This window comes from Pyruvatibacter sp. (assembly GCF_040219635.1).
Classification (GTDB): Bacteria; Pseudomonadota; Alphaproteobacteria; order CGMCC-115125; family CGMCC-115125; genus Pyruvatibacter.
Genome location: NZ_JAVJSC010000001.1, coordinates 57,672 through 115,342 on the forward strand (window position 1 = coordinate 57,672; position 57,671 = coordinate 115,342).

A 57,671-nucleotide genomic window follows, 5' to 3' on the forward strand; every position below is an offset into this window, starting at 1 on the left:
TCAAACAGCCCCTTTGCGTGGCGGCTCTGGCCAAACCCGCGCGGCACGGCACGCAACTGGCTAAGGGCATCAGGCGTGGTGGGGGCCTGAGTTGCCACTTCCTGAATTGCGTCATCTTTCATGATGCGCCCGCGCGGCATGTTACGGTTTTGCGCTTCACGCTCACGCCACGCCGCTGCTTCCATCAGTACGGCGACAGTTTTTTTGTTGCGGTTCCGCAGCTTGAGGCGTTTCCACGCGTCTTCGGGCTGCACTTCATAGGTCGCCGGATTCTGCAAAATGGCCATTTCCTCGGCCACCCACTGCGCGCGTTCAGACTTGGTGATGCGTTTGGCCAGTGCCTCATACACTTGCCGCAAATGGGTTACGTCGGCGGCCGCATAGCGAACCTGTTTGTCTGTGAGCGGACGGCGGCTCCAGTCCGTGAACCGTGATGACTTATCCACCTGCTCGCCGGTGATTTTCTTGACGATGTTCTCGTAGCCGACGGAATCTCCAAAGCCGCACACCATCGCTGCTACCTGTGTATCAAACAGCGGGTCGGGCAGGGTCTGCGCCTCGTGCCAGAAAATCTCGATGTCCTGGCGTGCGGCGTGAAACACCTTGATGACAGCCGTATTAGCCATCAACCCGTAAAATGCTGCCAGATCAATGCCATCCGCCAGCGGGTCAATGATCAGTGCGTCACCCTTAGGGGCCGCTACCTGAATAAGGCAGAGCACCGGCCAATAAGTGGAATCCCGCAGGAACTCCGTATCGACGGTCACAAACGGTTCGGTTGCGAGCTTGGCGCAGGCAGCCTCTAGCGCTGCCGTGGTGGTGATAATATCCATGTCCTGCCTGCTATAGCGCAAAGCCGGGCGGCTTGTCGCTATCCGTGTTGGGTCCACCGCCGCATGGTTGAAAAGGTCCGCGAATCTTGACAACACCCGGCGGCCTATGCGCTTCTCCGCGCGCCGGTGGGCATGATATGCGTATTGCTCTGTCGGCGCCCTGCGCCCTGCTGATTCATAAGGCTTTTTCCACCATGACCCGTTACCGCTCTCACACTTGCGGCGCCCTGCGCGCCAGCGATGTTGGCACGACTGTTCGGCTGTCAGGCTGGGTCAACCGCGTGCGAGACCATGGCGGCTTGTTGTTTGTTGACCTGCGCGACCATTACGGCCTGACCCAATGTGTGGTGGACCCCGACAGTCCGGCCTTTGCCGACGTCGACAGACTGCGTGCTGAATGGGTGGTGACGATTGACGGCGACGTCATCGCCCGCTCCGAAGACACCGTAAACGACAAGCTACCCACAGGCGCTATCGAAGTTCGCATTACCTCTGTTGAGGTGCAGTCAGAAGCGCAGGAACTGCCCCTGCCGGTATTTGGCGATCTTGATTACCCCGAAGAAACCCGCCTGCGGTATCGCTTTTTGGATTTGCGCCGTGAGCGCCTGCACCAAAACATCGTGCTGCGGTCCCGCATTATCGCGGACCTGCGCCGCCGCATGACGCAAGCAGGATTTGGTGAATACCAAACGCCGATCCTCACCGCCTCGTCGCCCGAAGGCGCGCGCGACTTTCTGGTGCCAAGTCGGATGCATCCCGGCCAGTTTTACGCGCTGCCTCAGGCACCCCAGCAGTTCAAGCAGCTTATTATGGTGGCAGGCTTCGACAGGTATTTTCAGATCGCCCCGTGCTTCCGCGATGAAGATGCCCGCGCCGACCGCTCGCCGGGCGAGTTCTACCAGCTCGACATTGAAATGAGCTTTGTCGAGCAGGAAGACATTTTTCAGGCCGTGGAACCCATTCTTCGCGATGTGTTTGTCGAGTTCGGCAATGGCCGCAGCGTGACGGAAAAGTTTCCGCGTATTCCGTATGCGGAGTCGATGCGTAAATACGGCTCCGACAAACCCGACCTGCGCAACCCGATTGAAATGTCGGACGCAACCGACACCTTCCGCGATTCAGGATTCAAGGTTTTTGCGGGGCAGATTGCTGCCGACGACAAAGTACGGGTCTGGGCCATTCCCGCGCCGGGCGGCGGTAGTCGCGCATTTTGCGACCGGATGAACGCCTGGGCGCAAAAAGAAGGTCAGCCCGGCCTTGGCTACATTTTCTTCCGCGAAGAAGAAGGTACGGTTGTCGGTGCAGGACCGCTGGCGAAGAACATTGGCCCAGAACGCACGGAGGCTCTTCGGCAGTCTTTGGAGCTTGGCGACGGCGACGCGGTGTTCTTCACCTGTGGTATCCCGTCGAAGTTCGTGGATTTCGCCGGGCAGGCGCGCCAGCACATCGGCATTGAGCTGGACCTGATCGACGAAACAAAGTTCGAGTTCTGCTGGATCGTCGATTTCCCGATGTACGAATGGGACGACGCCAACAAGAAAATCGACTTCTCGCACAACCCGTTTTCGATGCCTCAGGGTGGCCTCGAGGCACTTGAAACCAAAGACCCGTTAGAGATCAACGGTTACCAGTATGACATTGTGTGCAACGGTATTGAGTTGTCGTCCGGCGCAATCAGAAATCACAAGCCTGAAATCATGATGAAGGCCTTTGAAATTGCGGGCTACGGGCCGGACGTGGTGGAGGAAAAGTTCGGCGGCATGTTGAATGCATTCCGCTACGGCGCGCCGCCCCACGGCGGCATTGCGCCCGGCATCGACCGCATTGTCATGCTGCTTGCGGGCGAGGAAAACCTGCGCGAAGTGACCATGTTCCCGATGAACCAGCAGGCGCAGGATTTGATGATGGGTGCCCCGGCGCCTGCCAGCGCCCACCAGATGCGTGAACTGCATATACGCTCGACGGCCCCCAAAGAATAACCCGCGCCGCGCTACAAAAGCGCTGGACAGAGAAAAGGGCTCCTCGCCGTGAGGAGCCCTTTAGTCGTCTTGGGGGTATCATTTTTTATGTGAACAACCGCGCTTGGGGGGCTTGGCTCCTCACGCCTTCTTACATGGGCTATTCCTCCCGGTGCCGGCCGGTAACGCTGGGGGGCGCAAGGGCCGGGCTGCCGGAAGCCGGTGAAGGCCGGGCGGCGATACGCGCCACTCCCTGCCTGATGGGGGGTGACGGACGCAGCGTTTGAAGCCTCGCTGTCCGCATGGTGTCTGGTGGCAGGAGACCTGCATCGTTTGCGTTCTCAGCATCGCGCAGGGCCTGCGATGCACTTGCAAGATACGTGGCGGCGATGGTGCGCATGGCCTCTGCCTGAGTGACGGGGTCCAAAACATCCGCATACGCCTCAAGCGGTACGCCATGATGCAGACCAACGCAGATTGCTGCTGCAACCTCGTCGTTGATACCAATTGCAGTTGTTGGAGACGATGTTTGAGAGGGCGGGGCGTTGGGAACTTCAACGTCGTCAATATACAGCTCCACAGACTCCATAATATCGTCGTAGGTCAGCGCTTCCGTTGGGTCCGTGCCATCACGGTTGATGCAGATTGAGGTAAGCCCGAACTCCTCCGCATCCTGATAAAGGGCTGCAAAATCAGCCATTGCCGTATCCTGTGGCACCTGTAGATCCAGCGACAGCCCGTTGGTGACGAAGGGCTGCACGGCATGGGCCATGTGTAGTCTGTCGCGCGCCGACACACACCGTGTGCCGATCTGACCAAGCGGCTGTGCGCAGTCAAAAACCGGCAACTGCTCAAGCGGCAAGTCACGCGCACCTTCCAGCGTCAGCGCGCCGCAGCAGTAGTAGTTGGCGTGCTCAACGTCCCATTCTGAAAAGCCAAGCCGCGCCAGAATGTCGTCATCGTCTTCAAGAATATGGTCCCAACCCAGTACATAGGGCGTGAAGGCCGCCCGGACATTTCCCGCCGTTGCCAGCGCATGTTCGGTCGCCTCAATGTCCTCGTCGGTAAAGCCGCGCTCGCGCAAAAGGTCATGGTTGACCCCAGGGGCCCCTACAAGCGAGCCGTGGCCAACGATGTGGTCGATCAGCCGGTCAATGGTATTGTCATCGTGATGCAGGGCACGCAGCGCTGCCGGTACGGCAGGTGACACAGTCTTGTAGATCGCGCTGCCGTCAAACTCAGGCGTCAGCCGCTGATAGCGCACCAGTGTGCGCATTGGCGCAATGCCATCCCCTTGTGTTCCCAACAACCTTGCGGCTGTGGTATCGGCAGCGACGCCAGTCAGGCCGAGGTTACGCAGGCCATGAGATTTCATTTTGGCTTTGGCGCGGCCAAATAGTGTGCGCGCCGCGTCCAGTATGTACGCCTGCTGTGTGGTCAGCGGATAAAGCGGCTGTGGTGTGTGCGCCAGACCGTGATATCCGGTGCTTTGGCCCAGAAGCGCCCGCTCCATATTGCGCGCAAAACGCCACGCCTTGTCTGCTGATGCACCGAATGCCGGGAAGGGCGATATCTGCCCGGCAAGTTCGGCTGACGTGGCAAGGCTTGTGGCTGTAACGAGCGCGCACAGGCTGGCAACCATCGCCCGCCCTTCGTCCGACCCATAGGCAAGGCCAAAGCTCATAACCAGCGGTGCAGCATTGGTGACTGTTAGTGCAAGAGACCTTTGCTCATCTGCCTTTGATTGTTCTTCGTAAGTCAGATCAAGCGCGATTGTCAGCAGGCGGACGGTATTGACCAGCGCATCAATATCAATGCCGCTTTCGCTACCCGCCGCCACGAATGCTGAAAGGTCCAGTGTGGCTGTGGGATCTGTACGGCCATTGTGGGCACACATTGATACGTGTGCGTTGGCGTCAAAGATTACAGGCCCGGCATCACCCATATAGCTTGCTGCCGTCTGCGCCGCCAAAGCCTCCCCGTCCCGTGTGGAAAGGGACTGGCTGATCACATCAGTGGGGGCGAGTGCCGTCCAGATGTCGGAGTCGGCATCAAGATGGGTATCACGATCATCGTCGGCGGGAATGCCTGCCATGGCAGCGTCCAGCAGTCGCTGCGCGCCGGTTGCGGGCAGGCCCATCCGTTGTGCGGCCTCGAGTGCCTCGTGTAGCGCCGTGTTTTCCGACAGAGGGGATTTCGCCGAGCAGTCACTATTCAGTGCGGCTGCGATCTGGCTGCGGATGGTATTCATCATGGCGCGGCCCATGGCGAGCGCAGCCGCATCCTCGCGGTACGCAAACCCGTGACAGGCAGCGGAACCGTCAGGCAAATCTGCGGGGGCCGGCGGCGTACCTACACGCCCATACGCCCAGCCAAGGCCGACGGTCTGCCACAGGTCAGCCGAAAATGTCGCCCGCCGCTGGAGGAGACACGCGCGCAGTTCGTCGTGAAAGACCAGGGCATCTGTCTCGCTGGAAAAATATCCGGCGTCCCAACCCGCGCGGGCAAGAGCGCCCGCCACGCGGTCCAGCGTGCTGCGGATATCTGTCTCGGCTGTCGTGTCGAAGTGGCCATCAATGTCTGCCATCGGGCGATAGCGCCGAAGCGCCTGCGGCACCTTGGCCTCCCGAACACGGCGGCGGGCCACCGGCGCGCCGTCAGCAAGGGCTGCATGGTGGGCAAACGCCGCTGTAACGCTGGCAGGCCAGGCGCAAGGCGCTGTGAAGCGATGGTCCGCGCCATCCACTTCATAGTCGTCGGCCTTACCAACTGAGTGCTGGCGAAATGCCACACGGTCGTAGGGGCCGCCCTCATACAGGCCAAAAGACTCGCCCCGGGACGACCCGCGCGAATGCTGTGTGTCCGGCCCCGTGAAAAAGCGGTGAATGCGCATGGTCTGCCCCCAACGACCAACCGGAAATGACTCGTCCGGCCCAAAACACCACATAATGTAGCGCTGGTAATCTGGTTAACAAAATATGGGGGCAGGAGAGGTTTGTGGTCAAGGTCTGGGCGCTGCTTGTCGGCCTTTATCCCCAACTTTCGGATTTCCCGGAAAGCCGCAAAAACGTCAGCAGCGTTAAACAGTCATAAGGCGATTCGGGCCAATATGCTTGCCGGAGGCTCCAGATGGTCAAGAGATGGGGCATTGAACACGGTCAAGCCGTGGCGCTGTCCTGTGCGCCGACCAGACGAAAAATGGGTGGAGAAGGCAAGAATGCCTGCGAGCAAAGACCAAGCGAAGCAGATACTCGGCGACGTCAGCATGGTCGTCATTGACGACAATGCCAACACACTGAAGCTTCTGCGCGAACTGTTGCAGGCTTTTGGCGTGGATGACCTTCGCCTGGCGGCGGACGCGCAGACCGGCCTTGAGATGGTGAATTTCAAAGCGCCGGATATGATCCTGTGTGACTGGCATATGGTGCCAATGGACGGGATCGCTTTTCTCAAGCGCCTGCGCCACCGGGACAACGCGGCAGGATGCAGGGTTCCCGCCATAATGCTCACTGCGCACACCAAGCCGGAAGTGGTCAAAGCCTCCATGGACGCTGGTGCCAATCATTTTGTTGCCAAGCCGATTGTGCCGGCAAACCTGCTCAAACGCATTCAGTGGGTCAGTGCAGACCCGCGCGCGTTTGTGCTTGAAGGTGACCACTATGTGTTGCGCGAAGCCCCCGCCGCGGTTGCTGCAGCGACTGCCTCCAAAGCAGAAGAAATCTGGGAAATCTAGGCTATTTGGCTCTCCATTTTAGCTAAAACCGAGGCTGGACGCTGTGCCCGGCACGGTGCCATATTGCGTTCACGCTTGGCCTGCCGTGATTTGCGGTCCAAGTCCCTGATTTTTTGATACGGCGGCGGAAACGGCATGTGGTTCAGACAGATTTTTTCGTGGTGGAACGGTCAGACCTACGGCACCCGCCTGTGGACATGGCGACGCGGTGAATTGGCTGGCGAAGACAGTCAGGGAAATCTGTATTACCGCGATCGCAAAAATCCCAAACGGCGGTGGGTCATCTACAACGGCCTTGTTGAAGCGTCCCGCGTGCCGCCTGAGTGGCACGGCTGGTTGCACCAGACCGTTGATGAAGTCCCAGCCGAGGCCGCCTACAAGCCTCGCGACTGGGAAAAGCCGCATATGCCTAACCTGACCGGATCACAGCAGGCATATCGCCCGGCTGGCTCACTGATTACCGGCACCCCGCGCGCCAGAACGGCGGGTGATTACGAGGCCTGGAAACCTGAATAAGACACCGCCTTGCCGCACCTGACTTGCGGCATCTAACCCCAAGGACACACGACATGCAGTCTTCGATTGTTGAGACCCTGACCGGAGCCGCCGTGATCCTCATCGCGGGTGTATTTCTGTTTTTTGCCTATACAGCGACCGATTCAGGCAGCCGCGCCGGATATGAACTCACCATAGACTTTGACCGCATCGACGGTCTTGCCATGGGCGGCGATGTGCGCATGTCAGGCATCAAGATCGGCACGGTGGTAGATCAGGTACTTGATCCCAAAACCTATATTGCGCGCGTCACAATTTCAGTTGCGCAGGACGTTGCACTCCCCGAAGACACAAGTGCAAAGATCACGTCGGAAGGTCTATTGGGCGGTTCTTACATTGCGCTGACACCTGGCGGTGCCGAAGACATGCTGGCCGATGGTGACGAGATCATGTTTGCCCAGGGCTCGATCGACCTGATCGGACTGGTCAGCCAGGCGGTATTCAGTGCAGGCGGGAGCGACGACGAGTGAACCTGTCGCTTTTCCCGTCACGTATAGCCCCCGCCAGCTTTTTTGCGGCACTCACTTTGCTCGTGCAAGGCACAGCGCTTGCGCAGGGTGCCGACACAGACGCCCAAGCCGCCAACCCCGCCGCGCCCGCGGTGGTTGAGATTGAGCGCAAGCCCGACACAGCTCACATCATGGGCCTCAACAAAATCACCGCCCGCACACACCCGATGACCGTCAAAATTGATGAGTCTCTGCGTTTTGGCACGCTTGGCATTATTGTGCGCGCCTGTGAAAAAGCCCGCCCCGAGGACCCGCCCAAGACGATAGGCTTCTTTGAAATCCGCGAATACCCGGTAAACGAGGAGCTTACTGAGGAGCCTGAGCCTATTTTCAGCGGCTGGATGCTGGCGTCATCGCCGGGCCTTAACGCCCTTGAACACCCGGTCTATGACGTGTGGCTCAAGGACTGCAGTATTTCCTCCGGACCTGCGTCGGCGGCCAGTGAATAAAAATCCGCCGGCACCTCAATGGCGTCGGCAAGCCGCTCGCGGTATTCACTGCGCGGTATCTCCACAGCGCCGAACTGCGCCAGATGATCCGTTACAAACTGCGTATCAAGCAGTGTGAACCCACCGCGTCTGAGCCGCGCCAGCAGATGCACAAGCGCCACCTTGCTGGCATCCGTCGCCCGCGAAAACATGCTTTCACCGAAAAACGCGGCCCCCAGCGAGACGCCATACAGACCACCAACAAGCACGCCGTCCTTCCAGCACTCGACTGAATGTGCCGCCCCGCGCGCGTTAAGTTCGCAATACAGATCGACTATCCTGTCATTGATCCATGTGCCTGAACGGCCCGGTGCGGGTGTTGCGCAGGCCGCCATAGTGGCGCGAAACGCAGTATCAACCGTCACGTCATAGGGGCGTTGGCGGATGGTGCGTTTGAGCTTGCGCGGCACATGAAAGCTGTCGAGCGGCAGAATGCCCCGCTCGGTCGGGTCCACCCAGTACAGCGAAGGGTCATCACGGGATTCGCCCATGGGAAAAACCCCATAGGCGTAGGCGCGCAGCAAAATGTCCGCGGTGATTTCGTCGTCTTCCATGAAGCAACTGACCTGGCTGACCCAACTGATCCTGCTGCATGCGTTTAGGTGCGCATGTCAGGCTGGCTTAGCGCAGCCCCAAAAACTGCTCAAGCCAGTGAATGTGATAGTCGCCTGACTTGATGTCGTCTTCCTTTACCAGCCGGTCAAACAGCGGAATGGTAGTGTCAATGCCGCCAATCACAAACTCACGCAAGGCGCGCTGAAGTCGTGCCAGACATTCCTGCCGGTCGTCGCCGTAAATAATCAGCTTGCCAATCATGCTGTCGTAGTAGGGGGGAATACGATAGCCGGAATAGGCTGCTGAATCGATGCGCACCCCAAGTCCGCCAGGCGTATGAAAATCAGTGATGGTGCCCGGCGAGGGCGTGAAAGTCTCAGGGTGCTCGGCGTTGATGCGGCACTCAATGGCGTGACCCGTCATCACCACATCTTCCTGTCTGATGCTCAGCGGCTTGCCCGCTGCAATGCGGATCTGCTCTCGCACAAGGTCAATACCCGTCACCATTTCAGTAACCGGATGCTCAACCTGCAAGCGGGTGTTCATTTCGATAAAGAAGAACTCGCCGTCTTCATACAAGAACTCAATGGTGCCCGCGCCCAAATAGCCAAGATCGCGAATAGCCGTCGCCACAGTCTCGCCAATGCGCGTGCGTTCTTCAGGTGTGATGGCCGGAGAGGGCGATTCTTCCAGCACTTTCTGGTGACGCCGCTGCAACGAGCAATCCCGCTCGCCCAGGTGAATGGCGTTGCCGTGGGCATCGCCCAGCACCTGGATTTCTATGTGACGCGGCTTGGCCAGATAGCGCTCCATATAGAGCGAATCATCGCCGAAGGCTGCTTTCGATTCGGCGCGTGCTGTTGACACTGCGGCATCCAGTTCGGCGCGCGAACGTGCCACTTTCATGCCGCGTCCACCACCACCGGCGGCAGCCTTTATAAGCACAGGGTAGCCCACCTGCTCTGCAACTGCCGCTGCTGCTGCTGCATCCGTGATGGCGCCGTCCGAACCGGGCACCACCGGAATGCCCAGCGCTTTTACTGTCTGCTTGGCAGCAATCTTGTCGCCCATAACACGGATATGATCCGCCTTGGGACCAATGAACGTGATGCCGTGTTCTTCAACGATGGATACAAAGTTCGCGTTTTCCGACAGGAACCCATAGCCGGGATGAATTGCATCTGCTCCGGTAATTTCTGCGGCCGAGATGATCGCCGGGATATTGAGATAGCTCTCTGATGCGGGCGCCGGACCAATGCACACACTTTCATCTGCCAGCCGCACATGCATCGCGTCGGCATCCGCGGTGGAATGCACAGCGACAGTGGCAATGCCAAGCTCGGTGCAGGCGCGTTGAATGCGCAGGGCAATCTCGCCGCGATTGGCTATGAGAACTTTTTTGAACATCTTGCCGTCCCGCATCCCGGTGCTTGATAATTTTGTTGGTTTTTGTTGTGTAGCTTACTCGATAACGATAAGCGCTTCGCCGAACTCAACCGGCTGCGCATCCTGCACAAGCACCTGCTTTACCTTGCCGCTTTTGGGCGCTGGGATCGGGTTCATGGTTTTCATGGCTTCAATAATCAGCAGTGTGTCACCCTCTGAAACGCTGTCGCCCACCTGTACGAAGGCAGCTGCCCCCGGCTCCGGTGCCACATAAACCGTGCCTACCATCGGTGATGTTACAGCACCTGCATGGCTTGCAGCATCGCCGGCCGGCTTGTCGCCGGACGCCGCTGGTGCTGCGGGGGTCGTAGAGGCAGCGACGGGCGGCGGCGCATACTGCACAGCGCCGCCGCCTGCATTGCGCGCAACCCTGATTTTGAAATCTTCCGTCTCGACTTCAATTTCGGTCAGCTCGGTTTCCTTGAGCAGATCCGCAAGATCGCGGATCATCTCTTTATCAACCGGGCCGGAATTGGAACTGCTCATCAGGTTCTCCGTTGGACGGTGTGCATTCAAAATGCAGCAAAGGATCAGGTCACGTGCACGCGCAATGCGACACAAAAAAGTCTAGCTGCGGGTTATATCCGCGATGGCGTCCAGCGCAAGGTCATAGCCAAGCGGGCCAAAGCCGCAAATGACGCCGCGCGCGATGTCTGAAATGAAAGAGTGCTGGCGAAAATCCTCGCGGGCATAGGGGTTAGAAAGATGAACCTCGATAACAGGTTTATCGCACGCAAGCACGGCGTCGCGAATGGCAACTGACGTGTGCGTGTAGCCCGCCGCATTGAGAACCACCCCGTCTGCTCCGGTGCGCGCCTCCTGCAACCAGTCCACAAGCTCGCCTTCGCGGTTGGACTGGCGAAAATCGGCGGTCAGCCCAAGCGCTCTGGCTTTCGCGGCCACGCGCTTTTCAAGGTCGGCCAGCGTGCCCGCGCCATAAATCTCCGGCTCCCGCTGGCCAAGCAGGTTCAGGTTTGGACCGTTAAGAACAAAAATTGTCGCCGCCATGCGTAAACGAACCTTTTTGCAGTCTTTGTGTACGCCACCAGATCAGGCGCGCATAGGGTTTCGGGCGGCAGTTGGTTGCAGGCCCCAGCCAAACAAGTGTTACTAGCTCATGTGTTATACGTGAGCGACGCCCCACCGCAAAGCCATGCCCGCCCTGTGGTGTTTAAGAGTATTTTGGCCCGACATCCCTTGCCAGCCCGTTGAAAAAGAACGGGCGCATCATCATTATTGCGCCCATGATTACACAGTCCACACAATCCGCTCTCACGTTACATATCAATGGTGAGGAGCGCGCTGTACCGGCTCCGGCAAGTGTTGAGTCTCTGCTGACCTATCTGGGGCTGGAACCGCGCAAGATTGCCGTCGAACGCAACCTCGAAATTGTGCCTAAATCCCTGTATGCGCAGACAGTTCTGTGCGACGGCGACCGGATTGAGATTGTGCAGTTCGTCGGCGGCGGCTAGGCATTTGGCCAGCGCTGAAAAAAGAAAGATCCGTTCTTATGTCCAACGCCTCAGCAAAAGCTGACACGGCCTCACCCGCACTGTCACCGGATGACAAACCGCTCGTCATAGCCGGGCGTGAATATTCGTCGCGGCTGATTATCGGTACCGGCAAATACGAAACCTACCAACAAAACGCGGATGCGGCTGAGGCTGCGGGCGCGGAAATTGTCACGGTCGCGATCCGGCGGGTCAACCTGACAGACCCGTCGCAGCCCCGCCTGGCAGACTATCTGGACCCTCAGCGCTATACATATCTGCCCAACACGGCGGGCTGCTTCACGGGTGAAGATGCCGTGCGCACCTTGCGTCTGGCGCGCGAGGCAGGCGGGTGGACACTGGTCAAACTTGAGGTGCTCGGCGATCAGAAAACGCTCTACCCCGACATGCGTGAGACCCTGCGCGCCGCTGAACTGCTGATCGGCGAGGGCTTTGACGTGATGGTCTATTGCAGTGATGACCCCATCATGGCGCGCGACCTTGAGCAGATGGGCTGCTGCGCCATCATGCCGTTGGCAGCGCCCATCGGGTCCGGCCTTGGTATTCAAAACCCCGTCAATATCCGGCTCATCATTGAGCAATCCAAAGTGCCGGTGCTGGTGGATGCGGGCGTCGGTACAGCGTCTGACGCAGCGGTTGCCATGGAGCTTGGCTGCGACGGCGTGCTTATGAACACAGCCATAGCCGAGGCGCGCGACCCGATCCGCATGGCGCGGGCGATGAAACATGCAGTGCAGGCGGGCAGGGATGCCTATCTGGCCGGGCGAATGCCCAAAAAACGCTACGCCGACCCAAGCTCGCCACTTGCAGGGCTTATCTAGCCGTTAAACGCGGTTAGCTGGCGTCGCGTACAGCTTCAATTCGGGCTTCCAGCGCCTCAAGCGGCGCGGCACCGGGCACAAGTTCATCGCCGATAATAAAGGCCGGTGTCCCGCGGACACCTACCTCGCGGGCAAGTGCGCGGTTGTTGTCAATGATGGCTTCGACGCGGGCGCTTTCCATGTCGCGCGCCAGCCGGTCCACATCCAGCCCCACATCTTCGGCGATCTCCATCACCTTCTCTCGGTCCAGCTTGCCTTCAGAGCGCAGCAGCGCGAAATGGAACGGCAGATACTTGCCCTGCGGCACAGCAGCGATTGCCGCCTGCGAGGCCACTGTCGAGTCAGGCCCTAAAATGGGCAGTTCTTTGAGCACCAGCCGCACGTCGTCTGTCGTCTCAATCAGTTTTTGCATGTCATCGGCAGTTTGCTTGCAGTAGGGGCAGCGATAATCGAAAAACTCAATAACCGTGATTGAGCCTTCCGGGTTGCCAGCGACATATGAAACACCGTCACGCTCCAGCGCGTCACGGTTGGCGTTTATGATCACGCGCTGTTGCTCACGTTCGGCGATGCTCTCATACGCATCCAGTGCGTCCATGACTTCCAGCATCAATTGCGGGTTGGCAATCAGGTAGTCACGAATAACCTCGCCGATGGCTTCTTTCTGCACATCGGAAAAAACATCTTCCCCCAACTGCACCCCCTCCTGTGGAGCCGATTGCTGGGCCGATGCCCCAATCGGTGCGGCCACCAACAATGCCAATCCGACCAGCGCTGCGATCACCAGTGATCCCGTGCGTTCACCAGGCAGCCGTCCGGCGCAAATATTCAAAGCGCAAATATTCAAAGCCATGAGTCCTCATCAATGAGCGGCGAGCAAAACGCGCCGCTACATGAAACTAGAAGTTCGGTTTTTCAATCCGTGAAATGTCATCGGCGCGGCGCCAGGCAGGACTGCCTTCGGACAATTCGCGTTTGGCGCGGGCGGCCCATTGCTTGGCTTCGGGCAGGTTACCCGCCGCAGCATTTTGCTCTGCCGTCGAAAGCGCGGCCATCGCATTGTTGCCCTCCTGCGCATAGGCCTGCGCCAGAATGCGGAAGGCAGTGGGGTAGTCCCGTTCAATCTGAGTAGCCTGCTCCAGAATCATGCGGGCCTTGGTAACATTCGCAGGTGTTTCTGTTGCCAGCAAAGACTGTCCCAGCCCGATCATTATCAAGGGCTCATCAGGACGCAGATCATTTGCCGCGGCATAGGCGACAGCAGATTCATCCGCGCGTCCGGATTCAAACAGCGCCTGACCCTTGAACTCATGGAAAAACGGGTTGTCGGGATAATCCGCAATCAGCGCGTCAATTTCGGTGATGGCGCGGTCGGTGCTGGGAATCTTGTAATAGGCAATGGCGCGGGCATACCGCGCCGCCTTGCTGGTGTTGCTTTCGGGAAAGCGCCTGAATGTGGTTTGCGGGCGGTCAATGAAGCCATGCAGCTTGGCCTGCACCAGTTCCATCATGTCCTGCCATTCAGGCGGATCTTTTGCATCACGGAACGGCGATTCTGAAACCCGGTTTGTAAGCGCGGCAATGCGTTCGCGTGACAACGGGTGTGTGCGCACATACGGATCCTGCGACCGTTCCGACAGCGCTTCCTGGTCCGCCAGCTTATCGAAGAATGACACCAGCCCCTGACCGGTCTGGCCCGTGCGCTCCAGAAAGTCCAGCGCGGCCTGGTCGGCGGCTGCTTCCTGCGTGCGCGAATAAGTGAGGAATGACCGTTGGGCGACGGTCTGCCCGCCGGTGATGAGCGCAAGCCCCGCATCGCCCGCACCGGCAAAAATGGCACCGATACCCAGCAGGTAGCCGATGATCGCCGGGGCTGTCGCTGCGGCCACAGCTTCCTGTGAGCGCGACAGGTGGCCGCCGGTAATGTGCCCGGCCTCGTGTGCCATCACGCCGATAATTTCGTTGGGTGTTGACGCCTGTTGAATGGTGCCGGTGTGCATGAACACGTTCTGGCCGCCGGTCACAAATGCATTGATGCTCGGTGCATTCACAATATACGTGTCCACCGCCTGCGGGTTGAGGCCGGCCGCCACAAACACAGGTTCTGAAATAGTGCGGATAAACCGCTCGGTTTCCGCATCGCGGATCAGCGAGATTGCCCAGGCGTGTTGCATTGGCAGCATGACCGCTGCCGCCACGCATAGCGCCTGAACAGTCCGGCGAAACGTCTGGCCCGAAACGGCGGGGCGAAAAAAGCCGAAGGATGTTTTTGACATTTTGCTCCGCATGTCCCCTTGGTGCTGTCGGCGGATGTCGCCTGTGAACGCGTTAAAGGTCGGCGTAAAAGGCTTCATTTAGGCTGCATTAAAGGTCGGCTTTGGTTTGTGTTCCGCGTATTCTGCTGGTCGTTGAATGTTGCATCTACCGGGTATGAGGGCGAAGTTGCCCGTCAATCTTCCGCCAATCAATGGCTGAACCGACAAACAAAGTGATTCTCGCGGAGTGTTGAACGTGATTTCAGGGATAAACCGTCGCCATGGCTACAATAAGGTCGCCAAAAAGGCCTTTTTGGGTCGCAAAGCGCCCGCATTAGCTGCAGCAGCGTTAACGTTACTGACCGCCTGTTCATCCGGCAGTGATGCCGAAGGTCGCTTGGCAACGGCAGAGTTTCGGGCAAGCCAGCAGTCTGGCGTCGGCATCACTTTGGCTGATGCACCTGACGTACGCACATTCATTGGAGCAGTTGTAGCCGACGAGCCACGCGCCGCGTTGGCCGCGCGTGATGTACTTGAAGCGGGGGGCAGCGCGGTTGATGCCATTACAGCGCTCTATTTCACCCTTGCGGTGACCATGCCCCATGAAGCGGGACTTGGCGGCGGCGGAATCTGTCTGGTGCATGATCCCGACGCGCGCACAGTCACGAGCTATGATTTTCTGGCCCGCCGCTCGCGCGCCGGTGGGCCGGTGGCGGTGCCGGGCAATGTGCGCGGCTTTGCCCTGATGCACGCCGTGCATGGCCGCGCCCAGTGGTCGAGCCTCATTTCGCCGGCCGAAGTTCTGGCCGCGAAAGGCCACGAATTATCGCGCGCAACAGCCCGCGAACTGGCACCACTCGCACCCGCCATTCGCTCTATTCCCCAACTCGCCGCTATCTATCTTGGCGCAAATGGCCAGCCGCTTAGTGAAGGCGATCTGCTGGTTCAGGCAGGGCTTGCAGCCTCCCTTGGTCAGGTCCGCGCCAACGGACCTCGCGGTCTTTACACAGGCGACACAGCGCAGGCCTTTGCAACGCAGGCAGCCCGCCTTGGGAGCGCCATCAGCATTGAGGAATTGCGTGCCTACCGGCCCTCGTCGCAACCCGCCCAGGCCATATCCGTTGGCAACCAGACACTGTCATTGCCGGCATCCGGCACGGGGGCGGGCACCTATATGGCCTCCCTGTGGCCCGTCATTCAGGGCAAAACCGGCGCAGCCCTGCTGCAGGCCGCCCGCGCCGAGCTTGCCCGCGCCGGGGCTGAAACAGAACTGCCGCCGTCGCTGGGCTCCACAGGTTTTGTCGTTGCCACAGCAGGTGGTGATGCCGCGGCCTGCGCTGTCACCATGAACGGGCCTTTTGGCACCGGGCGTGTCGTGCCCGGCACGGGCATTGTTCCGGCCCGCGCGCCTGATGCACCCGGCTTTGGTCTTGCGGGCGCGTTTCTGGCGCCGGCGCTTGTCACCAACGAATTCAACGGATCGTTCTTTTTCGCTGGTGCAGGGGCAGGAGGGCCGGCAGCCCCTGCCTCGGTGCTGAGCCTTGTTGACGGCATCATGACACGCTCTCAGACATTTGATGCAGCACAGGCGGGCATGGCAACGGACACGCAGAACCTCGTCAATGCCGTGGCCTGCCCGGCGGGCGCACCACGCGAAGACGCAAGCTGCACATTTGGTGCTGACCCCAACAGCGCAGGCCTTGGCCTGCTTGGCTTCCCGCCGGACAGTTGATCTGTCAGTTGGTTGTGCGCCGGTGAAAGCGTCCAAACGAGGTCAGGTTGATCCGTTCATTGTCATGGACGTGATGCGCGCCGCCAATGCTCGCGAAGCTGCAGGGCATCCGGTTATCCACATGGAAGTGGGCCAGCCCGGCACGCCCGCGCCAAGGCGTGTGCGGGATGCAGCGGCGGCGGCACTGTCAACCCACCGGCTTGGATATGCTGAAGCCCTGGGCCTGCCCGAACTGCGCCAGCGCATTGCCGGGCATTATGCACAAGGCTATGGCGTAGATGTGCCCGCAGAGCGGGTGGTGATTACATCCGGCAGTTCTGGCGGTTTCCAACTCGCATTTCTGGCCGCATTCGACGCCGGGGCCCGCATCGCACTGGCCATGCCCGCCTATCCGGCCTATCGCAATATTTTGAAGGCGCTGGACCTTGAAGCCGTGCCCGTGGTGACGGGGGCCGATGCCGGTTATCAGATGACCGCAAGCGCCCTTGAAGACGCTGCACGTGACGGCACACTTGATGGCGTGCTCATCGCCAGCCCCGCCAACCCGACAGGCGCGATGATTGCGCCGGATGAACTCGCAGCCATTGCAAACGTTGCCAGAGCCTGCGACCTGACACTCATCAGCGACGAGATTTATCACCGACTTACATATGGCACGGTTGCTGAAACAACAGCACTTGCGGTTGATGACAGCGCCATCGTGGTCAACAGTTTTTCTAAGTACTATTCCATGACCGGCTGGCGTATCGGCTGGATGATTGTGCCCGAAGAGATGGTGCGCCCGATTGAGCGGCTCGCACAAAACCTGTTCATCTCAGTGCCGACGCTGAGTCAGATTGCCGCCGTGCAGGCGTTTGATGCAAGTGATGAACTGGACGCAAACTTTGCCGTGTACCGTGCCAACCGCGACATTCTGCAAGCAGGGCTTCCGCAGGCAGGCTTCACCCACCTCGCGCCATCCGACGGGGCGTTCTATATTTACGCAGACGTTGCCCATCTCACGAACGACAGCGAAGCCCTGTGCCAGCGCATTCTGCGTGAGGCTAATATAGCCGTTACGCCGGGCACGGATTTTGATCCGGTGGCAGGCAGAACCACAGTGCGGTTTTCATTCGCCGGACAAACCGGACAGATGGCCGAAGCCGTCGATCGGCTGACAGCGCTCAAACTCGCGTGAAAGCGACCTAGCTGGAAATCCGGCGCTGCCACCAGCCACGTTTGGCTGGTTCGTCAGGTGGTGTATCTACAGGGGATGTATCGGCAGAGGGTGCCGCGTCAGCAGGTGTCGTTTCCATGGCTGTTGCCAGTACGGGCTCCGGCTCCCGCTCCGGCTGCGCCTGTGGTTCGGGCGCAGCAGATGCTGCATCCCGCTCCACAACCAGCGGCTCGGATGAGCCAGATGCGTAGCCAACCAGCACAGGTGCCTCGTCGGATGACGCGTCGTCGCTCACCGCCTTATCCGCTATGGCATCAGATGTATCGCCTTCGCCATCGCTGCGGGTGCCTTGCCCATCTGTCTCATCAGATGAGGTGCGCCGATGCCGCCGGCCGCCACGCCGACCGCGCCTGCGGCGCTTGCGGGGCTTGCCATCTTCATCGAGTTCGTCTTCCTCAGATGATCTGTCTACAGACGATTTATCGTCCGACCCATCAGTGTCCGTGTCGGCTGCAGATGCATCACTATCAGATCCATTACTTGTTTGCTCGTCCTGATCGCCGGACTTGCGCCCTCCGCGCGGCCGTCTGCGGCGTTTGCGTTTAGGCTTCTCATCGTTGTCGCCCTCAGCCGTCCGGCCCTCATCGCTATCGGCTTCTTCCTCGGCACGGGCCGCAGCCTCTGCCGCCGCATCCAACGCTGCATCATCGTCATCATCAAACGCGCTTTCCATGCTCAGTGCGGTTGACGTATCTGATAGATCAGGTGTCCGGTCGTCGGTGCGCTTGATGGTGTAGGCGGGCGCAATGAGCGAATTGTCCGCCAGCAGGTAAATCGATACGCGGCATCGGCGTTCGATATCCAGCAGCGTGGCGCGCTTCTGGTTGAGAATGAACACCGCCACGTCCGCAGCGACGCTGACATCAAGCCCGCTGGCCTTGCCTTTTGCTGCTTCCGCCTCGATGGCGCGCAATACTTGCAGTGCAGCTGATTCACTCGACCGCACAATACCCGTGCCTTTGCAGTGGGGGCAGGCATCCGTTGAGCCTTCCAGCACGCCGGACCGCATACGCTGGCGTGACATTTCAAGCAGCCCGAACGACGAGATGCGGCCGACCTGAATGCGCGCACGATCCTGCTTTAGGTTGTCTTTGAGTTTGTTCTCAACTGACCGGTTGTTGCGCGGCTCATCCATGTCGATGAAGTCGATGACGATGAGGCCGGCCATGTCGCGCAGGCGCAACTGGCGGGCAATTTCTTCGGCTGCTTCCATGTTGGTTGAAAGCGCGGTCGCTTCAATGTTGTGTTCCTTGGTCGACTTGCCGGAGTTCACATCAATCGACACCAACGCTTCGGTCGGGTTGATGACAATGTAACCACCGGACTTGAGCGTCACGGTCGGCTCCAGCAGTGCGTCCAGTTCACTCTGAACTCCAAAGCGCTGCAACAGCGGTTCACGCTCCGTGTAGCGCTTCACGTTCTTCGCATGGCTCGGCATGAGCATCCGCATGAACTCTTTGGCATCTTTGTAGGCGGCATCACCGTCGACAATGATCTCGTCGATGTCCTTGGAATACTGATCGCGGATCGACCGCTTGATAAGGTCACCTTCCTCGTAGATGAGGGCAGGGGCCGACGATTTGAGCGTCAGGTCGCGAATGTTTTCCCAAAGCCGCAGCAGGTAATCAAAGTCGCGTTTGATCTCGACTTTGGTGCGGTTGGCGCCCGCAGTGCGCACGATCAGGCCCATGCCGTCTGACACATCCATCTCGTTCATCGCCTCTTTAAGGCGGCGGCGGTCTGAGGTGTTGGTGATTTTGCGCGAGATCCCACCGCCACGCGCGGTGTTGGGCATCAGCACGCAATACCGTCCGGCAAGCGAAAGATATGTCGTCAGAGCAGCGCCCTTGTTGCCGCGCTCTTCCTTGACCACCTGCACCAGCAAAATCTGGCGGCGCTTGATGACTTCCTGGATCTTGTAGTGGCGTGATCGGTTGCGCGCCGGGCGACGATTGGAGGTGCCGCCATTGCGGCCACGACCCGCGCCCCTGTTCTGGCCACGCTTCTGGTCCCTGCCCGCAGAGCGACGGCGACGGCCGTCTTTTTTCTCGCCGTCAGATGACGCATCCGCGCTGGCACCAGCGTCGTCATCTTCGTCTTCGTCTTCGTCTTCGTCATCCTCGTCGTCGTCACCGACTTCGTCATCTTCATCATCTTCAGAAGATGTCACTTCCTCGACACTGTCTTCGTCCTCGATTTCTTCAATGTCACTTTCCGGTGCATCACCAATGCTGTCATCGTCAGATGAAGCTTCGTTGTCTTCGGATGTCACATTTTCTGAAACGCTTTCAACCGGCACTGCCGATGCAGCGATGACGGAATCCGTTTTATTGTCATCAGCGTCAGTATCTTCGGCCGCAGCTAAACCTGTGTCGCTGCTGTCAGGATCGACAACAGGTGTTTCCTCGGCCTCATCTGCCCCATCTGTGTTTTCGTTACCGTCATCATCATCAAACGCGTCGTCGGCGTCTTCACGCGCTTCGCGGGCGCGATTTTCCTCGGCTTCTTCTGCCAGAAGCTTTTCGCGGTCAGCGACGGGGATTTGATAATAGTCCGGGTGGATCTCGCTGAACGCCAGAAAGCCGTGCCGGTTACCGCCATACTCAATGAAGGCAGCCTGCAGCGAGGGTTCAACGCGCGTGACTTTGGCGAGATAGATGTTGCCCCTCAGGGGGCGCTTGGCTTCGGATTCAAAGTCGAAGTTCTCGACGCGGTTTCCGGACACGATGGCCACGCGGGTTTCTTCCCGGTGGGCCGCGTCGATCAGCATTTTCTTGCCCATAGGCATGTTCTCCAGGCGCGCCGCTGCAAGGCGGGACCAGCGCAAAGGCTGGCCGGGCCGGCATCACTGCCGCGCGGCGCACAATAAGGGATGAGGGGGCGTTGCCACGCGCTCTGGCACCAAAAGGTGCGCGCTCATGCAGAAACCGCATCGCTGCCGGGAGGGCGGCGATGGTCCTGAGTGAGCTGGAACGGGTCGCAAGCATTGTTTGGTTCGGGTCGTTCTGGCGCAATAGAAACGCCGGTTATCAGTCAGTTTTCAAAGGCGGGCCGGGCGAAAACGCCGTTTGTCGGCCCTGTTAATGTCTCGACCGGGATACGCCATGCGGTTTGCCTGACGCGGGCCCCGATACGGGAAAAATCATGTTCGGCGGCAATCCGCTCTTCCGGTATTGAAAACCGGTCCCCTGCGAGTCGCCCAAAATGGTCAACATTCGTCAAAATCGCGGATTTCAGGCCGTTTTTCGGCCCATGAAACGCGTTTCTCAGCGATGCATACCTGAGGCATGTTGTAGCCGGGCGATGCCAGCAAGCGCAAGCGGCACGATCAAAGCCCGCAAAATGCCCAAAAAACAGCATCACTGGCAGCCTGCGACCAGGATGGTTTATGAGCCGTTAATCCATTGGCACATAATATGATGCCGGATTTAGTAACTCTGCCCCCGGTTTGGACGTCTATCTCAATGCTGCATTTGGTCTGGTCGATCAGGACACATGTGATTTCCCTGCTCGTTGTGCTGGCCACCATGCTGGCTGCACCCGCGCAGCCTGCTCATGCCAACGCCCCGTCAGTCACCGATGTGCGTCTTGGCAAAAGCGGCGAGACCACGCGCTTTGTGCTCGAACTCAGCGGCAAGGTGGAAGCCAAGGCCTTTACCCTGGCCGACCCACACCGCCTGATTATTGATTTGCCAGCCCTCGACTGGGAACTTGCCTCAGACTTTGTGCCTTCGGGCCGTGGCCTTGTCGGCAGCTTCCGCTATGGCCTGTTTCGCCCCGGCAACGCCCGGGTGGTGATTGACCTTGCAGGTCCTGCCGCCGTGTCGCGCTCATTTGTGTTGCCGCCGGATGCAGCGACAGGTCGAAACTGGCGGATTGTTTTTGATCTTGTCGCCACCAGCGATGCGGCGTTCCGCCAGAATGCCGGTTGGCCGGATGCCCGCCCGTCAGCCCCTGTCGCCTCAGCGCCCCAACCCGATATGCCTGCGCGCCAGCCGGTGTCCAACGCGCGCAAGGTGATTGTCATTGATGCAGGCCATGGCGGTGTGGACCCGGGTGCCATAGGCGGCCGTGGCACCCGCGAAAAAAACGTCACGCTGGCGTTCGCCAAAACCCTGGGCGATGCCCTGCGGGCCAGCGGCAAATATGAGGTTCACCTCACCCGCGACACCGATATTTTCATTGAGCTGCGCGAGCGCGTCGCTATCGCCCGCCGCCACAACGCGGACCTGTTTATCTCCGTCCATGCGGATTCAATCGAACGCCGCGATGTGCGCGGGGCATCCGTTTATACCTTGTCGGAAACAGCATCCGACGCGGAGGCCGCGCGCCTTGCCCGCAAAGAAAATGAGGCCGACGTGATCGCGGGCGTTGATCTGGGCGGCGAGGTGGACGAAGTCCGCAACATCCTGATCGATCTGGCCCAGCGCGAGACTAAAAACCTGTCCGTGCGGTTTGCGCAGACGCTGATCCCCAAAATCGCCGAGGTCACGCCGGTTCTGCGTAACACGCACCGGTTTGCCGGTTTTCGCGTGCTCAAGGCTCCCGATGTGCCCTCAGTGCTTATCGAAATGGGGTTTCTGACCAACAGTGACGATGAAGTGAGCCTTACTTCCGGGACGTGGCGCCAAAAAACGGCCAAGGCTCTCGCGCGGGGCATAGATGCCTACTTCGCTGAGCGTATGGCGGAGGCCGCAGCCCAGTGACGGATCCGGTGTTAACCGCCGTGGTGAGTATCTGCGGCATCCTGCCACCAACTACCCGGTTTGGTTGGAAAATCAGGTCATTGCCGTGCCATAATCAAAGCTTATTCAACGACGGTATATTTCGCTCCACCCTTGGGCAGATCACCCGCCCCACAAGCAGACTGTGTATGTGCTGATGATGAGAATACTTGCCTATCTGGGTGTTGCCGGTGTGGTGCTGGCGTCTGGTGCCGCGTTGGGCGTTGCGTTTTTGCTGTGGAGCTTTTCGCGCGATCTGCCGCCGCACGATCAACTTGCTGTCTATGAACCGCCGGTGATGACCCGTGTTCATGCGGATGATGGCTCCCTGATTGCCGAGTTCGCCCGTGAGCGTCGCCTCTACGTGCCGATCACGGCCATCCCCAAAGACCTCATCAATGCGTTCCTCTCGGCTGAAGACAAAAACTTCTACGATCATGAAGGCGTGGACATGTTCGGCGTGCTGCGCGCGACGGTGTCCAACGTTTCCAACTACTTCAACGACCGCCGTCTTGAGGGCGCCTCGACAATTACCCAGCAGGTGGCGAAAAACTTTCTGCTCACCAACGAAGTGTCGTTTGAACGCAAAATCAAGGAAGCGCTGCTCGCCCGACGGATTGAAAGCGCATACTCCAAAGACCGTATTCTTGAACTCTATCTCAACGAGATTTTCCTGGGCCTTGGCTCATATGGCGTCGCTGCCGCAGCGCTTAACTATTTCGGCAAGTCGCTGGATGAACTGACGCTCGGCGAAATGGCCTATCTGGCTGCGCTGCCCAAGGCGCCAAACAATTATCATCCGTTTCGAGCGCGCGAACGCGCCATTGCACGGCGCAACTGGGTATTGGCCCGGATGACCGAAAACGGGCTGGTGACACCGTTTGAAGCATCAGTAGCACGCGCGGAACCGTTCAACATCACACCGCGTGCCGGCGGCACCCAGATTGTTGCAACCCAGTATTTCGTGGAAGAAGTCCGCCGCCGCACGATTGAGCAATATGGCGACGAAAAGATTTATGATGGCGGCCTGTCGGTACGCACGACCGTGGATACAAACCTCCAGGCACTGATCCGTGGGGCTTTGCGTGAAAGTCTGGTGGCCTACGATCGACGTCATGGCTGGCGTGGTCCCTTTGCCCGTATGGAAGACAGGACCGATTGGCCGACGCTGCTTGTTGGCGTGAACACTGCCGGTGACCTTGCACCCTGGCGTCTTGCGGTCGTGCTTGATGTGACCCCCGAAGGGGCCGAGATCGGCCTGCGTCCCGACCTCGATGAGGGCGGCAACATGATTGACCCCGGTGAAACGGGCTATGTGCCGCTTTCCCAAGTCAAATGGGCCCGCAAGTCGGAGAACAACCGCATCACCGGCCCGGAAGTGACCGACACGACGCAGGTACTCGCTGCTGGCGATGTCATTTGGGTTTCACCCGCCCAGAGCACCGAAACAGCGCGTGCCCAAAAACAATACATGCTGCGTCAGATACCTGAAGTGAACGGCGCTGTGGTTGCGATGGATCCCCACACGGGCCGTGTTCGCGCGCTTGTGGGCGGGTTCAGCTACCAGCTTTCCGAGTTCAACCGGGCAACACAGGCCATTCGTCAGCCTGGCTCAGCGTTCAAGCCGTTTGTGTATGCAGCAGCGCTGGACAATGGCTACACCCCGTCAAGTCTGGTGTTGGACGCACCTTTTGTGATTGAGCAGGGGCCGGGGCTCGCATTGTGGAAACCGGAAAACTATTCGCGCACTTTTTATGGACCGTCCACGCTGCGGCTGGGTCTTGAAAAGTCGCGCAACGTCATGACCGTGCGGCTGGCGCAGGCCATCGGCATGGACAAAGTGTCTGAGTATGCCCGCCGTTTCGGTATCATGGATGACATGATGCCGGTGCTTGCCATGTCACTGGGCGCGGGCGAAACCACGCTGCTCAAAATGACCAACGCGTATAGTATGCTCGTCAATGGCGGCAAGCGAATTGAGCCGGTTCTTATCGACCGTATTCAGGACCGGTTTGGACGCACGATCTATCGCAATGACGTACGTGAATGCCCCGGTTGTGCTGCTGAGGAATGGACCGGTCAGGCTGCGCCGACCATTTCAGACACCCGTGAGCGTGTGATTGATCCGCGTACGGCCTATCAGGTTGTATCCATGCTGCGCGGCGTGGTTGAGCGCGGCACCGGGCGATCCATCGCCGCGGTTGGCAAACCCCTGGCAGGCAAGACCGGCACCACCAACCGCGAGCAGGATGCGTGGTTTGTCGGCTTCTCGCCTGATCTGGCATTAGGTGTATTCATCGGCTTTGATGAGCCAAAACCCATGGGCCGCGGCGAAACCGGTGGCGGGCTTGCGGCACCTGTGTTCCGCGACATCATGGCGGTGGAACTGGCAGACAAGCCAGCCATCCCGTTCCGCATTCCTCCCGGCGTGACGTTGGTGCGGGTGGATGCAAAGTCCGGTCTGATAGCCAGTCCCGGCGCGCCAGATGCCATGCTTGAGGCTTTTAAGGCAGGCACAGAGCCCCGCGCGCCCACCGGTGTTTTGCGCGGCACCACCTCTGATGACTTTGCCTCTGACACAGCAGGTCCGGTGCGTCCGGTGCCAACGCTTGGCACAGGCACAGGCGGGCTTTACTGATTGCCCTTTGGGCCCTAGTTTTGCGCGCTTCGCAGCCTTTTATTGGGGCGGTTGATGTGCGCGGACGATGCTGCGCGCTATCTGCAGCCGTCCGTCATTTTCAGGAGACACTTCATGCGCGCCGAGGTCCGCGATCTCGTTGACGAACTCCAGCAGTCGCTTGCACTGCTGAGGAGGCATCTTTGACCCGGATGCGACCCAAACAGCACTTGAAGGCCTGAACGTCCGCGCCGAAGACCCCACACTGTGGGATGATCCGGAAAAGGCACAGGAAGTGATGCGCGAGCGCACACGCCTGGAGACGGCCCTCAGGAATTACCGTGAGCTTGAAACCACCCTTGCCGACAGCGTCGAGCTGATTGAAATGGGCGAGGCCGAAGGCGACGACGACGTGGTGGCAGAAGCAGAAAACGCGCTGCGCGAGGCGCGCGATCTTGCTGCTGAACGCGAGCTTGAAACGCTTCTGTCCGGCGAGGCCGACAGCAACGACACCTATGTTGAAATCCACGCAGGCGCCGGCGGAACCGAATCCAACGACTGGGCGCAGATGCTGCTGCGCATGTACATGCGCTGGGCCGAGGCGCGCGACTACAAGGTTGAGCTTGTGGCGGAAACGCCCGGCGATGAAGCAGGCATCAAGTCCGCCACTTTGCAGATCAAAGGTCATAATGCGTATGGCTGGCTGCGCACTGAATCCGGCGTGCACCGTCTGGTACGCATTTCACCATTTGACAGTCAGGCGCGACGGCATACGAGCTTTGCCAGCGTCTGGGTTTATCCCATCGTGGATGACTCGATTGAGATCGACATCCCTGAATCAGACGTGCGCATTGATACGTTCCGTGCGTCCGGTGCGGGCGGTCAGCACGTCAACACCACCGACAGTGCTGTGCGCATTACCCACAACCCCACCGGCATCGTGGTGCAGTGCCAGAATGAACGCTCCCAGCACAAGAACCGCGCGACCGCGTGGACCATGCTGCGTGCCCGGCTGTATGAAGCTGAGCTGCAGCGCCGCGAGGAAGCAGCACAGGAGCAGGCCGCTTCCAAGACCGACAACGGCTGGGGCCACCAGATCAGGTCATATGTGTTGCAGCCCTATCAGTTGGTGAAGGATCTGCGTACCAATGTCGAAATCGGCAACCCGCAGGCCGTGCTGGATGGTGGCATTGATCCGTTCCTCGCCGCGGCGCTGGCCAACAAGGTGGAAGAGGGCGGCAGCAGCGAAGCCGCCGAGTAGCCAACACACACCACCGCGCCACTTAAACCGTGCCACCTAAAACGAAAAAGGCCCGCAGCGTTGCTGCGGGCCTTTGTTCTTGTTCGGGCAATGACAGTGGTGGTTACTGCGCCGCCGGACGGCGCACAACTACAGCGCCATCTTTCACAACCACGCCGCCTTTGTCGTCAGAAGGCTTCGCAGATGACGAGGGCATGGCTGACTGTGATGAGGTCGATTGCGACGGGGCAGTACCAGCCTGCTTTTGTGTGCTGGCAGCAGGCGATGCCGATGCTGTCCGGTCAGCGGGACGTTGCGCATCCGCAATCTTGAGCGATGCGGGAACGTCACTTGGGGACTTCGACGGCATGTCTTCGCCAAGCGGGTCGTCGGAATGACGGCAGTTGCCCTCAAAGAATGCGCCGGTCTCAACAGCAAGAGCTTCGTGCAGGATGTCGCCTTCGACATGGCACGTTGTGGCCAACTGCACGCGTCGGGCCCGGATCGAGCCAACAATGCGACCGCGGACAACGATGTCGTCCGCCATGACCTGACCGGTGATGGTGGCGTGCTCGCCCACTGTCAGCGACTGACTGCGCACATCGCCTTCGACGGTGCCATCAATCTGGATGTCACCGGTAGCTATGAGATTTCCGTGGACGACAAGGTCATCCGAGATGATTGACGGCGCAGACCGTCCGCGACGCGGCGCGGGTGCCGGAGCAGATTTGGATGCGCTGCCGCTATCCTTCTTCGAGAACATATTGACCTGCCTTCAAAAATTTGGCCGGATTCTGGACTTTTCCATCGACCCAGACCTCATAATGGAGGTGCGGGCCGGTTGACCGACCGGATGATCCTACCTTGCCAAGAGTTTCACGAAACTCAACAACGTCGCCAACTTTCACATTAATGCTAGCCAGGTGAGCGTAGCGAGTCTTTATGCCGTTTCCATGATCGAGTTCGATAAAACGCCCATAGGCTCCGCGCCAGCCGGCAAAAACCACCGTGCCCTCCATCGGGGCATGGACCGGGGTGCCATAGGGGCCGGCAAAATCAATGCCTGAATGGAATGCCAGCTTCCGGTTGAACGGGTCCACGCGGGCGCCAAAATTGCTTGTAGTCTTGATGCCGTAGATCGGCTTGGCCAGCGGCAACAGGCGCAGCGTCTGGTTCAGCACTGAAATCCGGTCGAGATTTGTTGCAACGCGGAATATCTGCCGATCAAACGTCTGGTTGCTGTCTGCTTCGTCCAGCACGGTGTCGGCGTAATTGATGAACGGGCCGCCATAGGCGATCGCCTCAACATCCATCTTTTCAGCAAGGTCATCCGGGTTGAACCCGGTCATGCGGATGATCGACTCGATCTCTTTGATTTCCAGATCTGTCTCTTCCTCGATCCTGTTGACCAGGTGTTGCTGCACCAGGTCGAGGTTTTCGAGGCGGTAGTCCATGAACGCGATTTTTTCCTCGTGTCGCAGACCGTCGGCAGACTGTGCAAGATCGGTGAACGCGCCCCCAATACCCGTCACGTCGGCATCCGGCAGGCTGGCCTGGGAACCAAGGTTCAGGTTTGGCGGCAGGATTTCAACGCGGCTTTCGCGAAATGCGCCCTCAACCGGGGCGGGCCGCAACAAGATGCGTGTTTCACCATCCGTCTTGCCGGTGCGCGTGCCCGGCAGCTTTGCCACCTCGCGGCGCATATCATCAAGCTGGCTGCGCACGTCGCGGCTGTGCGTCAGCAGATCAGCCAGCAATCCGTGCTTGGCTTCAAGGTCGCTGGTGGTGGCCAGGAAGCGCGACTGCGCCAGAACCATTTCGGTGGACACTTCGTCATAGGCCGTCTGCATCTCGGCGATGCGCTGCTCATAGGCAGACTGCATGCGGACGAACTTGCGGTCTTTTGCGGCAATGATCTGGTCCTGAAAGACCACATTCACCGACGTGAAGCCAACCCAGCCCAGAAAGAAAACGGCTGCCAGCGCGAGCACGCCCTGCGTCCAGCCCGACAGGGCCATAAACTGGACCTGACCGTGGCTGCGCAAATAGAACTGGCGCTCGGTGAAGACCCGGCGGAACCCCCGAACCACCGAACCAAGAAAATCGGAGTTATGTGACACTCTACCCCTCTAAGCGTCTGTGACCCCCCAAGGGAGGCATAGAACCTTATTGCTTAAACGATTTCAACCGGTTGAGGTTAAGATTCCCTGACCTGGTTAATCAAAACGGCATGAAACTGAACCAATTCGGGACCAACCCTCAATTGGGCCGCACAAACAATGTCTTTGTGTACGACAGCAAGCCCTGTGCCACGCCTGCGTGCCGCAGCAAATGTGACCTAACGCCCCAATAACGCAGCCATTCCGGCTTCGGCCCTGGCCGGTTCATTGAACGGACCTTTCAGTTCGCCGCCGTGATAGCGGGCAACACATGCCTCAAAAAGGTGCTTTGCCGCTACATCCCGATGGGTGGCCGCTGCTTCAAACCACCGCACGCCGGCAGCCACATGGCCGATTTCATCGCGGTAAATGACTGCGAGAATACCCGCGCTTGCGGTATCACCGGCGCGCTCAAGAGCTGCAACAGTCTGCGGGGTTACATCAAGGCCGCGCGCCTCATGCACCAGCGGCACAATTGCCAGCCGAGCGGCAAAGTCGTGCGCGGTTGTTTCTGCGGCCTGCCACAGCCCGTCGTGAGCAGGCAGGTCGCCATAGGCGGCCCCAAGTTCGGCAAGCCGGGCGTTGAGCATCAAGAAGTGCTTTCCCTCATCATCGGCCACCTTCACCCAGTCGTCGGCAAAAGATGTCGGCAACGGGTGTGTGCCGTCCACCTGAAACCGCGCAACCAGATCGCAGGCCAGATCAATGGCGTTGAGTTCAATGTGCGCCAGCGCGTGCAGCAGCGAAATACGTCCGGCTAAGCTGCCTGGCCCGCGCCGTTTGGTATGGCGTGGCGCCACCAGTTCAGGCCGCGCCGGACGCGCAGGCCGGGAAGGCACATCAATGCGGGTGCCCGGCCATGTCAACGTGCCCGCGCGCCAGTCCGCCGCCATCTGCCGCGCCGCCAAAGCTTTTGCTTCAGCATCAGCGGTAAGCAAAACGCCTAACGCCGCAGCAGGAAGAGATGGAGGAGGTAAGGTCAAAGCGCCTTCGCAGCTTCAAGCACTTCCTCCACGTGGCCCGGTACTTTGACCTTGCGCCATACGCGGGCAATCTTGCCCTTGCCGTCAATCAGGAACGTCGAGCGCTCGATGCCCATATATTTGCGGCCATACATGCTCTTCTCCACCCACACACCATAGGCTTGCGTCACGTCGCCTGCTTCGTCAGAGCCAAGCGTGATGGACAACGCGTGCTTGTCCCTGAACTTGTCATGCTTCTGCACCGGATCGCGCGACACGCCCAGAATGGCCGCACCCGCTTTTTCAAAGGCCTTCTTGTGCTCGGAAAACCCGATCGCCTGCTTGGTGCAACCAGACGTATCGTCCTTGGGATAAAAATACAGCACCAGCGCCTTGCCCTTGTAATCCTTGAGCGCCGTTTTGCCGTCGCCATCGGTGGGCATTGAAAACGCCGGTGCTTTATCACCAGCTGATAGGTCGCCTGCCATTGTACTGTTCTCCACAGAGTTACCGGGACTGGCGCAATGCGCCCGACCGCGCCAGTGCCACATTTGGGTTTCAAGTTGCTTTATATGGTCCAATGCCAGGTTACGGCACTCTTTTAGTGATGGTTTTTGCCATTATGAACGTTGATTCGGAACTGGCATTCAAAAACCGGCACGCCGCGCCCACTCAAGCCAATCAGAACCAAACCAGATGAGACACAACCTCCGGTGATCCGCCCCGCCACCAAAATCACGCTTGAAGTTGTTGCAGGCCTTGCCGCCGTAACGGTGGTCCTTGTGGGTGTGGTCGCCTGGCGGCTGGCGCAGGGTCCGCTGCCGGTGAGTTTTCTCACGCCCATTGTGACCCAGGCCGCCAACGACCGTCTGCCGGATTACTCGCTTGAAATTGCAGACATGGTGGTTGTCTGGGCGAGCGCCGACGGCGCGCTGGAACTACAGGCGGTGGACGTTTCCATTCTGGGTAAAGAAGGGCGGCGGGTCGTCAATGTGCCACGCATGGCGGTGGACTTCAGCCTCCGCGCTGCACTGGCCGGGCGGCTGGTGCCCAAGAAGCTGTCGTTTGAAGGAGCGTCACTGACACTCGTGCGCGGCATTGATGGTGCCATGCGCTTTGGTCTCACGAATATGCCGGGCGAAGTAGCCTTGCCCGCGCCTGAACCAACCGTATCGGAGGAAGGCAGCCAGCTTGTCTCGACATTGATCGAAGCAGTGTCGGCACCACGCGATGAACCTGCTGCATCAGCCGACGCAGGCCGATATCTTGAAGGGCTGAGCATTCAGAATGCATCCGTGACTGTGTTCGATCAGCGGTCAGGCGGCTTATGGCTCGCCTCCGATGTGGGACTTGAGTTTCGCAATACGCCGCTTGGTCTGGCAGGCGTTATCAATGCCCATGTTCTTTCGCCCGGTGGCGAGTGGGATCTGATCGGCACGGTGCGGGCGGCCGACGACGAAGAACCGGTGGTGATTTCAACAAAGGTCAACGGTATCAGACTGCCGGACTTTGCCCGCACCATGGTGGCACTCGAACCGCTGGCCATGCTCGACAGCGCCATGTCCGGCCAGGTGGTTGCCAGGCTCGACAGACAAAGCCTCGCAATCAGAGATCTTGCCGTAAATGTGACCGCAGGCCCTGGAACGCTGACCCTGCCGCTGGATGAGCCCGCGCCGTTTTATCCGCCCAAGCCCCTTGATTTTGACGGCAACCCGCAACCCGAAGACCCGCGCCCGCCCTACACCCCGCAGCCGTGGCGCTACGCCATTGAGAGTGCGCGCCTGAGCGGACAATTGTTGTGGCCCGAAGGCCGCGTCACGCTTGCCGAACTCACAGTCAAGGGTGAGGCAATAGACATATCGCTTGCAGGTGAAGGCGACGTCACTGTCAGCCCGCAAGGCGGCATTGAGGACGTGCGCCTTGCTGTCAAACTGGCCCCCTCAGCAATCAACATTCCCAAAGTGACCACCGGCATCGCCCGGATTGACGGCTTTGATGGCACCGTGCGTTTCAGCCCTCAAGCTGGTCTGCTCCAGATAGAGAACGCCGCCGTGATGCTGGGCGAAGGCTATGTGTCGCTGGCCGGCATGATTGAGGAATTGGCCGATGGCGGCGTTGGCATGGTGTTGGATGGCAATGTCGAGAATCTTTTGCTGTCTGATCTGTTGCAGGCATGGCCGCCGCGCGTGGCGCATGGCGCGCGGGAATGGGTAAGCGAAAATGTTTCAGGTGGCCTGCTCGACAAAGGCCGCTTGCGCATAGACGCGGCCAACGGCGAGCTTGAGCAATCTCCTCCGCCGGACGACGCCATTTCCATGCAGATGGATTTTGCCGATGTGACGCTGCGCTATCTCGGCGATCTGCCACCCATTACGGATGCCCGCGGCACCATGATGCTGACCGGAAATTCCTACACAGCCAACCTGACGGGCGGCCAGATATCCCCGCCCAATGGTGGTCTCGTGCAGATCAGCGCAGGCAGTTTCACAACGCGAGACTTTCATATCCGCGGCAGCAACGCCTACATTGATGTGAATGCGGCAGGGTCCATGACCAGCATCCTGTCGCTGCTCGACCAGGAACCGCTGGGCTATCCTTCAGGCTTTGGGCTTGATCCGCGCGATGTGACCGGCACTGCAACGGCAAACCTCAAGGTCACATTGCCAATGCGCAGTCAATTGCTGTTCCGCGATGTGATGCTGAACGCGAACGGTACGGTGAGCAATCTGGTCCTGCCCGATATCGGCGAGGACATTTCTCTGAACGATGGTGAAATGTCCTTTGATGTTACCAACACAGGACTTAAGGCGCAGGGCAAAATGAGCCTTGCGCAAACACCCATCACCATGGTGTGGGCTGAAAACTTTGAGGCGCGCGGTCGTCCCAGCAGTACGTTTGAAATCAGCGGTATTTTTGATAACCCGGCCCGCGACAGGGTGGGGCTTGAATTCGGGCGCAACATCACCGGCGCGCTGCCGGTGCGGGCCACTCTCACCGGTAAAGGCCCGCAGATAGCCACGGCCCTGTTCGATCTCGACCTTGGCCCCGTCACGCTCACCGAACCAACCATCAACTGGGTCAAGGAGCCGGGCATTCCAGCCAGGCTTGTGGGCACCTACACCGAGGCCGACGACGGCAGCAGCACACTCACCGGGCTCAATCTTGTGGGTGAAAGTGTGCAGTTGCAGGCGGATATCTTTCTCAACCCGGAGCGCGAAATTACGCGCGCCACTATTTCGCGCGTGCAGTTGAGCAACGGCACTGACCTGACGGGAACGGTGCAGGGCATACCCGAAGAAGGGATCATGCGGTTTGACTTCAGCGGACCCGTTTTTGATGCGCGCGATTTTCTCGATGGACTGTTTGAAGACCCTGAACCCGTTGCGGCGGACGATGAGCCGATACCCGTCATCATTGCCACTGCCAATGTTGACCGTGTAACCGCCCATGGCGGCGAGGTGGTGCGAAATGGCAAGGCGTCGCTCACCATGGAGCAGGGGCGGATGCAGCAACTGTCCGTTGACGGAATATTTGAAAGTGGCGGCGCGCTGCTCATCGAAATGAAGCCAACGACGTTTCAAGCGCGCGCCATCAGGGCGACGTCGCAAAACGCCGGTGCAGTACTGCGCAGTCTTGATCTATACGAAAACATGCAGGGCGGCGACATTGAGTTTGACGCCCGGATCGACGACCGCATTGAGGGCAGTCCGCTGGAAGGACGGTTGACCGGTACCAACCTGCGCGTGCGCAATGCACCTGTGCTCGCCAACATTCTGACGCTCGGCTCGCTGACCGGCATCAACGATACGCTACAGGGCGAAGGTATTTTGTTTACCCGCCTTGATGCACCGGTGCGCGTCAACGACAAGGCGATTGATCTGGATGATGCGATCATGTCGGGCCCCGCCATTGGCGCGACCATCAAGGGTCACGTAAACCGCGAGACAGATGTGGTTGATCTGGGCGGCACTATCGTTCCCGCCTACACAGTGAACAGTTTCCTCGGCAACATTCCTGTATTGGGAGATTTGTTTGTCGGCCGCGAAGGTGAGGGGTTGTTTGGCATCACCTACGGCATTTCGGGCAAGTCTGATAACCCGGAAGTGACTGTGAATCCGCTGGCCGCCTTTGTGCCGGGCATTTTCAGGCGCATATTTGAGTTTGGCGGCCAGTCAAGCGAGGATGCGGCAGACGGGAAGGGCAGCGGGCCTGCTCAAGCCGGACCAGAGCCAACAGCACAAGAGCCATCGGCACCAGAGCCAACAGCAAATATCTATCCGGATGCACAGCCCATAGCGCCCGACGACGACAGCTAAGCTGTGTCAGCCGCGCTTGAGCAGCACGTGCCGCTTTTTGCCCGCCGAAAGTTTGACTGCGCCATCCACCATATCGGCGTCACTTAGTGTTTGCCGCCAGTCGTTGGCCGGCGCGTCATTGACCTTGACGCCACCACCCTGAATGAGCCGACGCGCTTCGCTGGTAGAGGCGCTGAGCTTTGCTTCAACAAGCGCTGTCAGCAGCCCAAGTCCGCCGTCCCATTGGTCAGTGCCGAGCGTGACCGTGGGTAGGTCCTGCGACACCTGGCCGGCTTCAAATGTCTGGCGGGCGGTTTCTTCTGCCGCCAGTGCCGCCTCGCGCCCATGCGCCATTGCCGTTGCTTCCGTCGCCAGCACTTTTTTGGCGTCGTTCAGTTCGGCACCCTCAAGCGCTTCAAGGCGGGCTATTTCATCCAGTGGCAGTTCCGAGAACAGCCGCAGCAGCTTGCCAACGTCGGCGTCTTCCACGTTGCGCCAATATTGCCAGTAGTCATAGGCCGACAGCATGTCTTCGTTGAGCCATACAGCCCCGTCCGCCGTTTTGCCCATCTTGGTGCCGGAGGCGGTGGTCAGCAGCGGCGAGGTCAGTCCCAGCAACGACGCATCATCCATGCGGCGGCCAAGGTCTATGCCGTTGACGATATTGCCCCACTGGTCAGAGCCGCCCATCTGCAATGTGCAGCCATAGCGACGGAACAGTTCCGCAAAGTCGTAGGCCTGAATAATCATGTAGTTGAACTCAAGGAACGACAGGTTCTGTTCGCGCTCCAGCCGCGCCTTGACGCTTTCAAACGACAACATGCGGTTGACCGAAAAGTGCCGGCCGACGTCGCGCAGAAAATCCACATAGTCCAGCCCGTCCAGCCACTCCCGGTTATCCACCATGATGGCACCGGTGGGTCCGTCGTCGAAGCTCAGGAACTTTTCAAACACCTTGCGGATGCCGGCCTTGTTGAGCTCAATCTGCGCGTCGTCCAGCAGTGGCCGCGCTGAATCCCGAAATGAAGGGTCGCCAATGCGTGTGGTGCCGCCACCTATGACGACAATTGGCCGGTGGCCGGTCTGCTGCAAAATCCGCAGCATCATGATCTGCACCAGTGAGCCTGCGTGCAGGCTTGGGGCGGTGCAGTCAAACCCGATATAGCCCGTGACTACTCCGGAAGCCGCGCTTTTATCCAGCGCATCCGCATCTGAGCATTGCTGAATAAAACCGCGCTGCGACAAGCGGGTCAGAAAGTCTGAGGCGTAGGAGGTCATGGGTTTAACCGCTTTCGTGCAGGTATGGCACTTGAGGGGGGACAATCGGCGAGCGTCCGATTAGCATGAAGCCCGATTAACATGAAGCAGTACGAACCGGAAGCAGCTGCCAGTGCCCCCTTCTGTGTCACCCCGCAACCGCCCTTATCGCGCGATCGGCCTGATGAGCGGCACCTCAATGGATGGGGTGGATGCTGCCATCCTCACCACCGATGGTGACCGGCTGGTGGAGCCGGGCCCGTCGCTCTGCGTGCCCTATCCACGTACCCTGCGCGACAAGGTGGCGGCCCACCTGAAGGATGCATTGGCCATGGCAGGCCCCCGACCCTTGCCCGACAGTTTAAAATCGCTCGAACGCGACATAACGCTGATGCAGGCAGATGTGGTCAACACACTGCTGGTCGAGGCCAATATGCACGCCTCCGAGTTCGATGTGATTGGCTTTCATGGTCAGACGATGGCACACCGGCCGGATGCAGGCTGGACACTTCAACTGGGCGACGGCGCGCTCATGGCAGATCGGACCGGCATCAATGTGGTGAATGATTTTCGGTCGGCTGATATGGCAGCAGGCGGCGAGGGCGCGCCGCTGGCACCACTCTATCACCTGGCGCTGGCGCATGTTGAAAGCGGCAGCGGGCCTGTCGCCGTTCTCAATCTGGGCGGCATCGGCAACGTCACCTGGATCCCTGATGATGGGTCAACACCGCCCGTCGCCTTTGATACCGGCCCGGCTAATGTTCTCATCGATGAGTGGATGCTCGCCCATACCGGAGAGCCTTTTGACCACAATGGCGCGCTGGCGATGGCCGGAGTGGTGAACGAGGATGTGCTGGCACAGCTTCTGGCCAACGCCTATTTCGACCGCCCGCCGCCCAAATCCCTCGATCGTCTGGATTTTTCCGCTGACCCTGCGCGGCATCTGTCAGACCGCGATGGTGCGGCGACGCTGGTGGCCTTCACAGCGCAAAGCGTTGCGCGTGCGCTTGAGCACCTGTCGGCACCGCCCGTCAAATGGATTGTGGTTGGCGGCGGCAGGCGTAACCCGGTCATCATGACCGAACTCAAAAAGCGACTGAAAACGGATGTCATTGCCGCAGAAGATGCCGGCTGGCGTGGCGACACGCTGGAGGCGGAAGCCTTCGCCTATCTTGCCGTGCGCAGCCTTAAGGGCGAGCCGTTGTCACTGCCCACAACCACCGGCGTATCACAGCCTCAGACCGGCGGCACGCTGCACAAGGCAGGCGTGCGTGCCGCGTGAGCCGGGCCACAACAAGCTGTTTAGCTGGCGTTGCGTTTGTCTTCTTCCAGGCGGCGATCCAGATATTTGCTCACCGTGTCCATAAGCGGCTTTGAGTGATCCTCAAAGAAATGGTTGGCACCCTTTATGATCTCCTGGTCAATGATGATGCCTTTTTGAGCGCGCAGGCGCTCGACGAGTTTTTCAACATCTTCCACCGGAGCCACCTGGTCCTGATCGCCGGACACAAAAATGCCGGATGACGGGCAGGGTGCCAGAAAGCTGAAATCGTAGGAGTTCGCGGGCGGAGCAACTGAAATGAACCCGTCAATTTCAGGCCGCCGCATCAACAACTGCATCCCGATCCACGCGCCAAACGAAAACCCCGCCACCCAGCAGGTGCGGCTGTCAACATTGTAGGTCTGAACCCAGTCGAGCGCTGCCGCTGCATCCGACAACTCGCCGATGCCACCGTCAAAACCGCCCTGACTGCGGCCTACACCGCGAAAGTTGAACCGCAGCACTGAAAAGCCGCGATTGGCAAACATGTAGAACATCTCATACACAATCGAGTTGTTCATGGTGCCGCCGAACTGCGGATGCGGATGCAGGATCATCGCGATGGGGGAGTTCGGCTTGCCTTGATGGTGGTAGCGGCCTTCGATACGGCCTGCAGGACCATTGAAAATCACGTCGGGCATGGATGGATTCACACGGGCGGAAAAAGCAGTGCGTCTGATCGCGGTTTTATTCCGACTTTTTTAGTCGGGAATCAAACGGATTTCGCGCAAAAGGCCAGCTTTGGCCGGATTTTTCCCGCACCCCTTTCTTGACTAAAACACTCAGGTTTAATATCTATGGACACAAGGGTGCCCATTTGGGCTCCCTCTTAGCATAAGCGCGTGCGGCAATTGCAAGCATTCATGTGCCGGTCAGGGCAGATAGGTGTTTAAGGGCGCGGGCTTAGTACCGGGGGTCACAGCGGCGGCGGTGTCCGAAACACCACGTCAACGCCACGTGCGCAGGCTCGATCATCGGGTCTGCCAGCAGCGACATCTACGGGAGACGATCTGATGAAACTCAGCACCAAAGGCCGGTACGCCGTTATGGCGATGGCTGATCTGGCTCACCACGGCGGCAAAAAACCTGTGTCCCTTGGAGAAATTGCCGGCCGACAGGAGATTTCGCTGTCCTACCTGGAACAGCTCTTTGCCAAGCTGCGTAAGGCAGGCATCGTCAAGAGTGTGCGCGGCCCCGGCGGCGGCTACCATCTGGCCCGTGACCCGGACAACATCCAGATTTCCGACATAATTCTCTCTGTCGATGAGCCCATAAAAGCCACCCGCTGCAAGACCGGCAGCGCCGAAGGATGCCTTGGCAACGGCACGCGCTGCATCACCCACGATTTGTGGGACGAGCTGAGCCGCCAGATACATCTGTTTCTCAGCGAAGTATCGCTGGGCGACGTCATCAACCGGCGGGTTCTTGGCCGCAGCGGCATGTTTGGTGTCGACGAACACGTGGCTGCTCCTCAGATGGCGAGGGATACCTCCGGCGATCTGTCTGCTCGAACAGCTCTCGCAGGCGAATAGCCTGACGAGCGTTGCATCACTCACCAGTCGCGAACGGGAAGCACATCACCGTGCCTGCTGACATCACATATCTGGATTACAACGCGACAGCGCCGCTGCGACCGCAAGCGCGCACCGCGATGATGTCCGCTATGGAGGCGCTGGCGGGTGGCGGCAATCCTTCGTCCGTGCATCGCGCGGGGCGCACCGCGCGGCGCATTGTCGAAGACGCGCGCGCTCAGGTAGCGGCTTTGGCACTGTGCGCGCCGGACGAAGTGGTTTTCACGTCCGGCGGGACCGAGGCCAACAGCCTCGCAATCCTCGGCACACTGGCGTCTGGCCAGGTGAAGCGTCTGATTGTATCGGCAGCAGAGCATGCCAGCGTGTTGGACACCGCCACGGCTGCCATGGCCGCCGGTGCTGACGTGTCTGTCCTCCCGGTTGATGCCAACGGCGTAGCCGACATCGAAGCACTGGCGCACGACCTTTCGTCTGACCCGCGTCCGGCTCTGGTATGCCTCATGTCAGCCAACAATGAGACCGGGGTCATTCAACCTGTCAGTAAGGTTGTAGGCATCGTTAAGGACGCTGGCGGCCGCGTGCATGTGGATGCTGTGCAACACGCGGGCAAGTTGCCCTTTTCTGATGTGTCGCTCGCACACACTGTGTCGCTTTCGGCCCACAAGGTCGGCGGGCCGCAGGGCACCGGTGCCCTCATTGTGCGTGGTAAGGGCGGCGTTGAACCGCAACTGCGTGGAGGCGGGCAGGAGCTTCGTCGTCGCGCGGGCACGGAAAACGTGATCGGCATTGCGGGTTTTGGTGCGGCAGCGCAGGTCGCTGCCGAAGACATTGCAACGGTGCAGGCGCTTGCGCCATTGCGCAACGCCATGGAAGCACGTGTGCTGGCCAGTGCCGCGGCGATTTTTGCTGCTGGTGGCCATGCAGCACAGGTGATCGGCCATGCAGCGCCACGGTTGCCGAACACATCCTGCATCGCCTTTGATGGCGTCAGTGCCGAGACGTTGCTGATGGCGCTGGATTTGAGCGGCGTATGCGTTAGTTCCGGCTCTGCATGTTCATCCGGCAAGGTGGCCCGCAGCCATGTGCTGGACGCCATGGGTGTTGCGCCTGATCTGGCGCGCGGAGCCATCCGCCTCAGTCTTGGCTGGACCACAACCGCTGACGACATTGATAGATTTTGCACGAGCCTCGATCAGGCTCTGACCGTTATGAGTTCTCCGCGCACTCCCATGCGCGCGGCAGGTGAGTAGGAAAGACAATGGCAGCAGTACAGGAAACAGTGCGCGACGTCGAAGGTCTCGGCCAGGGCGACAAGTACAAATATGGTTTCTATACGGACATTGAGAGCGACAAGGCACCCAAGGGCCTGAACGAGGACACCGTGCGCTTCATCTCGGCCAAAAAGGGCGAGCCGGAGTGGATGCTCGATTATCGCCTGGAAGCATTTCGCCGCTGGCTTGAAATGGATGAGCCGGACTGGGCCAAGGTCAACTACCCCAAGATCGACTATCAGGATTACTATTATTACTCCGCCCCCAAGAGCCAGGGTGACGGGCCCAAAAGCCTGGATGAAGTCGATCCTGAATTGCTGCGCACCTATGAGAAACTCGGCATCCCGCTGAATGAGCAAAAGATGCTCGCTGGCGTGGCGGTGGATGCCGTGTTTGACAGCGTGTCGGTGGTGACAACCTTCAAGGAAAAGCTGTCAGAGGCGGGCGTGATTTTTTGCCCCATTTCCGAAGCCGTGCACTCGCACCCTGAACTGGTGAAGGAGTATCTGGGTAGCGTTGTTCCGGCTACGGACAACTATTTTGCAGCGCTCAACGCCGCGGTCTTTTCCGACGGCTCGTTTGTGTACATCCCCAAGGGCGTGCGCTGCCCGATGGAGCTTTCCACTTATTTTCGCATCAATGAGCGCGATACCGGCCAGTTTGAGCGTACGCTCATCATTGCCGATGAAGGCTCATATGTAAGCTATCTGGAAGGCTGTACGGCACCCATGCGCGACGAGCACCAGCTGCACGCAGCCGTGGTTGAGCTGGTCACGCACCATGACGCCGAAATCAAATACTCTACCGTGCAGAACTGGTATCCCGGTGATGAGGATGGCAAGGGTGGCATCTTCAATTTCGTGACCAAGCGCGGCGACTGCCGGGGCGACAACTCCAAAATCTCGTGGACGCAGGTTGAAACCGGCTCTGCGGTGACGTGGAAGTATCCAAGCTGCGTGCTGCGCGGCGACAATTCGTCCGGCGAGTTTTACTCGATCGCCATTTCCAATGGCGCGCAGCAGGTGGATTCAGGCACCAAGATGATCCATCTGGGCAAGAACACCCGCAGCCGCATCATCTCCAAGGGCATTTCGGCGGGCAAATCTTCCAATACCTATCGCGGGCTGGTGAGTATTTATCCGTCCGCTGAAGATGCCCGTAATTTCACCCAGTGCGACAGCCTGTTGATCGGCGACAGATGTTCGGCCCACACGGTGCCCTACATCGAAAGCCGCAACCCGTCGGCTGTACTGGAGCATGAAGCCACCACATCGAAACTGTCAGAAGACCAGCTGTTTTATTGCCAGGCCCGCGGCCTGCCGGAAGAAGAAGCTGTGGCCCTTCTGGTCAACGGTTTTTGCCGGGAGGTGCTGCAACAGCTGCCGATGGAGTTTGCGGTAGAAGCACAAAAACTCGTCGGCATCTCCCTTGAAGGAAGCGTCGGCTAATCACCGTCCTACTACGGAAAAAAGACACATGCTTGAAATCAAAAATCTGCACGTTGAAGTCGGCGGCAAGGCAATTCTCAAGGGGATTAACCTCACGCTGAAACCCGGTGAAGTACACGCGGTGATGGGGCCAAACGGCTCCGGCAAATCCACGCTGTCCTATGTGCTGGCGGGTCGCTCCGGCTATGACATCACCGAAGGCTCGATCACCTACAACGGCAAGGATCTTGCCGAGCTTGAGCCCAATGAGCGTGCTGCTGCCGGTGTGTTTCTGGCGTTCCAGTACCCCACAGAAGTTCCCGGCGTCACCACCATGACGTTCCTCAAAACGGCCCTCAATGCCGTGCGCGTTGCGCGTGGTGAGGAGGAACTGGACGCGGTGCGTTTCCTCAAGCTGGTGCGCGAAAAAGCCAAAAGCCTGAACATCACCGATGACATGCTGAAACGTCCGCTGAATGTGGGTTTTTCAGGCGGTGAGAAAAAGCGTGCTGAAACGCTGCAAATGGCGCTGCTGGAACCAACGCTGGCCATTCTGGACGAAACCGATTCAGGCCTTGATGTGGACGCCATGCGCGTGGTTGCAGAAGGCGTGAACGCGCTGCGCTCGCCTGAGCGCTCCATGCTGGTCATCACCCACTATCAGCGACTGCTCGATCACATTGTGCCTGACCAGGTGCACATTCTGGCAGGCGGAAAAATCGTAAAATCCGGCCCCAAGGAACTGGCGCTCGAAGTTGAAACCACCGGCTATGCCGGCATCACCAGCGACGCGGCCTGACACAATGTCAAGACCCGCACCTACACCTTTGCCCATCGAGACCGGCTTCGTTGACGCTCACGCTTCCGCGCGCCTTCCCGGCGCGGCTTGGCTTGGCGAGCTTCGTACCTCCGCCATCCGTACATTTGCCAATGACGGCCTGCCGCATCGGCGCGTTGAGGAGTACCGCTATTTTGACCTGCGCCAGATGCTGGCCAAGTCCGGCGCACTGACGCTGGCGCAGCACGGCAGTGCAGCGGCCGAGGTGTCTGACCCGGCAGCCCAGTTGTTTGAGGCCATTGACCGTCACGTGGCCGTGTTCGTGAACGGGCGCCTGGACGCAGCGCAGTCTGATCTTGATGGTTTGCCGAACGGGCTGACGATCACAAGTTTCGCGGATGCGGCAGAGGCACGTGACCCGTGGTTTGATAACGCACTTCAAAGTCACCATGCCACCAAAGACGTTTTGGATGCGTTGAACCTCGCCTATGCATCAGACGGCGCGGCTATACATGTTGCAGCAGGCACGAAAGTTGAAAAGCCGCTGGAGCTTGTCTGGCTGTCAACGGGCAACGCCAACGCGCATTACCATGCCCACAGTGTTGTGGTGGTGGAAGAGGGTGCCAACCTGACGTTGCTTGAAACTCGCAGCGACACGGCCACCACGCCGCTTTTTGCAACACTCGCCATGAGCGCCATTGTTGGTGATACGGCCAGCCTGCGTCACGTGGCCATCTATGCTGATGCCAAAGATGCTGTGCGCGTGGCGCAAAAGCGTGTGAGGCTTGGTGAGAGCACAAACTACAACACGCTGAGCCTTGCTGTTGGCGCCGGGCGTGCCCGCACCAGTGAGCGGGTTCATTTTGCAGGTGAAAACGCCAGTGCAAACATCAACGGCCTGTCGTTGCTGGGCAATGATGCCGTGATGGACAATACCCTGTTCATTGACCATGCCGTGCCCAACTGCCAAAGCGAAGAAACCTATCGCTATGTGCTGGACGACAAATCACGCGGCGTGTTTCAGGGCACAATTCTGGTGCGCGAACACGCCCAGAAGATTGACGCTCAGATGCAGGCCCGTGCATTGCTGATGTCACGCAAGGCCGAGATGGACAGCAAGCCGATGCTGGAAATCTATGCGGACGACGTGATCTGCGCCCACGGCTCGGCCATTGGCGAGCCGGACCAGGACGCTATATTTTACCTTATGAGCCGCGGCATCGACGAAAAAGCCGCCCGTGCACTTCTGGTGGCGGGTTTCCTTGATGACGTGGTGGACGGTTTTGACGACGGCGACATTGGCCTCGCGATCAAACACCTGCTGGCCCGGCGTCTTGGCGCACCAGAGGAAACCGCGACTGGTCTGGAGGCAGATGTATGACGGAAGCAGCGCAAATCATCCGTGAGGATACGCCGCACACGGCGTTTGACGTTGGGCGCGTCCGCGCCGACTTTCCCATTCTGTCGCGCGAAGTCTATGGCAAGCCGCTGGTCTATCTCGACAATGCGGCGTCGGCACAAAAGCCCGTTCAGGTGCTGGATGCGATCCGCAAGGCATACGCCGAAGACTATGCCAACGTGCATCGCGGATTGCATTTCCTCGCCAATGCGTCAACGCAGGCCTTCGAAGATGCGCGGGAAAAAGTCCGTGCGTTTTTGAATGCGCCGACCACGGACGAAATCATATTCACCAAGGGTGGCACCGAGGCAATGAACCTCGTGGCGCAGGGTTATCTGGCCCCGCGCATTCAGCCGGGCGATGAAATCATTTTGTCGGTGATGGAGCACCACTCCAACATTGTGCCTTGGCACTTCCTGCGCGAGCGGCAGGGTGCGGTGCTCAAATGGATACCCGTGCTGGACGATGGTTCGCTCGACATGGACGCCTATGAAAAGGCGCTTGGCCCCAGAACAAAGTTTGTCACCATCACGCATATGTCCAACGTGCTGGGAAGTGTGGTGGACGCCAAAAAGATCACCGACATGGCTCACGCGGTGGGCGCGGCAGTGCTGATTGACGGCTGTCAGGGCGCGGTGCATCTGGATGCCGACGTGCAGGCCATCGGCTGCGACTTCTATGTGATGACCGGCCACAAGCTCTACGGCCCCACCGGCATCGGCGCACTCTATGGTAAGGCGGAACTGCTCGCCGCCATGCAGCCCTATCAGGGCGGCGGCGAAATGATCCGCGAAGTGACGATGGACGCCATCTCTTATGGAGACGCGCCGCACAAGTTTGAGGCCGGCACGCCGCCAATCGTGCAGGCCATCGGTCTTGGTGCCGCCATTGATTATGTGGAACAGGTTGGCCGCGCCGCCGCCCGCGCACAGGAAGAAGATCTGATTACCTATGCAACCGCGCGGGTAAAAGACCTCAACTGGATCACCATTCACGGCACCATGCCGGGCAAGGGCGCGATCCTGTCATTCTCGGTCGAGGGCGCACACCCCCATGATGTGGCAACGATTGTGGACCGCTCAGGTGTTGCCATTCGCGCCGGCCAGCATTGTGCCGAGCCGCTGATGGCCCATATGGGTGTCACCGGCACGGCGCGCGCGTCGTTTGCCATGTATAATACCCGCAGCGACGTGGATGCTTTTGTTGAGGCGCTTGAAAAAGCGCGTGAGTTTCTTGGCTAGCCAGATGCCCCCTGGAGGGGTGAGCAGATGAACGACACAGTTAGCGATAATGTTACGCCAGCGGAAGATGCGCCATCGGCAACCGCGCCCAACATCCAGGCATCCGCGATTCCGCCAGAGGAACTCGACGCCCTGACGGATGATCTGATCGGCGCGATCAAGACCGTGTATGACCCGGAAATCCCGGTTGATATTTATGAACTCGGTCTGATCTACAAAATTGACGTGTCAGACGACCGTGACATTGAAGTGGACATGACGTTGACCGCGCCCGGCTGTCCGGTAGCAGGCGAAATGCCGCAATGGGTGTCAGACGCGATCAGTTCGGTTGATGGTGTGGGCGACGTGAAGGTCAACCTGGTGTTTGACCCGCCATGGACCCCCGAACGTATGTCGGATGAAGCCAAAGTAGCGCTCAACATGTTCTGATTGGTTTCGTGCCCGGCTTGAAACGGGCCCGCGCGGTAAGCACATGACAAGGACGCAAGCGAGAGAGTAGGAAAATGGCAGGACAGGTAATAACGCTCACAGACAAGGCCGCCGACCGGATCAAGGCAATCATCGCCAAATCCGACGAGCCGATTGTAGGCGTGCGTCTTGGCCTTGAGAACGCAGGCTGCGCAGGCATGGCCTACAAGCTGGACTATGCGAGCGAAACCGCACCGCTTGACGAGGTTGTGACGGACAAGGGCGTGACAATTCTGATCGACGCAAAATCCATCCTGTTTTTGCTCGGCATGGAAATGGACTACGAAGAAACCAAGCTGCGCTCAGGCTTCGTGTTCAACAACCCCAACCAGACCGACGCCTGCGGCTGCGGTGAAAGCGTGACGCTGACGGCTGCCAAACCGGCACCAATTCAGGAAACAGCGCCGCAATAATCCCGCGCTTCCAGGGCGCAGCGTGACTGTGGCACAGTCACGCTCATGGCCTCACACTCTGAATACACTAATTTTCTGCTTGAGCTTCTGCATCCGCTCGGGCCTGTAACCGCGCGCCGCATGTTTGGCGGTGCGGGGCTGTTTGCGGACGGGCTGATGTTTGCACTCATCGCCGACGACGTCGTGTATTTCAAGGTGGATGACCAAAACCGTCCGGCCTTCGAGGCGGAAGGCATGAATCCATTCACGTATGAATCCAAAGCCGGCAAGCGCGGTGTCATGGCGTATTGGCAGGTGCCGGAGCGGTTGTTTGATGAGCCTGACGAGTTTGTGGCCTGGGCGCGGGATGCTGTGAGCGTGGCGCTGCGGGCCGATGCGGCCAAGCCGCCTTCGCAACGAAAAATGAAAGCGGCAACAAAAAAGGCGGCGGGCATTTAAGCCCACCGCCCTTTTGTTTTGCGCATGGTGCCAGATCAGTTGCCTTTGAACTGCGCCGGGCGTTTTTCAAGAAACGCCTTAACGCCCTCCTTGAAGTCTTCCGTGCGGCCGGCTTCACGCTGCAACCAGCGCTCTTTATCAAGCTGCTCCTCGTAGGTGTTGTCGAAACTGTCGGCGTAGGCTTCGCGGATCAGGCCAAGCGTGCGCGTGGGACCGGCAGCCAGATCATGCGCCAGCTTCATCGCCTCGCCCATCAGCGCGTCGTCTTCATACACACGGTTGATAAGGCCCCAGTTGAGCGCTGTATCGGCAGGCAGTTTCTCGCCCAGCAACGAAAGTTCCTTGGCGCGTGCAACGCCGATGAGCCGTGGCAGCAGGTATGTAGAGCCACCGTCGGGCACCAGACCAATGCGGCGGAATGCCTGCAGGAAATACGATGACTTGCCGGCCAGCACCATATCGCCCATCAGGGCAAAGCTCATGCCGACGCCCGCAGCCGGGCCGTTGACGGCTGTAATAAACGGCATCTTCAGTTTGCGGATCTTGCGCAAAATCGGGTGATATTTTTGCTCCAGCGCCTGGCCCGCATCGGGCTGCGCGTTGGAGCGCTGCTCGCCCGGGCGCTCGCCCGGTCGGCCACCGGCAAGGTTGGCGCCAGCGCAAAAGCCACGGCCTTCGCCGGTCATCACCACGCAGCGCACGCCGTTGTCGGGTGTATCAATCCACTCAAGCGCATCCGCCAGCCCTTCGAGCATGTCCGGCGAAACGGCATTGAGGGCGGCTGGGTCGTTGAGGGTGAGGACGGCCACGGTGCCATCCATATCGACTTTGACTTTGTTGAAGTCCATTGGTGTTTCTCCCGGTTGCGAGTTTGTTTTTCAGCGTGTGAAATTGGGCGCGCGCTTCTGCATGAAAGCCGACACACCCTCAACAAAATTGGGGTGGTTGCCGCGTCGCCGCTGGGTCTCTTTTTCAAGGTCCAGTTGTGCGGCCAGATCATTGTCGTAAGTGGCGTCCAGCACCTTCTTGATGTCGGCGAACGCTTCTGTCGGTCCGGCGGCCAGCTTCTGCGCATAGGCCATGGCCTCATCCATCAGCTTGTCGTCTTCAACGCAGGCCCAGATCAGCCCCCAGTCAGCAGCCTGCTCGGCGGAAAGTTTGTCGCCGCTCATGGCCAGCGCCCGCGTGCGCGCCTGCCCGATGAGACGCGGCATAAAATATGTCACCCCGCAGTCAGGCACCAATGCGAGCTTGGGGCCGAACACCTGCACGAAGCTCGCCGACTTTGCCGCGAACACGATGTCGCCCGCCAGCGCCAGCCCCACGCCGCCGCCGGCCGCAATGCCGTTGACCGCGCAAATCACCGGCTTGGGGAACTCGGCAATTTCACGGATCATCGGGTTGAAGCCGATTTCCATGCCATGTGCCACGCCGTCGCCAACGGTGGCAGCGTCCGGTGCTTCAAAGCCTGCGGCCAGATCAGCCCCGGCACAAAAGCCTCGTCCCGCCCCGGTAATAACCAGCGCACCCATTGCAGCGTCATCCCGCACGGTGCGCAACGCAGCGCGCATTTCCACAAGCAGTTGCGGGTTCATGCTGTTGAGCACGTCGGCCCGGTTCAGCGTGATAACGGCAACGCCGGTGTCGTGGCGGTCCAGCGTAATCATGTCCATAGGGGTATGCCTCCGGCGCGTGTTGGTTTGCGCGAGACAATAAAGGGCAGGCGTTCCCCGTCAAACGGTCACGCTGCGCAAAAGCTGCTCTATTTGGTGCAAGTCACGCCAGGCCGGATTTGACGTAGCGTCACCCAGCCTGGATGCGCAGGCCGTCTAGCTGGCAATCGCTTCCAGGTCGCGGCTGACTTCCCACTTCACCTGGTTGCGGCCCGCATGTTTGGCAGAATAAAGACATGCGTCAGCCCGCTTGATGAGGTCGCCGGCGCTCTCGCCAGGCTCAAAAAGAGCGACGCCAAACGACATGGTGACGGCACCCAGGTTTTCGCCGGTGGATTTTTTCACCAGTTCCTTGCTCTCAATCGTCCGCCGCACTTCGTCCGCCAGCTTCACGCCGTCAGTAATTTCAGTGTGGGGCAGAATGAGTGCAAACTCCTCGCCGCCATAACGTGCCGGCTTGAGCGGATCCTTGACATGGTGGCGCATACACTGGGCCACCAGTTTCAACACCTGGTCACCGGTCTGGTGCCCATACGTGTCGTTGAACTTCTTGAAGTGGTCGATGTCACCCAGCACAAGCGTGAAGGCAGAGCCGTCAGCCGTAGCGTTGGCCATGCACGCGGCAACCGTTTCGTCAAAGTTACGGCGGTTCGCAAGGCCGGTGAGTTGGTCGGTCAGTGACTCGGTGCGGATTTCTTCCATGTTGGTGCGAAGCTGCGTCACTTCGGCTTTGCTTTCCTGCAGACGCGCTTCAAGCTGCTTGCTGCGGCTTTCCATTGTCTTGGTGGCGGTCACAAGCGTTTCCATCAGCACGCGCACTTCAGCAGGCGAGCGTTCGCCATCAAGGGCCGCGGACACATCGCTCAATGAAGCGCCGTATGCGCCCGTATCCTTGGTGGCGGATTCCAACATCTGCATGACGCCGGACAGTTCATCTTCCAGCTTGCCGCCCATTTCAAGAATGGCACTGTCGGATTTTGCCGGTGACATGTATTTGGAGCGAACCGTCTTCAAAGACGTGTCGTCGAGCGGCGTACCGGTCTCCGCAAGCTTTTCAATCTCGCGGTTGAGGCCGGGGTTTGCGCCCGACGCCACCGTGTACCAAAGCTCATAGTTGTCGGGCGTCGGGTCCAGCGCGCGCTGTGCGAGTTCGGCCATGGCCTTTTCAGCCAATGCCTTTGGATCTGTCGTATCGCTCATCGTCGTCACAGGCCAACCCCCAAAATCGTCATGCATCAAGGCCGTTTATCGGCTCTTTTGCTGCTGCCTCCTGTCAGCAACCGGCACGCGAGAAACGCACCGGGCACCGCCGGGAGGCTTTTTCAATGAGGTGTTATACGGTTTGCGCCTTAAAACCGGGTTAAACCAAGCGCGTTCTATTCCCCGCGATTCGCTGTAAAACCGCGGGTTTTGCGGGCGCGCGCGGCGGTTCTCGCAACTTGCGGGGAAGCCGGATATAGTCTCGTTCAGAATTGTGGCATGTGTCTGAGACGTCAGGGTTTTTGCCTGCGGGCAGATACTGCCGCCAGTCAAAAAGACATATGCAAATAGCGGCGGAAACTTATTGATCCGCCGTTCAAAAACGAGGAGACCACCATGAGTGCAGTGGAGCAGACCCCCGACACCTCCAACACGGATGCTGTGTCAGATGGCATTCGCGCCATTCTGGACGCCCAGAAAAAAGCTCACATCACCGAAGGCCCCGCCAGCGTGAAGCGCCGCAAGGACTGGATCGACCGCTCCATCGCGCTGCTGGTGGACAACAAGGACGAGATCGTTGAAGCGCTGATGGCAGACTTTGGCAACCGCGCCCCTGTTGCCTCGCTGATGACGGATGTCATGGGTTCTATCGGGCCGCTCGACCACGCCAAAAAGCATATGGAAAAGTGGATGCGCCCTGAAAAGCGCAAGCTGCAGTTCCCGCTTGGCCTGCTGGGCGCCAAGGCCCATGTGGAATATCAGCCGCTGGGCACCATCGGCATTATTTCCCCGTGGAACTTCCCGTTCAACCTCACCTTTGCCCCGCTCGCAGGTGTGTTTGCTGCGGGCAACCGTGCGATGATCAAGCCCTCAGAGTTTACGCCTGCGTGCTCCGAACTGATGGCGAAGATGTTCCGTCAGGCCTATGACGAAACCGAAGTGGCCGTCATTACGGGTGGCCCGGCTGTGGGCGAAGCATTCTCCAAGCAGCCGTTTGACCACTTGCTGTTCACCGGCGCTGGCTCCATCGCCAAACATGTGATGCGCGCCGCCTCAGAAAATCTGGTCCCCGTCACCCTTGAACTGGGCGGCAAGTCCCCGGTGATTGTCGGCCGCGATGCCGACATTGACGATGTGGCGGCCCGTGTAATGACCGGCAAGACCCTCAACGCAGGCCAGATCTGCCTGGCACCGGATTATGTCATGGTGCCCGAAGAAAAAGCAGACGCGTTTGTGGCCGGTGCCCAGAAGGCGGTAACGAAAATGTTCCCGACCATGAAGGACAACCCGGACTACACCTCCATCATCAACGACCGCCACTACGACCGCCTCACCGGCTATATCGCCGACGCCAAGGCGAAGGGCGCTGATGTCATCGAGATCAACCCGGCCAATGAGGACTTCTCTCAGCAGCCCTACAACAAGATTCCGCCGACCATCATCAAGAACCCCACCGAAGACATGAAAGTCCTGCAGGACGAAATCTTCGGCCCGGTGCTGCCGATGAAAACCTACAAGGATGTGTCGGAAACACTTGAGTATGTGAACTCAAAGGACCGTCCGCTCGGCCTGTATTACTTTGGCAAGGATGCGGACGAAGAGCGCCGCGTGCTGGACAACACCACGTCCGGCGGCGTGACAGTGAACGACGTGATTATGCATGTGTCGATGGAAGACCTGCCCTTTGGCGGTGTCGGCCCGTCGGGCATGGGCAGCTATCACGGCGTTGACGGGTTCAAGACCTTCAGCCACGCCAAAGCCGTGTATCACCAGGCTAAAGCCAAGATGGTGGCTGAAATGTTCCGCCCGCCTTACGACGACAAGAAGCGCAAGCGCGTGCTGTCGATGATCAAGAAGTAGCGCAAGCCATACGATCCAAGTTAGAAGGGCGGCCCTGTTTATGGGGCCGCCCTTTTTCGTGCGAGGTTCACACGATGGAAATAGAGACTGAGCGCCTGCTCCTGCGGCAGTTCCGGCAGAGCGACATTGATGCCTATGCCCGGATGCTGTCGGATGAAGACACCATGCGGGCATAGGTGGCCGTGACGCGCGCACCATAGTCAGAGCGCGGCTATGCGCTACCGCCCGATCGTGCGGATGGTCTGCGGCGTGTAGCGGTTCTCATCCAGTTCGGTCGCAAAATAATTGATGGGTTCTTCCTCGTTGATGAGGCCCACTGCCAGATACCGCCCGTTGTTGAAGTCATAGACGCCGTTCATGCTCGTGGCACACACGGGCACATGATAGGCGGTGGTTGGATACAACTCCTGCACGCGCCACAATTCGCCACGAGCGTCATACAGTTCAGCGGCAACAATGTTCCATGTGTCCTCGTTTTGATAAAACACACGGCGATCATAAATGTGCCTGGCGCTGGGCTTGAGCGAGGCTTCCGTCACCCACACCCGGTGGCGCTCATAACGCACATAGTCCGGGTTGAGATGACGCGGGCGCACAAGGTCATCGTATTTCAACTCGTCAGAATGAAGTTTGTAGTTGTTATACGGAATATATGCCTCACGCTTGCCCAGCGTCGTCCAGGTGTAGCGGTCCGGCGCACCGTTGAAGCCGCCAAACGCATCGGCCGTCGAAGCACCGTCTGTGTTGGTGCCGGGGTTGTCATAGGCAATGTTCGGGGCGCGGCGCACCCGGCGCGTACCTGGCGAATACTGCCATGCCTTGCGCGGGTCTGACAGACGGTTGAGCGTCTCGTGCACCAGAATGACGTTGCCCGCAACACGTACCGGCGACAACGTGTGCAGAATGTACAGCGCCATGATGTTGTCGAGCCCGGCAGCGGTTTTGATCGACGGATCGTTCCACCGCACAATCGCATCATCTTCCGCTGCGTAGCGAATATAGTCGCCGCCGGAGGTGGGAATGATAGCCGCAAACTGCCGGCTGATCTTGTGATTGGCAAACCCCAGCATGTGGTTCCACAGGATTTCATACCCCGAGTTGGGAATGGGGAAGGGTTTGCCCATGATTGCACCGTCCACCCCGTTGCCACCATCGGTCAGAACGCCGGTCAGCGCGTTTTTGCGATTAGCCTCATACACAAACTCTGGCTGTGCACAGCTACGGTGCGACGGATACACATTCATTTTGAACGTATCGCCATAACGCTCCAGCAGTGCCTTGTGCGTGCCGGTCAACAGGTCGCCATGCTGGCCCATATTGTCGCGCGTGATGGTGAACTTGATGGTGTCGCCCGCATACGGGTCGGGAAGGTGCATTCCTTCGCTGTAGGTAATGCCTGCGGGAACGCCCGACAGCCCACCCGTCCACGCGGGAATGGTGCCATCCGCATTGCCGGCGCGCTCAGAGCCCAGCGGCGTCAGATCCTGGTCCAGACGTTTCGCCATATCGGCGGGGACGGCTGCAACAGCTCCGGCGGTCAGCATAAATGCTGCCAACACGATGGCGGAACCTGTTACCGCTGCTGCACGCCTGAAAACGGACCAAACACTCATACCTGTACTCTCCCTGATGCACGCCGTATGCGCGTGCTTGGCAGAGATAGTAGGGGGCGCTTACAACGGGCGTCCAGTGAAGTTTTGTACAGAAAACGGCAATAGTTTGCCGCGCAGTGCCGAGCTGGCTAGGCTGCGTCGCTTTCAGTTTCCTCAGCGTCAGAAGCTGTTTTTGTGTCCGCCGGTGCATCGGATTTGCGGATCGGCCGCAGGATAAATGCTGGTACATGGTCGCCCATGCCAATCACCCGGTCCCGCTGGCCCCGGCTCCCACTATCACGACTCCCGGTTTCACGGTCACCACCATCGCGCTTGTTGTCACGGGTTTTTCCGCGTGACCGCTGGCGGGAGGCTCCGTCGGATTTCTCCGTACCCGGCTCATCTGCCTTGGCGGTTTCTGCACGAGCATCAGCACCTGTATCAGCGGTTTCAGTCTCCCCGGCACTTTCTGACACGCCATCCGTTTCCGCAGCACGCGCTCGCTGACCACGCCCACGTCCCCGGCCGCCACGACGGCGACCACGGCTGCGCGTGTTGGTGGATGTCTCATCGTCACTCTCACCTGCACCCTCTTTTGCAGGGGGCGTTCCTGGTGAAGCATCATCGTGATCAGCGTCTGACGCATCCGCATTCGCGGGCACATCATCCTTCGCCGTGCCGACCAGCGCCTCGGCCTGTGCTGGTACTTCACTCGCAGCCTGGGCATCGCTGCCAATCTTGGCGATCGACTTCTCGATCAGCTTTTCAACGGCATCCAGATACTTTTTGTCGTCCGGCGTTACCAGCGTGAACGCAGCGCCATCACGGCCCGCGCGGCCAGTGCGGCCAATGCGGTGCACATAGTCTTCCGGATGAGTTGGCACATCATAGTTGAACACATGGCTGACCTCTGGAATGTCCAGCCCGCGTGCGGCCACATCACTGGCGACCAACAGCTTAAGTTCGCCGTCACGGAACGCATTGAGCGTCCGTGTGCGGACGGACTGGTCGAGATCGCCGTGAATGGGAGATGCATCAAGCCCGCTTTTTTTCAGAGCGCGCGCCACAATGTCCACGTCGCGTTTGCGATTGCAGAAGATGATGGCGTTCTTGATGTTTTCTGTCTTGATGAGGTCTGTCAGCATTCCGCGTTTCTCGCGGCTGCCACATGGCACAATGCGCTGAGTGATTTTTTCCGCCGTCGTTGAGGCGCGCGCCACTTCGATGCGGGCAGGGGCCTGCATGAAGTTGTTGGCAAGATTCTCGATTTCCGGAGGCATGGTGGCGGAAAACAGCATTGTCTGCCGGGTAAACGGAATGAGTTTGCAGATACGCTCAATGTCCGGGATGAAGCCCATGTCCAGCATCCGGTCAGCTTCGTCAATCACCAGGGTCTGCACCCCGGTCAGCATCAGCTTGCCGCGTTCCACATGGTCCAGCAGCCGACCCGGCGTGGCGATCAGCACATCAACACCGCGATCAAGTTTCTTGTCCTGATCGCCGAACGATACGCCGCCGATCAGCAGCGCCATGGAGAGTTTGTGGTACTTGCCGTATTTCTCAAAGTTTTCGGCAACCTGGGCAGCCAGCTCGCGCGTCGGCTCCAGAATGAGCGAGCGCGGCATCCGCGCCTTTGCGCGGCCCTGAGACAGGCGTTCAATCATCGGCAGGGTGAAAGAGGCTGTCTTGCCGGTGCCGGTCTGAGCAATGCCCAGAATGTCTCGGTCGGCGAGTGCCTTTGGAATAGCCTGCGCCTGAATTGGCGTGGGCTCGGAATAGCCAGCTTCGTGGATGGCTTTCAGCAGGTCGGCGTTAAGGCCGAAATCGTCAAATGTCATAAAGTCTCGTTTCATTGGGGACGGGCGGGCCGCTTTTCTCAGATCAGAAAAAAGCAGAACCGGGGGCGTCAATCTCAGGGTCCGATGTGCGAGGATGCCGGGCGTATTCCCGCAGTCTCGCCGGACGTTTGAAGAAAGCGCCGCGCTCGGTAGCGGCGCGCGAATAGAGCAACGGAACCAATTTCCGGGTGCTCTCAAACAGAAGCGGACACGATGCGCTTTTTACGCTGCGGGCCAGCCCTCGTGGTGTTTGGTTGCAGTTGCGCAACAAACCAACAAGACGGCAACACACCTCTATTTGCGCTGCAACATAAGAAAAAACGCCGGATTGTCAATGGATTAGAAGTCTTCAGAATGCAGGGCAGCTTTCCACTGCGTGCTTTTGGTCACATTTCGCCTGCGCAAAACAGCGCCGCTACCGGCCCAAAACTGTGCTGTTAGATGTCCAGATCGGTGGCAAATTCGGCATTTTCCTGGATAAACCTGAAACGCAATTCAGGCTTTGTGCCCATCAGTTCATTCACCCGCGTCGCGGTGTCTTCGGCATCGTCGGCGGGAATCATCACTTGCAGCAGCGTGCGATAGCCGGGGCGCATGGTGGTCTCTTTCAACTGCGCGGGCAGCATTTCGCCAAGTCCCTTGAAGCGGCTGATTTCAAACTTCTGGTTTTTCTTGAACTCGTCTTCCAGCAGCCGGTCTTTATGCGCGTCATCCACCGCGTACATGGTCTTGCCGCCCTGGGCGATGCGGTAAAGCGGCGGAACTGCCAGATACAAGTGTCCGTTGGCAATGAGCTGCGGCATTTCCTGATAGAAGAACGTGATGAGCAGGGTTGCGATGTGCGCACCATCCACATCAGCGTCGGTCATTATGATGATTTTTTCATAGCGCAGATCTTCGTCGCGATAGCGCGTGCCGGTCTGCACGCCGAGCGCGAGAATGAGATCGGAAATCTGCTGGTTCTGGGCCTGCTTGGCGCTGGTGGCACTGGCCACGTTCAGGATTTTGCCACGCAACGGTAAAATCGCCTGCGTCTTGCGATCGCGCGCCTGCTTGGCAGAGCCACCGGCTGAATCGCCCTCAACAATAAAAAGCTCCGAGCCCGCAGCACTCGCATTGGTGCAGTCAGCCAGCTTGCCGGGCAGGCGCAACTTGCGGGTGGCCGCCTTGCGCGACACTTCCTTTTCCTGCCGCCGACGCAGGCGCTCATCCGCCCGGTCAATCACCCAGTCAAGCAGGCGTGAAGCCTGCTGCGGCTTGGCCGCAAGCCAGGTGTCAAAATGGTCGCGCAGCACCGTCTCCACCAGCCGCTGGGCGGAGGCCGACGACAATTTCTCTTTGGTTTGTCCCTGAAACTCCGGCTCACGAATAAACACCGAGAGCATGATGCAGGCCGTGCCCATCACATCGTCAGCGGTAATTGCCTGCGCCTTCTTGACGTTGGTCAGGTCGCCATAGGCTTTAAGCGCCTTGGACAGCGCCGCGCGAAGACCAGCCTCGTGGGTGCCGCCGTCAACGGTGGGAATGGTGTTGCAGTACGAATTGCAAAAGCCATCGTCATTGCCGAGCCACGCAATGGCCCACTCAACAGTGCCCTGTGTACCCTTGGCCTTGAGCTTTCCCGAAAACGGTTCGGCAGTCACAGTCTGTTTGCCATCAATTGTGGCCGCCAGATAGTCCGCAAGGCCACCGGGAAAGTGCAGCGTTTCCTGCGCGGGCGTTTGCGTGGCGTCGCCCAACAGCGCCGGGTCGCAGGACCAGCGGATTTCAACACCGCCAAACAGATAGGCCTTTGAACGTGCCATCCGGTAGAGGCGGGCAGGCTTGAACGTGGCACCCGCACCAAAAATATCCGGGTCCGGACGAAACGACACTGTCGTGCCGCGCCGGTTCGGGGCCTTGCCGACATTTTGCAGTTTCGTTACCGGATGACCGCGTTCGAAGCTCTGACGATACAACTGCCGGTCGCGGGCTACTTCCACGTCCAGCCGCTCTGCGAGGGCATTCACCACAGACACGCCTACGCCATGCAACCCGCCTGAGGTCTCATATACCTTGTCGGAAAACTTTCCGCCCGCGTGCAGCGTCGTGAGGATAACTTCCAGCGCTGACTTGTCCTTGAACTTGGGGTGCGGATCAACCGGGATGCCGCGCCCGTTATCAGTGACGGACAGTGTTCCGTCTGCAGCAAAATGCACGTCAATGCGGTTGGCATGGCCCGCCACGGCCTCGTCCATGGAGTTGTCCAGAACCTCGGCAAACAGGTGATGCAGCGCCCGATCGTCGGTGCCACCGATATACATGCCCGGCCGACGCCGCACCGGCTCCAGCCCTTCCAGCACCTCGATATCGCTGGCGGAATAGCCGCTGCTGTCTGTGCTCGATGATGACGCGTCTTTTGCAGCCGCCTTGCGCGCGGGGGCTTTTGCGGCGGGTGTCTCAAACAGATCGGGCGCGTCGGCAGACGCTGCGGGTTTCTTCTTGGCGCGGGCCATGCGGCTCCATCCGGGCGGAGTCGGGCAGGGCAGAAGCAGCTTTAGGCTTCTGCTGGTGCCGTGTGTCGACGTGGAAAATGATTCGTATCCTAGTTTACACCCGCTGGCGCTATGGGCGCGCGGTGGGGGTAATGTTTTCTGCTAACGTGCTGCCCATCTGATCCATTTTTGCTCAAAGGCGATACCATGCCCGATATAAATATCTCGTCCCCCCTGACGCTGCCATGTGGCGCCGTTCTGAAAAACCGCATTGCCAAGGGCGCAATGACGGAAGGGCTGGCTGACCCGCTCAACCGTGCAACGGATCGCCATGTGCGGCTTTACCAGCGCTGGGCAGATGGCGGGTCGGGTATGTTGCTGACCGGCAATGTGCAGGTGGACGGTCGCTACCTTGAGCGGCCCGGCAATGTGGTAATCGAAGGGCCTCAGTCCAACGAACAGCTTTCAGCCCTGGCCGCATATGCGCAGGCCGGCACGCGCAACGGTACTCATCTGTGGATGCAGCTTTCCCATGCGGGCCGCCAGACACCCGCCGCGGTGAGCAGCGAACCGGTGGCACCGTCGGCAATCGAAGTCAAAATGCCTGGCGGCCAGTTCGGCAAGCCGCGCGCGCTCACGGGCGATGAAATACGTGACATCATTCAGCGCTTCGCCTTTGCCGCAGGCGTTGCAAGGGATACCGGCTTCACCGGCGTGCAGGTGCACGCGGCGCACGGTTACCTGATTTCCGAGTTTTTGAACCCGCTGGTCAATCAGCGTGCGGACGAATGGGGCGGTTCGCTTGAAAACCGGGCGCGGTTGCTGATGGAAACCGTCAAGGCAGTGCGCGCGACGGTGGGAGCCGCGTTCCCCATTTCGGTGAAACTCAACTCGTCTGACTTTCAAAAGGGCGGTTTCAGCCATACGGATTCAATCCAGGTGGCCCGGTGGCTGGATGAAGCAGGCCTTGATCTGCTGGAAGTCTCCGGCGGTAACTATGAGCAGCCGGTGATGATGGACACCGAAGGCTTTGAGCCGGTGTACGAGGAGAAAGTGCGCTCCTCCACCCGCAAACGCGAAGCCTACTTTCTGGAATATGCCTCGGACATGGCCAAGGCCGTCAAAAACACGCCGCTCATGGTGACAGGCGGGTTCCGCACGGTTGACGCCATGAACGAAGCGCTTGTGTCCGGCGATGCAGACGTTGTGGGCATTGCCCGCCCGCTATGTGTTGACGCTGCGATTGCGCAAAAGATGCTGGATGGTGAAGTCACTGAAGCCAAAAAATGGGAAAAGACATTTCGCCTTGGGCCGACCCGTTTTCTGGGGCCGAACAGCCCTATTGATTTGTTCCGGGGCCTCAACGCCTGGGGTGCGCAGGGCTGGTATTGCCTTCAGTTGATCCGCATGGGCGAAGGGCTGGAGCCGGATACCGGCATGAGCACATTCAAGGCGTTGCGAAAATATATGGGCAATGAGCAGAAAACCGCCAAGGCCATGAATGCGGCGCGTGCAGCGTAAGACATTGGCTTGCTCCCTGTCGCATCCCCGGACTTGATCCGGGGTCCATGCGCATACGCTGTGCAGGTGATGGTTTGCGGGCCAACTCCGGATCAGGTCCGCAGCAGCGCCTGCCGGGGCTCCCAAAAAAGCGACGACCCCGCCTTGGTGGATGCAGCGCATCTCGCGGGGCCGTCTTTTTGGGAGTGGGTCTCCCGCCCTTAGCCATTGGGCCGGGCATATATCAAGGCACTGACAACGTGCGCGTGCGGATGGCTGCTGCCATGCGACCAGACGATGATCTGCGGAACCAAGTTGAGTTCCCGCTCCGGGTGCCGGGGGTGAGGGATGCGCTTCCATGCGCCTGTAAATCCGCCCGA

Annotated in this window: 46 protein-coding genes (1 of these 46 only partly in view); 25 read left to right on the forward strand and 21 right to left on the reverse strand. The window is 59.3% G+C overall.

Annotated elements, in window-relative coordinates:
• Nucleotides 1–833: the 5' portion of a ribonuclease D gene (gene rnd / locus RIB87_RS00270; RefSeq protein ID WP_350142309.1), read on the reverse strand. The gene continues 337 nt to the left of window position 1, outside the view; only the first 833 of its 1,170 coding nucleotides appear in the window; its start codon is at nt 831–833; its stop codon lies off the left edge, out of view.
• 194 nt (nt 834–1,027) lie between these two features.
• On the opposite strand from rnd, the gene aspS reads away from it, so the two are divergent.
• Entirely contained in the window at nt 1,028–2,812 is a 1,785-nt protein-coding gene (gene aspS / locus RIB87_RS00275; RefSeq protein ID WP_350142310.1) for an aspartate--tRNA ligase, read from the forward strand.
• Between the two features lie 139 nt (nt 2,813–2,951).
• Here the strand turns inward: aspS and RIB87_RS00280 are convergent, their stop codons facing one another.
• The gene (locus tag RIB87_RS00280) at nt 2,952–5,684 is read right to left on the reverse strand and encodes a ribonucleotide reductase barrel domain-containing protein (protein WP_350142311.1); all 2,733 of its coding nucleotides are present in this window, start codon (nt 5,682–5,684) and stop codon (nt 2,952–2,954) included.
• A gap of 324 nt (nt 5,685–6,008) precedes the next feature.
• Between RIB87_RS00280 and RIB87_RS00285 the strand changes: the two genes are divergently transcribed.
• The 4 genes from RIB87_RS00285 to RIB87_RS00300 all read left to right on the forward strand — a co-directional run bounded on the left by RIB87_RS00285 (nt 6,009) and on the right by RIB87_RS00300 (nt 8,037).
• The gene (locus RIB87_RS00285) at nt 6,009–6,524 is read left to right on the forward strand and encodes a response regulator (protein WP_350142312.1); all 516 of its coding nucleotides are present in this window, start codon (nt 6,009–6,011) and stop codon (nt 6,522–6,524) included.
• Between the two features lie 135 nt (nt 6,525–6,659).
• Nucleotides 6,660–7,040: an NADH:ubiquinone oxidoreductase subunit NDUFA12 gene (locus RIB87_RS00290; RefSeq protein ID WP_350142313.1), complete on the forward strand. Its 381-nt coding sequence runs from the start codon at nt 6,660–6,662 to the stop codon at nt 7,038–7,040.
• Between the two features lie 53 nt (nt 7,041–7,093).
• On the forward strand, nt 7,094–7,549 hold the full coding sequence (gene mlaD, locus RIB87_RS00295; RefSeq protein ID WP_350142314.1) for an outer membrane lipid asymmetry maintenance protein MlaD: 456 nt from the start codon (nt 7,094–7,096) through the stop codon (nt 7,547–7,549).
• Nucleotides 7,546–8,037, forward strand: coding sequence for a DUF2155 domain-containing protein (locus RIB87_RS00300; RefSeq protein WP_350142315.1), 492 nt, complete (start codon nt 7,546–7,548; stop codon nt 8,035–8,037). The genes mlaD and RIB87_RS00300 overlap by 4 nt, the downstream gene beginning before the upstream one ends.
• Here the strand turns inward: RIB87_RS00300 and aat are convergent.
• The 4 genes from aat to aroQ all read right to left on the reverse strand — a co-directional run bounded on the left by aat (nt 7,974) and on the right by aroQ (nt 11,085).
• The gene (aat, locus tag RIB87_RS00305) at nt 7,974–8,630 is read right to left on the reverse strand and encodes a leucyl/phenylalanyl-tRNA--protein transferase (RefSeq protein ID WP_350142316.1); all 657 of its coding nucleotides are present in this window, start codon (nt 8,628–8,630) and stop codon (nt 7,974–7,976) included. The genes RIB87_RS00300 and aat overlap by 64 nt on opposite strands.
• 67 nt (nt 8,631–8,697) lie before the next feature.
• Nucleotides 8,698–10,038 (reverse strand): acetyl-CoA carboxylase biotin carboxylase subunit, encoded by a 1,341-nt coding sequence (accC, locus tag RIB87_RS00310; RefSeq protein ID WP_350142317.1) that lies wholly within the window; start codon nt 10,036–10,038, stop codon nt 8,698–8,700.
• A 54-nt stretch (nt 10,039–10,092) separates the two neighbouring features.
• The gene (accB, locus tag RIB87_RS00315; RefSeq protein ID WP_350142318.1) at nt 10,093–10,563 is read right to left on the reverse strand and encodes an acetyl-CoA carboxylase biotin carboxyl carrier protein; all 471 of its coding nucleotides are present in this window, start codon (nt 10,561–10,563) and stop codon (nt 10,093–10,095) included.
• An 81-nt stretch (nt 10,564–10,644) separates the two neighbouring features.
• Complete coding sequence (gene aroQ / locus RIB87_RS00320; RefSeq protein WP_350142319.1) at nt 10,645–11,085, reverse strand: type II 3-dehydroquinate dehydratase; 441 nt, start codon at nt 11,083–11,085, stop codon at nt 10,645–10,647.
• 236 nt (nt 11,086–11,321) lie between these two features.
• On the opposite strand from aroQ, the gene thiS reads away from it, so the two are divergent.
• Nucleotides 11,322–11,549, forward strand: coding sequence for a sulfur carrier protein ThiS (thiS, locus tag RIB87_RS00325; RefSeq protein ID WP_350142320.1), 228 nt, complete (start codon nt 11,322–11,324; stop codon nt 11,547–11,549).
• A 38-nt stretch (nt 11,550–11,587) separates the two neighbouring features.
• Nucleotides 11,588–12,409 carry a thiazole synthase gene (locus RIB87_RS00330; protein WP_350142321.1) on the forward strand — a complete coding sequence of 274 codons (822 nt, stop codon included), beginning with the start codon at nt 11,588–11,590 and terminating at the stop codon, nt 12,407–12,409.
• 13 nt (nt 12,410–12,422) lie between these two features.
• Here RIB87_RS00330 and RIB87_RS00335 read toward each other — a convergent pair whose 3' ends face one another.
• Both RIB87_RS00335 and RIB87_RS00340 read right to left on the reverse strand, forming a co-directional pair.
• Nucleotides 12,423–13,262 carry a DsbA family protein gene (locus tag RIB87_RS00335; protein WP_350142322.1) on the reverse strand — a complete coding sequence of 280 codons (840 nt, stop codon included), beginning with the start codon at nt 13,260–13,262 and terminating at the stop codon, nt 12,423–12,425.
• Nucleotides 13,263–13,308: 46 nt separating this feature from the next.
• Nucleotides 13,309–14,685, reverse strand: a complete 1,377-nt coding sequence (locus RIB87_RS00340; protein ID WP_350142323.1) for a M48 family metalloprotease — start codon at nt 14,683–14,685, stop codon at nt 13,309–13,311.
• Nucleotides 14,686–15,061: 376 nt separating this feature from the next.
• Here RIB87_RS00340 and RIB87_RS00345 point away from each other — a divergent pair, with 376 nt between their 5' ends.
• Entirely contained in the window at nt 15,062–16,396 is a 1,335-nt protein-coding gene (locus RIB87_RS00345) for a gamma-glutamyltransferase (protein ID WP_350142324.1), read from the forward strand.
• 22 nt (nt 16,397–16,418) lie between these two features.
• On the forward strand, nt 16,419–17,573 hold the full coding sequence (locus RIB87_RS00350) for a pyridoxal phosphate-dependent aminotransferase (protein ID WP_350142325.1): 1,155 nt from the start codon (nt 16,419–16,421) through the stop codon (nt 17,571–17,573).
• Between the two features lie 7 nt (nt 17,574–17,580).
• Here RIB87_RS00350 and RIB87_RS00355 read toward each other — a convergent pair whose 3' ends face one another.
• The gene (locus tag RIB87_RS00355) at nt 17,581–20,394 is read right to left on the reverse strand and encodes an Rne/Rng family ribonuclease (protein WP_350142326.1); all 2,814 of its coding nucleotides are present in this window, start codon (nt 20,392–20,394) and stop codon (nt 17,581–17,583) included.
• 682 nt (nt 20,395–21,076) lie between these two features.
• On the opposite strand from RIB87_RS00355, the gene RIB87_RS00360 reads away from it, so the two are divergent.
• The 3 genes from RIB87_RS00360 to prfB all read left to right on the forward strand — a co-directional run bounded on the left by RIB87_RS00360 (nt 21,077) and on the right by prfB (nt 26,214).
• Complete coding sequence (locus tag RIB87_RS00360; RefSeq protein WP_350142327.1) at nt 21,077–22,318, forward strand: N-acetylmuramoyl-L-alanine amidase; 1,242 nt, start codon at nt 21,077–21,079, stop codon at nt 22,316–22,318.
• A 175-nt stretch (nt 22,319–22,493) separates the two neighbouring features.
• Entirely contained in the window at nt 22,494–24,974 is a 2,481-nt protein-coding gene (locus RIB87_RS00365; RefSeq protein WP_350142328.1) for a penicillin-binding protein 1A, read from the forward strand.
• A 114-nt stretch (nt 24,975–25,088) separates the two neighbouring features.
• A protein-coding gene (gene prfB / locus RIB87_RS00370) for a peptide chain release factor 2 (protein WP_350142329.1) occupies nt 25,089–26,214 on the forward strand; the annotation gives its coding sequence in 2 pieces (ribosomal slippage) (nt 25,089–25,154 and nt 25,156–26,214; 1,125 coding nt in all).
• Nucleotides 26,215–26,317: 103 nt separating this feature from the next.
• Here prfB and RIB87_RS00375 read toward each other — a convergent pair.
• The 4 genes from RIB87_RS00375 to bcp form a co-directional block, all read right to left on the reverse strand.
• Entirely contained in the window at nt 26,318–26,956 is a 639-nt protein-coding gene (locus RIB87_RS00375; protein WP_350142330.1) for a bactofilin family protein, read from the reverse strand.
• Nucleotides 26,937–28,313 (reverse strand): peptidoglycan DD-metalloendopeptidase family protein, encoded by a 1,377-nt coding sequence (locus RIB87_RS00380; RefSeq protein WP_350142331.1) that lies wholly within the window; start codon nt 28,311–28,313, stop codon nt 26,937–26,939. The genes RIB87_RS00375 and RIB87_RS00380 overlap by 20 nt, the downstream gene beginning before the upstream one ends.
• Nucleotides 28,314–28,531: 218 nt before the next feature.
• Nucleotides 28,532–29,290 carry a ferritin-like domain-containing protein gene (locus RIB87_RS00385; RefSeq protein ID WP_350142332.1) on the reverse strand — a complete coding sequence of 253 codons (759 nt, stop codon included), beginning with the start codon at nt 29,288–29,290 and terminating at the stop codon, nt 28,532–28,534.
• Nucleotides 29,291–29,331: 41 nt separating this feature from the next.
• A complete protein-coding gene (gene bcp, locus RIB87_RS00390; RefSeq protein ID WP_350142333.1) occupies nt 29,332–29,802 on the reverse strand; it encodes a thioredoxin-dependent thiol peroxidase in 471 nt (156 codons plus the stop codon).
• Between the two features lie 225 nt (nt 29,803–30,027).
• Here bcp and RIB87_RS00395 point away from each other — a divergent pair, with 225 nt between their 5' ends.
• Nucleotides 30,028–33,630, forward strand: a complete 3,603-nt coding sequence (locus RIB87_RS00395) for a YhdP family protein (RefSeq protein ID WP_350142334.1) — start codon at nt 30,028–30,030, stop codon at nt 33,628–33,630.
• A 6-nt stretch (nt 33,631–33,636) separates the two neighbouring features.
• Here the strand turns inward: RIB87_RS00395 and tyrS are convergent, their stop codons facing one another.
• The gene (gene tyrS / locus RIB87_RS00400) at nt 33,637–34,887 is read right to left on the reverse strand and encodes a tyrosine--tRNA ligase (RefSeq protein ID WP_350142335.1); all 1,251 of its coding nucleotides are present in this window, start codon (nt 34,885–34,887) and stop codon (nt 33,637–33,639) included.
• Nucleotides 34,888–35,011: 124 nt separating this feature from the next.
• Here tyrS and RIB87_RS00405 point away from each other — a divergent pair, with 124 nt between their 5' ends.
• Nucleotides 35,012–36,148: an anhydro-N-acetylmuramic acid kinase gene (locus tag RIB87_RS00405; protein WP_350142551.1), complete on the forward strand. Its 1,137-nt coding sequence runs from the start codon at nt 35,012–35,014 to the stop codon at nt 36,146–36,148.
• Nucleotides 36,149–36,168: 20 nt separating this feature from the next.
• On the opposite strand, the gene RIB87_RS00410 is transcribed toward RIB87_RS00405, so the two are convergent.
• Nucleotides 36,169–36,828 carry an alpha/beta hydrolase gene (locus RIB87_RS00410; RefSeq protein WP_350142336.1) on the reverse strand — a complete coding sequence of 220 codons (660 nt, stop codon included), beginning with the start codon at nt 36,826–36,828 and terminating at the stop codon, nt 36,169–36,171.
• A 372-nt stretch (nt 36,829–37,200) separates the two neighbouring features.
• On the opposite strand from RIB87_RS00410, the gene RIB87_RS00415 reads away from it, so the two are divergent.
• The 9 genes from RIB87_RS00415 to RIB87_RS00455 all read left to right on the forward strand — a co-directional run bounded on the left by RIB87_RS00415 (nt 37,201) and on the right by RIB87_RS00455 (nt 45,154).
• Complete coding sequence (locus tag RIB87_RS00415; RefSeq protein WP_350142337.1) at nt 37,201–37,719, forward strand: Rrf2 family transcriptional regulator; 519 nt, start codon at nt 37,201–37,203, stop codon at nt 37,717–37,719.
• Between the two features lie 50 nt (nt 37,720–37,769).
• On the forward strand, nt 37,770–38,969 hold the full coding sequence (locus RIB87_RS00420) for a cysteine desulfurase family protein (protein WP_350142338.1): 1,200 nt from the start codon (nt 37,770–37,772) through the stop codon (nt 38,967–38,969).
• Nucleotides 38,970–38,977: 8 nt separating this feature from the next.
• Nucleotides 38,978–40,438, forward strand: a complete 1,461-nt coding sequence (gene sufB, locus RIB87_RS00425; RefSeq protein WP_350142339.1) for a Fe-S cluster assembly protein SufB — start codon at nt 38,978–38,980, stop codon at nt 40,436–40,438.
• A gap of 28 nt (nt 40,439–40,466) precedes the next feature.
• Entirely contained in the window at nt 40,467–41,216 is a 750-nt protein-coding gene (gene sufC / locus RIB87_RS00430) for a Fe-S cluster assembly ATPase SufC (protein WP_350142341.1), read from the forward strand.
• Nucleotides 41,217–41,220: 4 nt separating this feature from the next.
• Complete coding sequence (gene sufD / locus RIB87_RS00435; protein ID WP_350142343.1) at nt 41,221–42,576, forward strand: Fe-S cluster assembly protein SufD; 1,356 nt, start codon at nt 41,221–41,223, stop codon at nt 42,574–42,576.
• Complete coding sequence (locus tag RIB87_RS00440) at nt 42,573–43,835, forward strand: cysteine desulfurase (RefSeq protein WP_350142345.1); 1,263 nt, start codon at nt 42,573–42,575, stop codon at nt 43,833–43,835. The genes sufD and RIB87_RS00440 overlap by 4 nt, the downstream gene beginning before the upstream one ends.
• Before the next feature lie 27 nt (nt 43,836–43,862).
• Entirely contained in the window at nt 43,863–44,264 is a 402-nt protein-coding gene (locus RIB87_RS00445; protein WP_350142348.1) for an SUF system Fe-S cluster assembly protein, read from the forward strand.
• A 74-nt stretch (nt 44,265–44,338) separates the two neighbouring features.
• A complete protein-coding gene (locus tag RIB87_RS00450) occupies nt 44,339–44,716 on the forward strand; it encodes a HesB/IscA family protein (protein WP_350142349.1) in 378 nt (125 codons plus the stop codon).
• Between the two features lie 45 nt (nt 44,717–44,761).
• Nucleotides 44,762–45,154: a TfoX/Sxy family protein gene (locus tag RIB87_RS00455; protein ID WP_350142351.1), complete on the forward strand. Its 393-nt coding sequence runs from the start codon at nt 44,762–44,764 to the stop codon at nt 45,152–45,154.
• A 35-nt stretch (nt 45,155–45,189) separates the two neighbouring features.
• Here RIB87_RS00455 and RIB87_RS00460 read toward each other — a convergent pair whose 3' ends face one another.
• The 3 genes from RIB87_RS00460 to RIB87_RS00470 form a co-directional block, all read right to left on the reverse strand.
• Nucleotides 45,190–46,002 carry an enoyl-CoA hydratase/isomerase gene (locus RIB87_RS00460; RefSeq protein ID WP_350142353.1) on the reverse strand — a complete coding sequence of 271 codons (813 nt, stop codon included), beginning with the start codon at nt 46,000–46,002 and terminating at the stop codon, nt 45,190–45,192.
• 30 nt (nt 46,003–46,032) lie between these two features.
• On the reverse strand, nt 46,033–46,827 hold the full coding sequence (locus tag RIB87_RS00465) for an enoyl-CoA hydratase-related protein (RefSeq protein ID WP_350142355.1): 795 nt from the start codon (nt 46,825–46,827) through the stop codon (nt 46,033–46,035).
• Nucleotides 46,828–46,983: 156 nt separating this feature from the next.
• Nucleotides 46,984–48,027 (reverse strand): GGDEF domain-containing protein, encoded by a 1,044-nt coding sequence (locus RIB87_RS00470; RefSeq protein ID WP_350142357.1) that lies wholly within the window; start codon nt 48,025–48,027, stop codon nt 46,984–46,986.
• 396 nt (nt 48,028–48,423) lie between these two features.
• On the opposite strand from RIB87_RS00470, the gene RIB87_RS00475 reads away from it, so the two are divergent.
• On the forward strand, nt 48,424–49,887 hold the full coding sequence (locus RIB87_RS00475; RefSeq protein WP_350142359.1) for a coniferyl aldehyde dehydrogenase: 1,464 nt from the start codon (nt 48,424–48,426) through the stop codon (nt 49,885–49,887).
• 218 nt (nt 49,888–50,105) lie between these two features.
• On the opposite strand, the gene RIB87_RS00480 is transcribed toward RIB87_RS00475, so the two are convergent.
• The 3 genes from RIB87_RS00480 to parE all read right to left on the reverse strand — a co-directional run bounded on the left by RIB87_RS00480 (nt 50,106) and on the right by parE (nt 55,812).
• On the reverse strand, nt 50,106–51,500 hold the full coding sequence (locus RIB87_RS00480) for a DUF1329 domain-containing protein (protein WP_350142361.1): 1,395 nt from the start codon (nt 51,498–51,500) through the stop codon (nt 50,106–50,108).
• 128 nt (nt 51,501–51,628) lie between these two features.
• Nucleotides 51,629–53,317 (reverse strand): DEAD/DEAH box helicase, encoded by a 1,689-nt coding sequence (locus tag RIB87_RS00485; RefSeq protein WP_350142363.1) that lies wholly within the window; start codon nt 53,315–53,317, stop codon nt 51,629–51,631.
• Nucleotides 53,318–53,754: 437 nt separating this feature from the next.
• A complete protein-coding gene (gene parE, locus RIB87_RS00490) occupies nt 53,755–55,812 on the reverse strand; it encodes a DNA topoisomerase IV subunit B (RefSeq protein ID WP_350142365.1) in 2,058 nt (685 codons plus the stop codon).
• Between the two features lie 186 nt (nt 55,813–55,998).
• On the opposite strand from parE, the gene RIB87_RS00495 reads away from it, so the two are divergent.
• Entirely contained in the window at nt 55,999–57,312 is a 1,314-nt protein-coding gene (locus RIB87_RS00495) for an NADH:flavin oxidoreductase/NADH oxidase family protein (RefSeq protein ID WP_350142367.1), read from the forward strand.
• Nucleotides 57,313–57,671: the final 359 nt, after the last annotated feature.

Excerpts from the sequence above, each read along its gene's own strand:
- tyrS (WP_350142335.1), bottom strand. The coding sequence starts at position 34,887 with ATGACCTCCTACGCCTCAGACTTTCTGACCCGCTTGTCGCAGCGCGGT.
- RIB87_RS00335 (WP_350142322.1), bottom strand. The coding sequence starts at position 13,262 with ATGGCTTTGAATATTTGCGCTTTGAATATTTGCGCCGGACGGCTGCCT.
- RIB87_RS00455 (WP_350142351.1), top strand. The coding sequence starts at position 44,762 with ATGGCCTCACACTCTGAATACACTAATTTTCTGCTTGAGCTTCTGCAT.
- sufD (WP_350142343.1), top strand. The coding sequence starts at position 41,221 with ATGTCAAGACCCGCACCTACACCTTTGCCCATCGAGACCGGCTTCGTT.
- RIB87_RS00365 (WP_350142328.1), top strand. The coding sequence starts at position 22,494 with ATGATGAGAATACTTGCCTATCTGGGTGTTGCCGGTGTGGTGCTGGCG.
- RIB87_RS00495 (WP_350142367.1), top strand. The coding sequence starts at position 55,999 with ATGCCCGATATAAATATCTCGTCCCCCCTGACGCTGCCATGTGGCGCC.
- RIB87_RS00330 (WP_350142321.1), top strand. The coding sequence starts at position 11,588 with ATGTCCAACGCCTCAGCAAAAGCTGACACGGCCTCACCCGCACTGTCA.
- RIB87_RS00290 (WP_350142313.1), top strand. The coding sequence starts at position 6,660 with ATGTGGTTCAGACAGATTTTTTCGTGGTGGAACGGTCAGACCTACGGC.
- RIB87_RS00485 (WP_350142363.1), bottom strand. The coding sequence starts at position 53,317 with ATGACATTTGACGATTTCGGCCTTAACGCCGACCTGCTGAAAGCCATC.
- mlaD (WP_350142314.1), top strand. The coding sequence starts at position 7,094 with ATGCAGTCTTCGATTGTTGAGACCCTGACCGGAGCCGCCGTGATCCTC.
- RIB87_RS00360 (WP_350142327.1), top strand. The coding sequence starts at position 21,077 with ATGCTGCATTTGGTCTGGTCGATCAGGACACATGTGATTTCCCTGCTC.
- RIB87_RS00445 (WP_350142348.1), top strand. The coding sequence starts at position 43,863 with ATGAACGACACAGTTAGCGATAATGTTACGCCAGCGGAAGATGCGCCA.
- RIB87_RS00470 (WP_350142357.1), bottom strand. The coding sequence starts at position 48,027 with ATGAGCGATACGACAGATCCAAAGGCATTGGCTGAAAAGGCCATGGCC.
- RIB87_RS00480 (WP_350142361.1), bottom strand. The coding sequence starts at position 51,500 with ATGAGTGTTTGGTCCGTTTTCAGGCGTGCAGCAGCGGTAACAGGTTCC.
- aroQ (WP_350142319.1), bottom strand. The coding sequence starts at position 11,085 with ATGGCGGCGACAATTTTTGTTCTTAACGGTCCAAACCTGAACCTGCTT.
- accC (WP_350142317.1), bottom strand. The coding sequence starts at position 10,038 with ATGTTCAAAAAAGTTCTCATAGCCAATCGCGGCGAGATTGCCCTGCGC.
- sufC (WP_350142341.1), top strand. The coding sequence starts at position 40,467 with ATGCTTGAAATCAAAAATCTGCACGTTGAAGTCGGCGGCAAGGCAATT.
- RIB87_RS00465 (WP_350142355.1), bottom strand. The coding sequence starts at position 46,827 with ATGGACATGATTACGCTGGACCGCCACGACACCGGCGTTGCCGTTATC.
- RIB87_RS00440 (WP_350142345.1), top strand. The coding sequence starts at position 42,573 with ATGACGGAAGCAGCGCAAATCATCCGTGAGGATACGCCGCACACGGCG.
- aat (WP_350142316.1), bottom strand. The coding sequence starts at position 8,630 with ATGGAAGACGACGAAATCACCGCGGACATTTTGCTGCGCGCCTACGCC.
- parE (WP_350142365.1), bottom strand. The coding sequence starts at position 55,812 with ATGGCCCGCGCCAAGAAGAAACCCGCAGCGTCTGCCGACGCGCCCGAT.
- RIB87_RS00415 (WP_350142337.1), top strand. The coding sequence starts at position 37,201 with ATGAAACTCAGCACCAAAGGCCGGTACGCCGTTATGGCGATGGCTGAT.
- RIB87_RS00410 (WP_350142336.1), bottom strand. The coding sequence starts at position 36,828 with ATGCCCGACGTGATTTTCAATGGTCCTGCAGGCCGTATCGAAGGCCGC.
- bcp (WP_350142333.1), bottom strand. The coding sequence starts at position 29,802 with ATGGCAGGCGACCTATCAGCTGGTGATAAAGCACCGGCGTTTTCAATG.
- aspS (WP_350142310.1), top strand. The coding sequence starts at position 1,028 with ATGACCCGTTACCGCTCTCACACTTGCGGCGCCCTGCGCGCCAGCGAT.
- thiS (WP_350142320.1), top strand. The coding sequence starts at position 11,322 with ATGATTACACAGTCCACACAATCCGCTCTCACGTTACATATCAATGGT.
- accB (WP_350142318.1), bottom strand. The coding sequence starts at position 10,563 with ATGAGCAGTTCCAATTCCGGCCCGGTTGATAAAGAGATGATCCGCGAT.
- RIB87_RS00460 (WP_350142353.1), bottom strand. The coding sequence starts at position 46,002 with ATGGACTTCAACAAAGTCAAAGTCGATATGGATGGCACCGTGGCCGTC.
- RIB87_RS00450 (WP_350142349.1), top strand. The coding sequence starts at position 44,339 with ATGGCAGGACAGGTAATAACGCTCACAGACAAGGCCGCCGACCGGATC.
- RIB87_RS00280 (WP_350142311.1), bottom strand. The coding sequence starts at position 5,684 with ATGCGCATTCACCGCTTTTTCACGGGGCCGGACACACAGCATTCGCGC.
- RIB87_RS00340 (WP_350142323.1), bottom strand. The coding sequence starts at position 14,685 with ATGTCAAAAACATCCTTCGGCTTTTTTCGCCCCGCCGTTTCGGGCCAG.
- RIB87_RS00375 (WP_350142330.1), bottom strand. The coding sequence starts at position 26,956 with ATGTTCTCGAAGAAGGATAGCGGCAGCGCATCCAAATCTGCTCCGGCA.
- RIB87_RS00475 (WP_350142359.1), top strand. The coding sequence starts at position 48,424 with ATGAGTGCAGTGGAGCAGACCCCCGACACCTCCAACACGGATGCTGTG.
- RIB87_RS00285 (WP_350142312.1), top strand. The coding sequence starts at position 6,009 with ATGCCTGCGAGCAAAGACCAAGCGAAGCAGATACTCGGCGACGTCAGC.
- sufB (WP_350142339.1), top strand. The coding sequence starts at position 38,978 with ATGGCAGCAGTACAGGAAACAGTGCGCGACGTCGAAGGTCTCGGCCAG.
- RIB87_RS00355 (WP_350142326.1), bottom strand. The coding sequence starts at position 20,394 with ATGGGCAAGAAAATGCTGATCGACGCGGCCCACCGGGAAGAAACCCGC.